The sequence below is a fragment of the Streptomyces sp. NBC_01198 genome, assembly GCF_036010485.1.
Taxonomy (GTDB): Bacteria; Actinomycetota; Actinomycetes; order Streptomycetales; family Streptomycetaceae; genus Actinacidiphila.
Genome location: NZ_CP108568.1, coordinates 5,345,192 through 5,402,067, shown reverse-complemented (window position 1 = coordinate 5,402,067; position 56,876 = coordinate 5,345,192). Strand labels below are relative to the sequence as shown.

The 56,876-nt window shown below is 73.8% G+C and carries 49 protein-coding genes and 3 tRNA genes (1 of these 52 cut by a window edge); 19 read left to right on the top strand and 33 right to left on the bottom strand.

All coding sequences use genetic code 11. The features are described from left to right. Window positions 1-195, bottom strand: partial view of a response regulator transcription factor gene (locus OG702_RS24080; RefSeq protein WP_327291014.1) — the start only. It extends 495 nt beyond the left edge of the window; only the first 195 of its 690 coding nucleotides appear in the window; its start codon is at window positions 193-195; its stop codon lies beyond the left edge, outside the window. Window positions 196-238: 43 nt separating this feature from the next. Here OG702_RS24080 and OG702_RS24075 point away from each other — a divergent pair, with 43 nt between their 5' ends. Continuing rightward, window positions 239-739, top strand: coding sequence for a hypothetical protein (locus OG702_RS24075; protein WP_327291013.1), 501 nt, complete (start codon window positions 239-241; stop codon window positions 737-739). Window positions 740-744: 5 nt separating this feature from the next. Here the strand turns inward: OG702_RS24075 and OG702_RS24070 are convergent, their stop codons facing one another. Then, window positions 745-1,614, bottom strand: coding sequence for a spermidine synthase (locus OG702_RS24070; protein WP_327291012.1), 870 nt, complete (start codon window positions 1,612-1,614; stop codon window positions 745-747). A gap of 24 nt (window positions 1,615-1,638) precedes the next feature. Next, a complete protein-coding gene (locus tag OG702_RS24065; RefSeq protein ID WP_327293345.1) occupies window positions 1,639-2,052 on the bottom strand; it encodes a hypothetical protein in 414 nt (137 codons plus the stop codon). A 231-nt stretch (window positions 2,053-2,283) separates the two neighbouring features. Here OG702_RS24065 and OG702_RS24060 point away from each other — a divergent pair, with 231 nt between their 5' ends. Further along, window positions 2,284-3,504: a tetratricopeptide repeat protein gene (locus OG702_RS24060; RefSeq protein WP_327291011.1), complete on the top strand. Its 1,221-nt coding sequence runs from the start codon at window positions 2,284-2,286 to the stop codon at window positions 3,502-3,504. A gap of 620 nt (window positions 3,505-4,124) precedes the next feature. Here OG702_RS24060 and OG702_RS24055 read toward each other — a convergent pair. The 9 genes from OG702_RS24055 to OG702_RS24015 form a co-directional block, all read right to left on the bottom strand. Next, window positions 4,125-5,600, bottom strand: coding sequence for an alpha/beta hydrolase (locus OG702_RS24055; protein ID WP_327291010.1), 1,476 nt, complete (start codon window positions 5,598-5,600; stop codon window positions 4,125-4,127). Between the two features lie 720 nt (window positions 5,601-6,320). After that, window positions 6,321-8,729: a phosphatidylglycerol lysyltransferase domain-containing protein gene (locus OG702_RS24050; RefSeq protein WP_327291009.1), complete on the bottom strand. Its 2,409-nt coding sequence runs from the start codon at window positions 8,727-8,729 to the stop codon at window positions 6,321-6,323. Window positions 8,730-8,835: 106 nt separating this feature from the next. Further along, window positions 8,836-8,909, bottom strand: a tRNA-Lys gene (locus OG702_RS24045). 56 nt (window positions 8,910-8,965) lie between these two features. Next, entirely contained in the window at window positions 8,966-9,568 is a 603-nt protein-coding gene (locus OG702_RS24040; protein WP_327291008.1) for a bifunctional DNA primase/polymerase, read from the bottom strand. Between the two features lie 109 nt (window positions 9,569-9,677). After that, window positions 9,678-10,067 (bottom strand): hypothetical protein, encoded by a 390-nt coding sequence (locus OG702_RS24035; RefSeq protein ID WP_327291007.1) that lies wholly within the window; start codon window positions 10,065-10,067, stop codon window positions 9,678-9,680. Between the two features lie 64 nt (window positions 10,068-10,131). Further along, window positions 10,132-11,517 carry an AAA family ATPase gene (locus OG702_RS24030; RefSeq protein ID WP_327291006.1) on the bottom strand — a complete coding sequence of 462 codons (1,386 nt, stop codon included), beginning with the start codon at window positions 11,515-11,517 and terminating at the stop codon, window positions 10,132-10,134. Further along, entirely contained in the window at window positions 11,514-13,127 is a 1,614-nt protein-coding gene (locus tag OG702_RS24025) for a hypothetical protein (protein WP_327291005.1), read from the bottom strand. Before OG702_RS24025 ends, OG702_RS24030 begins: the two co-directional genes overlap by 4 nt. Before the next feature lie 157 nt (window positions 13,128-13,284). Beyond that, window positions 13,285-14,361 carry a hypothetical protein gene (locus OG702_RS24020; RefSeq protein WP_327291004.1) on the bottom strand — a complete coding sequence of 359 codons (1,077 nt, stop codon included), beginning with the start codon at window positions 14,359-14,361 and terminating at the stop codon, window positions 13,285-13,287. Window positions 14,362-14,382: 21 nt separating this feature from the next. Continuing rightward, window positions 14,383-15,360 (bottom strand): phosphatase PAP2 family protein, encoded by a 978-nt coding sequence (locus OG702_RS24015; RefSeq protein WP_327291003.1) that lies wholly within the window; start codon window positions 15,358-15,360, stop codon window positions 14,383-14,385. A 303-nt stretch (window positions 15,361-15,663) separates the two neighbouring features. Here OG702_RS24015 and OG702_RS24010 point away from each other — a divergent pair, with 303 nt between their 5' ends. The 3 genes from OG702_RS24010 to OG702_RS24000 all read left to right on the top strand — a co-directional run bounded on the left by OG702_RS24010 (window position 15,664) and on the right by OG702_RS24000 (window position 17,548). Then, a complete protein-coding gene (locus OG702_RS24010) occupies window positions 15,664-16,353 on the top strand; it encodes a TetR/AcrR family transcriptional regulator (RefSeq protein ID WP_327291002.1) in 690 nt (229 codons plus the stop codon). 45 nt (window positions 16,354-16,398) lie between these two features. Beyond that, on the top strand, window positions 16,399-16,989 hold the full coding sequence (locus tag OG702_RS24005; protein ID WP_327291001.1) for a histidine phosphatase family protein: 591 nt from the start codon (window positions 16,399-16,401) through the stop codon (window positions 16,987-16,989). A gap of 130 nt (window positions 16,990-17,119) precedes the next feature. Then, a complete protein-coding gene (locus OG702_RS24000; protein WP_327291000.1) occupies window positions 17,120-17,548 on the top strand; it encodes an OsmC family peroxiredoxin in 429 nt (142 codons plus the stop codon). Window positions 17,549-17,563: 15 nt separating this feature from the next. On the opposite strand, the gene OG702_RS23995 is transcribed toward OG702_RS24000, so the two are convergent. Next, entirely contained in the window at window positions 17,564-18,775 is a 1,212-nt protein-coding gene (locus tag OG702_RS23995) for a M6 family metalloprotease domain-containing protein (protein WP_327290999.1), read from the bottom strand. Window positions 18,776-18,836: 61 nt separating this feature from the next. Next, on the bottom strand, window positions 18,837-20,030 hold the full coding sequence (locus OG702_RS23990; RefSeq protein ID WP_327290998.1) for a M6 family metalloprotease domain-containing protein: 1,194 nt from the start codon (window positions 20,028-20,030) through the stop codon (window positions 18,837-18,839). A gap of 436 nt (window positions 20,031-20,466) precedes the next feature. Between OG702_RS23990 and OG702_RS23985 the strand changes: the two genes are divergently transcribed. Continuing rightward, the gene (locus OG702_RS23985) at window positions 20,467-22,245 is read left to right on the top strand and encodes a putative bifunctional diguanylate cyclase/phosphodiesterase (protein ID WP_442814521.1); all 1,779 of its coding nucleotides are present in this window, start codon (window positions 20,467-20,469) and stop codon (window positions 22,243-22,245) included. 275 nt (window positions 22,246-22,520) lie between these two features. On the opposite strand, the gene OG702_RS23980 is transcribed toward OG702_RS23985, so the two are convergent. Together OG702_RS23980 and OG702_RS23975 are read right to left on the bottom strand one after the other, a co-directional pair. Further along, window positions 22,521-24,251, bottom strand: coding sequence for a glycosyl hydrolase family 18 protein (locus tag OG702_RS23980; RefSeq protein WP_327290997.1), 1,731 nt, complete (start codon window positions 24,249-24,251; stop codon window positions 22,521-22,523). Window positions 24,252-24,528: 277 nt separating this feature from the next. Next, window positions 24,529-25,680: an LLM class flavin-dependent oxidoreductase gene (locus OG702_RS23975; RefSeq protein ID WP_327290996.1), complete on the bottom strand. Its 1,152-nt coding sequence runs from the start codon at window positions 25,678-25,680 to the stop codon at window positions 24,529-24,531. A gap of 323 nt (window positions 25,681-26,003) precedes the next feature. On the opposite strand from OG702_RS23975, the gene OG702_RS23970 reads away from it, so the two are divergent. Both OG702_RS23970 and OG702_RS23965 read left to right on the top strand, forming a co-directional pair. Then, a complete protein-coding gene (locus tag OG702_RS23970; protein ID WP_327290995.1) occupies window positions 26,004-26,759 on the top strand; it encodes an IclR family transcriptional regulator in 756 nt (251 codons plus the stop codon). A 91-nt stretch (window positions 26,760-26,850) separates the two neighbouring features. After that, window positions 26,851-26,924 (top strand) — tRNA-Lys (locus tag OG702_RS23965). A 46-nt stretch (window positions 26,925-26,970) separates the two neighbouring features. On the opposite strand, the gene OG702_RS23960 is transcribed toward OG702_RS23965, so the two are convergent. Together OG702_RS23960 and OG702_RS23955 are read right to left on the bottom strand one after the other, a co-directional pair. Further along, window positions 26,971-27,804 (bottom strand): pentapeptide repeat-containing protein, encoded by an 834-nt coding sequence (locus tag OG702_RS23960; protein ID WP_327290993.1) that lies wholly within the window; start codon window positions 27,802-27,804, stop codon window positions 26,971-26,973. Between the two features lie 20 nt (window positions 27,805-27,824). Then, window positions 27,825-29,231 carry a M1 family metallopeptidase gene (locus OG702_RS23955; protein WP_327290991.1) on the bottom strand — a complete coding sequence of 469 codons (1,407 nt, stop codon included), beginning with the start codon at window positions 29,229-29,231 and terminating at the stop codon, window positions 27,825-27,827. A 254-nt stretch (window positions 29,232-29,485) separates the two neighbouring features. On the opposite strand from OG702_RS23955, the gene OG702_RS23950 reads away from it, so the two are divergent. Continuing rightward, a complete protein-coding gene (locus OG702_RS23950) occupies window positions 29,486-30,634 on the top strand; it encodes a PP2C family protein-serine/threonine phosphatase (RefSeq protein ID WP_327290990.1) in 1,149 nt (382 codons plus the stop codon). A gap of 112 nt (window positions 30,635-30,746) precedes the next feature. Beyond that, complete coding sequence (locus OG702_RS23945; protein WP_327290989.1) at window positions 30,747-32,894, top strand: SpoIIE family protein phosphatase; 2,148 nt, start codon at window positions 30,747-30,749, stop codon at window positions 32,892-32,894. Window positions 32,895-32,910: 16 nt separating this feature from the next. Here OG702_RS23945 and OG702_RS23940 read toward each other — a convergent pair whose 3' ends face one another. From OG702_RS23940 to OG702_RS23920, 5 genes are all read right to left on the bottom strand, one after another. Further along, complete coding sequence (locus OG702_RS23940) at window positions 32,911-35,817, bottom strand: FAD-binding and (Fe-S)-binding domain-containing protein (protein ID WP_327293343.1); 2,907 nt, start codon at window positions 35,815-35,817, stop codon at window positions 32,911-32,913. A gap of 581 nt (window positions 35,818-36,398) precedes the next feature. Next, window positions 36,399-37,067: a class F sortase gene (locus OG702_RS23935; RefSeq protein WP_327290988.1), complete on the bottom strand. Its 669-nt coding sequence runs from the start codon at window positions 37,065-37,067 to the stop codon at window positions 36,399-36,401. A gap of 5 nt (window positions 37,068-37,072) precedes the next feature. Continuing rightward, a complete protein-coding gene (locus OG702_RS23930) occupies window positions 37,073-37,678 on the bottom strand; it encodes a hypothetical protein (protein WP_327290987.1) in 606 nt (201 codons plus the stop codon). 120 nt (window positions 37,679-37,798) lie between these two features. Next, on the bottom strand, window positions 37,799-38,578 hold the full coding sequence (locus OG702_RS23925) for an HAD-IIA family hydrolase (protein WP_327290986.1): 780 nt from the start codon (window positions 38,576-38,578) through the stop codon (window positions 37,799-37,801). 174 nt (window positions 38,579-38,752) lie between these two features. Beyond that, window positions 38,753-39,868, bottom strand: coding sequence for an ROK family transcriptional regulator (locus tag OG702_RS23920; RefSeq protein ID WP_327290985.1), 1,116 nt, complete (start codon window positions 39,866-39,868; stop codon window positions 38,753-38,755). Window positions 39,869-39,923: 55 nt separating this feature from the next. On the opposite strand from OG702_RS23920, the gene OG702_RS23915 reads away from it, so the two are divergent. Together OG702_RS23915 and OG702_RS23910 are read left to right on the top strand one after the other, a co-directional pair. Further along, window positions 39,924-40,991 (top strand): Gfo/Idh/MocA family oxidoreductase, encoded by a 1,068-nt coding sequence (locus OG702_RS23915; RefSeq protein WP_327290984.1) that lies wholly within the window; start codon window positions 39,924-39,926, stop codon window positions 40,989-40,991. Continuing rightward, window positions 40,988-41,458, top strand: a complete 471-nt coding sequence (locus OG702_RS23910; protein WP_327290982.1) for a heme-degrading domain-containing protein — start codon at window positions 40,988-40,990, stop codon at window positions 41,456-41,458. Before OG702_RS23915 ends, OG702_RS23910 begins: the two co-directional genes overlap by 4 nt. A 305-nt stretch (window positions 41,459-41,763) precedes the next feature. Here the strand turns inward: OG702_RS23910 and OG702_RS23905 are convergent, their stop codons facing one another. Both OG702_RS23905 and OG702_RS23900 read right to left on the bottom strand, forming a co-directional pair. Beyond that, window positions 41,764-42,618 (bottom strand): fumarylacetoacetate hydrolase family protein, encoded by an 855-nt coding sequence (locus tag OG702_RS23905; protein WP_327290981.1) that lies wholly within the window; start codon window positions 42,616-42,618, stop codon window positions 41,764-41,766. Between the two features lie 178 nt (window positions 42,619-42,796). Further along, window positions 42,797-44,095, bottom strand: coding sequence for a DUF445 domain-containing protein (locus OG702_RS23900; RefSeq protein ID WP_327290980.1), 1,299 nt, complete (start codon window positions 44,093-44,095; stop codon window positions 42,797-42,799). 107 nt (window positions 44,096-44,202) lie between these two features. On the opposite strand from OG702_RS23900, the gene OG702_RS23895 reads away from it, so the two are divergent. Further along, complete coding sequence (locus OG702_RS23895) at window positions 44,203-45,348, top strand: aminotransferase class V-fold PLP-dependent enzyme (protein WP_327290979.1); 1,146 nt, start codon at window positions 44,203-44,205, stop codon at window positions 45,346-45,348. A gap of 51 nt (window positions 45,349-45,399) precedes the next feature. Continuing rightward, a complete protein-coding gene (locus tag OG702_RS23890; RefSeq protein ID WP_327290978.1) occupies window positions 45,400-46,554 on the top strand; it encodes a N(5)-(carboxyethyl)ornithine synthase in 1,155 nt (384 codons plus the stop codon). A gap of 28 nt (window positions 46,555-46,582) precedes the next feature. On the opposite strand, the gene OG702_RS23885 is transcribed toward OG702_RS23890, so the two are convergent. The 4 genes from OG702_RS23885 to OG702_RS23870 all read right to left on the bottom strand — a co-directional run bounded on the left by OG702_RS23885 (window position 46,583) and on the right by OG702_RS23870 (window position 50,165). Further along, window positions 46,583-47,449, bottom strand: coding sequence for a GNAT family N-acetyltransferase (locus OG702_RS23885; protein WP_327290977.1), 867 nt, complete (start codon window positions 47,447-47,449; stop codon window positions 46,583-46,585). A 70-nt stretch (window positions 47,450-47,519) separates the two neighbouring features. Then, window positions 47,520-48,467, bottom strand: a complete 948-nt coding sequence (locus tag OG702_RS23880) for an ABC transporter ATP-binding protein (RefSeq protein WP_327293342.1) — start codon at window positions 48,465-48,467, stop codon at window positions 47,520-47,522. 26 nt (window positions 48,468-48,493) lie between these two features. Further along, a complete protein-coding gene (locus tag OG702_RS23875) occupies window positions 48,494-49,315 on the bottom strand; it encodes an ABC transporter permease (protein ID WP_327293341.1) in 822 nt (273 codons plus the stop codon). Between the two features lie 46 nt (window positions 49,316-49,361). Further along, complete coding sequence (locus OG702_RS23870; RefSeq protein ID WP_327290976.1) at window positions 49,362-50,165, bottom strand: ABC transporter permease; 804 nt, start codon at window positions 50,163-50,165, stop codon at window positions 49,362-49,364. A 337-nt stretch (window positions 50,166-50,502) separates the two neighbouring features. Here OG702_RS23870 and OG702_RS23865 point away from each other — a divergent pair, with 337 nt between their 5' ends. Beyond that, window positions 50,503-52,743: a transglycosylase domain-containing protein gene (locus OG702_RS23865; RefSeq protein WP_327290975.1), complete on the top strand. Its 2,241-nt coding sequence runs from the start codon at window positions 50,503-50,505 to the stop codon at window positions 52,741-52,743. A 42-nt stretch (window positions 52,744-52,785) separates the two neighbouring features. Here OG702_RS23865 and OG702_RS23860 read toward each other — a convergent pair whose 3' ends face one another. Continuing rightward, window positions 52,786-53,088, bottom strand: a complete 303-nt coding sequence (locus OG702_RS23860; RefSeq protein WP_327293340.1) for a GroES family chaperonin — start codon at window positions 53,086-53,088, stop codon at window positions 52,786-52,788. A gap of 49 nt (window positions 53,089-53,137) precedes the next feature. Then, window positions 53,138-53,464 carry a DUF3618 domain-containing protein gene (locus OG702_RS23855; protein ID WP_327290974.1) on the bottom strand — a complete coding sequence of 109 codons (327 nt, stop codon included), beginning with the start codon at window positions 53,462-53,464 and terminating at the stop codon, window positions 53,138-53,140. A 101-nt stretch (window positions 53,465-53,565) separates the two neighbouring features. On the opposite strand from OG702_RS23855, the gene bcp reads away from it, so the two are divergent. From bcp to OG702_RS23835, 4 genes are all read left to right on the top strand, one after another. Next, on the top strand, window positions 53,566-54,033 hold the full coding sequence (bcp, locus tag OG702_RS23850; RefSeq protein ID WP_327290973.1) for a thioredoxin-dependent thiol peroxidase: 468 nt from the start codon (window positions 53,566-53,568) through the stop codon (window positions 54,031-54,033). 79 nt (window positions 54,034-54,112) lie between these two features. Continuing rightward, window positions 54,113-54,757, top strand: coding sequence for an HNH endonuclease signature motif containing protein (locus tag OG702_RS23845; RefSeq protein WP_327290972.1), 645 nt, complete (start codon window positions 54,113-54,115; stop codon window positions 54,755-54,757). Continuing rightward, entirely contained in the window at window positions 54,720-55,289 is a 570-nt protein-coding gene (locus OG702_RS23840; protein WP_327290971.1) for an HNH endonuclease signature motif containing protein, read from the top strand. Before OG702_RS23845 ends, OG702_RS23840 begins: the two co-directional genes overlap by 38 nt. A gap of 43 nt (window positions 55,290-55,332) precedes the next feature. Then, window positions 55,333-55,416 (top strand) — tRNA-Leu (locus OG702_RS23835). Between the two features lie 48 nt (window positions 55,417-55,464). Here the strand turns inward: OG702_RS23835 and rdgB are convergent. Then, a complete protein-coding gene (gene rdgB, locus OG702_RS23830; protein WP_327290970.1) occupies window positions 55,465-56,070 on the bottom strand; it encodes an RdgB/HAM1 family non-canonical purine NTP pyrophosphatase in 606 nt (201 codons plus the stop codon). Continuing rightward, entirely contained in the window at window positions 56,067-56,801 is a 735-nt protein-coding gene (gene rph / locus OG702_RS23825; RefSeq protein ID WP_327290969.1) for a ribonuclease PH, read from the bottom strand. Before rph ends, rdgB begins: the two co-directional genes overlap by 4 nt. Between the last annotated feature and the right edge of the window lie 75 nt (window positions 56,802-56,876).

Below are 56,876 nucleotides of genomic sequence, written 5' to 3'. Positions count from 1 at the left end.
CTTCAGCGCCTCCGACCCGTCCAGGTCGGGCAGCCCGAGGTCCAGGATCACCACGTCGAAGCCGACCTGCGCGACCTCCCGCAGCGCCTCCAGCGCGGTGCCGACGCTGCGGACCGTGTGGGAGGCCTCCGTCAGGTGGCGGATCAGGGCCGAGCGCACGAACTGGTCGTCCTCGACCACGAGCACACTTGCCATGCGGGGCAACCTAGCGTGTTACGCGGCCTGGTGGTGCGGCACTATGGCCGTTGTGCACAGAGGGCTGCTCCACACCTGCGTCTGGGCGCTGACCACCGCCGGGGCGGCGACGCTGTCGTGGTTCGGCGTCCACAGCGTGCTGCGCGACACCGCGTACGACCCGCCCCGCGCCCTGCCGGTCACCGCTCCCCCGGTGGCCTCCTCCACCCACCGCCCCTCACCGCCTGCGCCGCCCCCCACGACGACCCGCCCGCCGTCGCCATCGCCGCCGACCGAGCGGCCGCACCCCACCACGACACCGGCCGGCACCCCGGCCGGCGGCGGCGCGGTGCACGGCTACACCCTGCGGGGCGGCCGGGTGGTGCTCGCGCTCGGCGCCGACGCGGCCACGCTGGTGTCGGCCACGCCGAATCCCGGCTGGCAGATGCAGGTCTGGCCGGAGGACGGCTGGCTGCGGGTCACCTTCACCTCCGCAGGCGCGGCCTCGACGCTCTTCTGCACCTGGAACGGGCACGCGCCCGCGGTGGAGTCCTACGAGGAGTAGCCGCGCTACCCGAAGGCGTCGGGCGGCGGGGGGGGCGACGGGGTGGCGGTCGCGTCGGTGACGACCTGGGCGCCGCCGGTGAAGGCGGTCAGCGACTGGCCGTGCTCGACCCGGCCCGGGTGCGGATCGGTCGCGACCCGCCGGGTGAGGTCGGCCACCGGCAGGTCGTGGTCAGCGGCCCACAGCACGGCGTTGCCGAAGCGCCTGCCCCGCAGCACCGCGGGGTCCGCGGCCAGGCACACCTCGGTGAAGGCGGCCCGCACCGTCGCGACCTGGCCGCGCAGGAAGGCCAGCGTGCCGCCGTCGGTGAGGTTGGCGGCGTAGTCGCCGCCCGGCCGCATCACCCGCCGCACCGCGGTGAGGAACTCCGCGCTGGTCAGGTGCGCGGGCGTACGGGCGCCCCCGAAGACGTCGGCGATCACCAGGTCCGCCCAGCTGTCCGGCAGCTTCGCCAGCCCGGCCCGCGCGTCGCCGCCGCGTACCTTGATCCGCCAGCCGCGGTCCCAGGGAAGGTGCGTGCGGACCAGGTCCACCAGCTCCCCGTCCAGCTCGATGACCTGCTGGGTGGAGCGCGGCCGGGTGTACGCGGTGTAGCGGGCCAGGGTCAGCGCACCGCCACCCAGATGGAGTACCCGCAGCGGCATCCCGGGCGGCGCGACCAGGTCGATGACATGGCCGAGTCTGCGCTGGTAGGAGAAGCCGAGGTGGTCGGGCGCGGCCAGGTCGACATGGGACTGCGGGGCGCCCTCGACGACCAGCGCCCAGGCATGCGCCCGTTCCCGGTCCGGTACCAGCGCCGCGGCACCGCCCGCGACCTGCGCGGTGACCGCGTCGGGGGTGCGGGTCCTGCCGCCGCGCTGTCTCTTGCCTGCCATGCGCCGATTATCGGGGCAGGACGGCTAGAGCGCGCGCAGACCCTGGTAGCCGTCGACCAGCTCGATGGTGCGGGCGGCCTGGCCGAGCGCGGCCCGCAGCACCGCAGGGTCGGTCACCGCGGTGTCGGTGTGCGGCGGCACCAGCCACCCGGACTCGGCGACCGGCGGCCCGCCGTCCAGCACCAGGCCGCGGCCGTCGGTGCGGGTACACGAGCTGCCGGGCATGTCCCAGCAGTCCGCGGTCCCCGGCGGCACCAGGAAACCGAGGCTGGCACCGGTGTTGTCGTGCAGCACCGGGCCGACGACGACGCGGCCCAGCCGCAGCAGGTCGACCGCTTCGAGACCCTGCCGGGTCGGCACGGTCACCAGATCGCAGGGCGGCGGCAGTTCGCTGCGCTCCGTGCTCGGACCCGACTTGTGCGTACCGCTGGTGTCCAACAAGGCAAACGCTCCTCACGAGGGGATCGGCGCACGCTGTTCTTGTGCCACACCCCGTACAACGCGGCACGGCGTCAACGGCTACGTGCATTTCATGCCGTAAGGGGTGGCGTTTCATGGCGGATGGCGCGTGAGATATCCTATTTGCAGCGAAATTAGGCATTTGCGGGTCCGGGCAGCCCGGTACGTTCGTCCCGCCGCCGAGCGGCACCGAACGTCGTGGGAGTCGCCATGCCGCCGTCCCCTGCCACCTCACCGCCACCTCCCAACACCGCGATCCGGCGGCTCCGCGGCGACCGGTCGCCGGCCGAATTCGCCGCGGCCGTACGGCGGGCCGCCCGTGAGATCGGGGAGCAGGTCAGCTGCGACGCCCGCTACATCGGACGGCTCGAATCCGGCGAGATCCGCTGCCCCAACTACGCCTACGAGCGGGTCTTCCGCCACATGTTCCCCGGGCTGACCCCCGCCGACCTCGGCTTCGCACCCCGGCAGGCGGTCCGCGGCCGCCGCACCGCCGCACCGCCCGACCCGGCGTACGAGGAGAGCGACGTGCAGCGCCGCGCGTTCATGACCGGCGGCCCGGCCGCCTTCGCCACCGCCCTGCTGCCCCGCACCGCCCCACCCACCCGGGCCGGCGCCACGGAGGTGGCCGCCGTCCACGAAGCCGTACGGCAGATCAGGCTGCACGACGACCGCCACGGCGGCGACGGGCTCTACACCCAGGCCGCCGGCGCGCTGCGCGGCGCCTACCGCCTCCTGGACGACACCACCCACTCCGCGGCGACCGCCTGCGGGCTCGCCTCCGGGGCCGGGGAGCTCGCCATCTCCGTCGGCTGGCTCGCCCACGACTCCTGGCGGCTGCCCGAAGCCCGCTCCCACTACGCCGAAGCGCTCGCCACCGCCAGGATGGCCGGGGACCCCGCGCTCGAAGTGCACGCCTTCTGCAACACCTCCTTCCTCGCCCGGGACGCCGGACGCCACCGCGAAGCGGTGCGCGCCGCCCAGGCCGCGCAGCACCTCGCCCGCGACCTCGGCTCCCCCCGGCTGCTCTCCCTGCTCGCCCTGCGCGAAGCCGGCGGCCTCGCCGGGCTCGGCGAACGCCGCCGCTGCGAGCTGGCGCTCGCCCGGGCCCACTCCCTCTACGGCCGCGGGCCGCACGACGCCGATCCCGCCTGGATGAGCTTCTTCGGCGAGGCCGAGCTCGCCGGGCTCGAAGCGCAGGCCTGGGCGGCACTCGGCCGGCCCGCCCGCGCGGCCCGCGCCGCCCGCCACGCGGTCCGCCTCCAGGACCCGCACTTCGTCCGCAACCTGGCCCTCTACCAGGCCGAACTCGCCCTCAACCTCCACCACGCGGGTGCCCCGGCCGAGGCCGCCATGGTGGCGGGCTCCGCCCGCCGTCTCCTCCCGGGCGTGCGGTCCGCCCGCGTGCGGACGATACTCACGGGCCTCTGACCCCGCGGGGTGCCTCGCGGCGGCGGCTCCGACGGGGCCGCCACGTGGGCGGGTGCCCGCACCTGCGGGGTGCCTCGCGGGTGCGCCCGGGCGCGCCACCGCTGGCGGGTACACGTCCGTGGGAGGTGCCCGCGCCTGCGCCCGGGCGCGCCACCGTCGGCGGGTGCACGTCCGTGCGGGGTGCCCGCGCCTGGTGGCGCGGGGGGTTTCCCACCAGCGGCACCCGTGACGGTTTGATGATGTCTGCGGGTCTTCTCGTGGGGGGTGACCCGCCATCGGCGGCTGTTCCGCCCGTGCGTGACGGTGTGCCGTGGGCACAGATGGCGGCCCGGGGAGCCATCCACCGGCCCCGGGGGCGGGTGCGGGAGGCGGTGCCCTCGTCCGGACCCCCCTCCTCAGCCAGTGTCGGCAGGGAGCCGCCGGCGGCGGGAAGGGGACGGTCCGGGGGTGTCCCCGCAGGCATGCGCACAACTCCCGCTGGAACATCCCGTCAGAGCAGAGGTGCGCAGGCCGAGGAGATACCCCCGGGGCGGCACCGACCCACCCACCAGCGGCACCCGCACCCGACCAAACACCCGCACGGGCGGGCGGGCGGGCGGGCAACACCCCGAGCTAAGACCTCAGCACACCGCCCCAACCTTGGGCATCGCCCCATCGATCAGATACGCCTCAACCCCCGCCGTCACACACGGACTGTGTGCGAAATACGCACCGTGCCCCTCCCCCCGATACGTGAGAACGCGGCTGCCGTTGGCGAGCGCCGCCGCCATGTGGGCCGCCCCGGGGTACGGCGTCGCCGGATCCCCCGTCGTGCTGACCAGCAGCGCCTGCGGCGCCGTGGGAGCCGCCACCCGGCGGGACGCGGGGTCGCCGGGGGACCAGCCCGTGCACGACAGCAGCGTCGCCTCGATCGACGTACCGAACACCGAGGACGCGCGCGCGAAGCGGCCGTCGAGGGCATGGACGGCGGCCGGCGTGTGCCGCTCCGGCGTGTCCCGGCAGTCGATCGCGAGCTTCGCCATCTCGTAGTTCCCCGGCGTCGACCAGGACGAGGCCCGCACAGGCCGTGCCGCCACACCCAGCTGGCCGGGGTAGGCGAGCTGCATCATCAGCTCGCCGTCACCTTCGCGGAGCGCGTCGAGCGCTTCCCGCAGGAAGGTCCAGTCGTCCTTGGAGTACAGCGCGTTCTGCACGCCCTGCAGGTAGGCCGACCGGTCGAGCCGGCCGGAGACCGTCGGGAGGGCCCTGCCGCCCAGGCTGCGGGCGGCCGCCGCGATCCCGCTCACCACCTCGGCCCGGGTCCGGCCCGGCACCGGGCAGCCACGGCTCGCGCAGTCCGCGGCGAAGTCGCCCAGCGCGTGCTGGAAGGCCGCCGCCTGGGCCAGCGCCGTACCCGTGTCGTCCAGTGTGGGGTCCGGCACCCCGTCCAGCACGACGCGGCCCGTGTGGTGCGGGAACTCGTGCGCGTACACCGAGCCGAGCCGGCCGCCGTAGGAGAAGCCGAGGTAGGTCAGGCGGTCGTCGCCGAGCGCGGCCCGCACCACGTCGAGGTCGTGCGCGGCGTTCGGGGTGCCGACCCAGCGCAGCAGCGCGCCGGAGTGCTTGCGGCAGGCCTGCGCCACCTGGCGCGCCTGGGCGGCGGGGTCGGTGGCGGTCACCCCGGAGAGGTCACCGCAGTCCACCGGGGTGCTGCGGCCGGTGCCGCGGGGGTCGAAGCCGATGAGGTCGTAGCGGCGGTTGAGCCGGGCCAGCTCACCGGCGGCGGTGCGTTCGGCCAGTTCGGTGATGCCGGGTATGCCGGGGCCGCCGAAGTTCACCACGAGCGAGCCGAGGCGTGCGCCTGGGCCCGTGGCGGGTATGCGGCTCACGGCGATGTCCAGCTCGCCGGACTTCGGGTGGGCGTAGTCGCGGGGGACGGTGAGGGTGCCGCACTCCATCGAGGCCGGGCCGTGCACGGGGAGGCCGGCGCAGGCGGCCCAGGAGAGCTTCTGGTGGTACGGGGTGTGGGTGGCGGTGCCGTCCGCCTGCGGCGGGGCGGCCAGGACGGTCGCCGTCAGGGCCGCGGCGAGGGCGGCGACGGTTCTCATGCGGGCCATGAGGTAAACGTATGGGCGTTTGGGGGGTTTTGCCCGCCCGCCCACCCGTGCGGGTGTTTGGTCGGGTGCGGGTGCCGCTGGTGGGTGGGTCGGTGCCGCCCCGGGGGTATCTCCTCGGCCTGCGCACCTCTGCTCTGACGGGATGTTCCAGCGGGAGTTGTGCGCATGCCTGCGGGGACACCCCCGGACCGTCCCCTCCCCGCCGCCGGCGGCTCCCTGCCGACACTGGCTGAGGAGGGGGGTCCGGACGAGGGCACCGCCTCCCGCACCCGCCCCCGGGGCCGGTGGATGGCTCCCCGGGCCGCCATCTGTGCCCACGGCACACCGTCACGCACGGACGGAACAGCCGCCGATGGCGGGTCACCCCCACCAGAAGACCCGCAGACGACGTCGTAACCGCACGGGTCTGGGGGCACCCCCACGCGGAGCCGTGGGGGAGGGTGGGAAACCCCCCGCGCCACCAGGCGCGGGAAACCCCCACGGACGTGCACCCGCCGACGGTGGCGCGCCCGGGCGCAGGCGCGGGCACCCCCCACGGACGTGTACCCGCCAGCGGTGGCGCGCCCCACCGCACCCGCGAGGCACCCCGCAGGCGCGGGCACCCGCCCACGTGGCGGCCCCGTCGGAACCGCCGCCGCGAGGCACCCCGCACGGACGTGCACCCGCCAGCGGTGGAGGCCCACCGGGACCGGAGCCGCGAGGCGCAACCCCCGGAGGGGGTCAGCCGCGCAAGGCCACTGCCGCGACGCGGGGGAGGTCGAGGCGGCGTTCGTAGAGGAGGTAGCGGGGCTGGTGGCGGGGGGCGTATGCCGCGTAGGGGCGGTCGGGGGTGCGGCGCCAGGGGCGGGAGGAGGTGATGTTGAGGGAGAGGCGGGTCACGCCCGCCAGCGCGGGGGCGGTGCCGCGGGCGGCGGTGAGGAGGAGGTCGGTGAGGAGGTGGTCGACGGGGGCGCGGCCGGAGTCGCGGTCGTAGCGGAGGAGGTCGAGGGTGAGCCCGTCGGGGCCCCACGGCACGAAGCCGAGGATGGCGCAGGTGCGCCCGTTGGGGTCGCGGCACTCCGCGAGCAGGCACTCCCCGTCGGCGGGGTCGCCGACCCGCCCGAGCGCGGCGGAGACTCGGCGTTCGGCAGGATGCCGGCGCCATGCGTCGGCCAGCTGGCCGAGCCGGCGCAGGTCGTCGGCGTCCAGGGCGCCCTGGCGCCGGAAGGCGGTGGTGTAGCCGGCCGCGGCGACCAGGCGGTGGGCCGCGACGAGCCCGGTGTCGCCCGCGGAGGCGGCGAACTGCACGGCGTTGACCATCGCTTCCTCGCCGGAGGCGAAGCCGTGGAAGCCGGCGGCCTCGTAGGCCACCGCGGCGGCGGGCCCGGCGTTGGTGACCGCGGGGACCCAGGCGTGGCGGTGGGCGTGGGTGAGCCAGCCGGTGACGGCGGCGGGCCAGGAGGTGCGGGGGCCGAGGGGGTCGCCGGTCGCGAGGGCGACGCCGTTGACGACGCGGTAGAGGATCGCGGCGTCCCGCGAGGGGGTCCAGCAGACGGACTTGTCGCGGCGCAGCGCGAAGTAGCCGAGCGAGTCGCGGCGGCCGTACGCGCGCAGCAGGGCGCGCAGCCGGCGTTCGTCGGCGGGGAGGAGGCGGGCGCGGCTGCGGGGGGCGCGGAAGAAGGCGAGCAGGACGACCAGCATCAGGGCGACGCTCAGGATGTTGATGGCCAGGTCGGTCCAGCCGGGCACGGTGATGCCGGGCAGGTCGAACAGGCCGGAGACGGTCAGCACGCGGATGACGGCGTAGCGCAGGCTCGCGGTCCACTCGCGGGGCGGATCCTGGTCGGTGGCGTGGACCAGCAGGGTGCCGACGCCGACGGCGATGACCGCGCCGATCAGCAGACTGATCAGGCCCAGCGCGACGTTGCCTGGTTGGCCGCGCACGTTGAACAGCGGGCGGGAGGCCAGCAGGGCGGTGAGGAAGACCAGGGTGACGGCGAGCGAGGCCCAGTTGAAGGGGTGGCCGCGCGATTCGCGGACCGCGGCGAGGGTGATGACGAGGACCAGGGTGTAGCCGACGGTCAGCACGGTGGTGACGATCCAGGCGGCGCGTTTGCGGCGGCGCAGGCTGATCGACAGCACCAGGGCGAGGGCGGCGCCGGTGAAGCCGGGGCTGACCAGGAAGGCGGTGAGGTACTCGCCGTTGGTGGCGGCCCGCACCCGGTCGCGGAAGGGGGAGACGACGCCGGTGACGATGTTGACCGCGGTGGCCAGCCGCAGGTACCAGACGGCGCCGGCCGCGCCGGGGTCGCGCAGCGGGCGCAGCACCCGGTCGAGCAGCACTTCGAGCCGGGACGGCGGCAGGTCCACGATGGTGGGGCGGGCCGGGGGGTGCTTGGTCAGCGACACCGGGCTGGGCGCGCCGGCGACCGCGTCCATCGCGCGGGTCTTCACCAGGACCATCCGCCGGTGGATGCGGTCCTCGCGGCGTTCGGCCCTGGCCATCCGGCGCGGCCTGCTGCCGTAGCGCCAGCGGGCCCAGGGGCTGGCGGGGCGGGCCAGCCGCAGGGCGCCGATGACGGCGACGAAGGGCAGCATCACCCCGAGGAGCCCGGTCCACACCTTGCCCTTGACCAGGCACAGCACGACGAATCCGAGCAGGACGGCGGCGACGACGTAGGTGGTCCAGGAGGTGCCGCCGACGTAGCCGCCGAGCGGGGCCTGGCCGATGAGCAGCAGGCCGATCACCGAGACGGCGAGGATCACCGCGTCGACGGACTGCCGGCCCTCCTCGCGCCAGTAGACGTCCTCCAGGTGCAGGACGAGGGCGAACTCGTCGAGCACCAGGCCGCAGCCGGCGCCGAAGACGACGGCCAGGACGTTGTGCACGAGCGGGCCGCCGTGGACGGCGAAGGAGCCGACGCCGCCGATCAGCATCATCGCCTGGCCGAAGACGACGTGGTGGATGTGCAGTCCGCCGGGCTGGACGTTGCCGGGCCACCAGGACACGCCCCTGCGGATCATCCGGACGCTGAAGCGGATGAAGAGGAAGGACCCGAGCAGTCCTGCGAGCAGCAGGAACAGCGGTGTTCTGCCGCCGGTGCCGGAGATGTGCACCCGGACCGTGTCGGCCAGTGACCAGTGCCCCATGGGACCAGGGTGGTGGTCCAGGGGGTTGGCGGACCACGCGGCGCGCCGGGTGGCGGGCGGCGGATACGCCGAAGGCCCCCCGCGGACGGAGGGCCTTCGTTTCAGGTGCGCCGCCAGGGACTCGAACCCCGGACCCGCTGATTAAGAGTCAGCTGCTCTAACCAACTGAGCTAGCGGCGCCTGCTGACGTCGTAGACATTAGCACCCACCCGGGCGACCTGGAAAATCGATAACCCTCACACCGGTCCCGGCACCCTGACCAGCGCGGAAGGGGCCTGCGCGGGGGCCGTTCTGACCGCCCGGACGCAGGCCCACAGCAGGATGTCGGCGCCGGGCAGCCAGGGGTGCGCGGTGTCGGGGGCGACCACCCAGCGCGATATCCCGGCGCTTTCCGGCGGGGCGGCCCCGGGGTCCTCGTGCAGTGCGGGGAGGGTCACCGCGTCGCCGCTGCCGTGGCACAGCATCGGCGGGACCGCGCGGCCCCACTCCTCCCAGCCCAGCAGGGCGGGCAGCCGCTGGGCGGTGCCGGGGGCGACCAGCAGCAGCACCCGGCCGCGGTGCACGGCGACCGGGCCGCTGCCCGGCCCTGACGCCCAGAGCTGTTCGAGCACCCGGCGGCCGAACAGGGCGGTGAGATTGACCACGTCGAAGGCCGTGCCGCAGGGCAGGACGCTCGGGGCGCCGGGCCGGGCCGACCACAGGGCCTCGACGCTGCGCGGGAACGCGCTCGCGGAGGCCAGCCAGGCGGCGCCCTCCGGGCTGACGCACGCGGTGTGCTGCCGCCGCAGGGCCTCGGTGACGATCCCCACGACGCTGGTGCTCCCCTGCCATTCGTCCATGGCAACTACAGGTACCGGCCGGTCGGACGGCGTCCGGGTAAATCGGCCGAATACGGGACAGGAGCGCGCAGGTGGCGTACTCTACCGACCCCGCACGGCGACCGGGCCGTTACGGGGTGACACCGCCGTCGGCGATCAGGCCCTGGCCGTACTCGGCCATCTTCTTGGCGTAGTCCTCGGTCCAGCCCGCCTGTTCCGCCAGGTCGGCCATGGTGAGCCGGTCGAAGCGGCGCGGATCGGTGAGCTGGGCGGCGGCGATGGCCTGGAACTCGCTCGCCCGGTCGGCCGCCGTGCGGAAGGCCTGCTCCAGCTCGGTGGCCCTGGCCAGCAGCTGGCGCGGGTCGTCCATCGACTCCAGCTCGAAGAAGCGGTCGCCGTCGGTGCCGGCCGGCGCGCCGGGCTCGAACAGCAGCGGGGCAGGACGTTTCGGCCGGTCGGCGCGGGACTCGTGCGGTTCACGGGACTCACGGGACGGGCGAGCCGGTTGCGGCTCGGACATTCGGTACCTCCGGGGTCGGTTCCGCCTCCCATTGTCCCGCGCCCGCGCCGCGGTGCCGCCCCGCTCAGGGCCGCCAGCTCACCCGGTGCTCCGCGAGATGGGCGAGTACGGCGTGGTTGGCCTCCCAGCCGTCGGGGAATTTCACGGTGACGCCGAGCCGTACCGGCTCCGAGGACGGATGCTCGTCGAGCAGTTCCGCGACGCCGGCCCGGCAGACCACGATGCAGGCGTGCCGGTGCCGGGAGGCCAGCACACACAGCCGGCCGGTCTCCAGATGGAAGGCGGTGGCGTCGGGGCGGCCGGACAGCGGGTGCAGGACGACGGTGACGTCGAACTCCCGTCCCTGCAGCCGGTTCGCGGTGTCCACCGCGACCCCGCCGGGCCCGGCCGGCACCCCCAGGGCGGCCAGGGCGGTACGCACCGCGGCGGCCTGGTCGCGGTGTGCGGTGCCGACCGCGATCCGGTCGGCGGTCAGCGGCGCCGGGTCCGCGCCGCGCTCCGAATGCGTCACCCCGCCGCGGTCCAGCAGCCGCCGTACGACGACGGCGACCGCGCGTACCGCCTCCGGGTCGGTGCGCGGGGTGTGCCGGGCGGGCAGTTCGAGCAGGCCCCAGCCGGAGACGGCTGCCTCGTCCAGCACCCGGTCGGGCCCGCCGCCGTCCCCCGGCACCCCGAAGCCGAGCCGCCGGTCGCCGTGGCCCGTACCGCTGCGGAACGGCGTGTACGGGTAGAAGGCGCGGGACACCAGCGGCGCCGCCGACGCCGGCAGCCGCCAGGACACCGGCAGCCGGTGCTGCGGCAGGCCCGGGTTGTGGGCCAGCAGCGTGACGACCGCGCTCGCCGACGGGTCCCAGCTCAGCCCGGCCCACTGCTCGGCGCCGACCACGCTGAACGGGTCGAGCTGGCCCGGGTCGCCGACGAAGAGCGCCCGTTCGAACAGCCCCGCGACCTGGAGCAGCGCGTCGGACCGCATCTGGTACGCCTCGTCCACGATGGCGTGCCGCCAGGGCTCGACGTCCTTGACGTACGCCCATTTCGCCGCCGTCGCGATCACCACGGCGCGGTCCCTGAGGTCGGCCACCGAGCTGGACTTCGCCACCTCGGGGTGCCGGTCAAGCGCCGGGTCCGGCGGGGAGTCGGCGCCGTGCAGCCGGCCGACCGGGAGGGTGGGCTCGGCGGTGGCGAGGCGGTCGGCGAGGTCGTCGACCTGGGCGTTGGTCTGCGCGACGATCATCAACTGCTCGCCGGACGCGGCCAGTTCGCGGGCCGCGCGCACCACCAGGGTCGACTTGCCCGCGCCGGGCGGCGAGTCCACGACGACGCCTCGGGCGGTGCCGTGCATCGTGCTGGCCAGGATCGCCGCGGTCGCGGCCGAGGCCGCGGCCCCCGGGTCGAACCGGTCGCCGTCCGCGCCGCCGGTACGGTCCGCGCGGTCGGTGCCGTGCGTCACAGGAAGTCCTCCGCGGTCACGGTGTCGGGCGCCTCGGACGGGCCTGCCCCGGGTACGGCAGCGGCGCCCGGGCCGCCGTGGGTCCACGGCGTCGCCTCGGGCTCGGGCAGCGCGGGGCCGCCACGCGGGTCGTGCGCGAAGAGTGTGAACGTCACCCGGTCCCCCACCTCCGGGACCGAGCCTTCCCGCGGGGCCCTGCCGCTACCCATCCCGCCGGTGAGCCTGACGGTGACCGTCCACTCCGGCGGCTCCCCCGCGGCGCCCGGCTCCGCGTCCCGTGGCCCGGGCAGCAGCGGCTGCGGCTGAGCCGCCACGGCGAGCACGTCGGCGGTCTGCGCCGACTTCGCCTCCGGCAGGGCGCGGTAGGCCTTGGCGCCCGGGTCCGCCTGCGGGGTGTCGGGGGTGCTGACGGTGAGCACCGGGCGGGGCATCGGGCGGCGGCCCTCGGAGTACGTCATCTCGACGGCGAGCACCGTACCGGCGAAGGCCTCGCCCGCCAGTCGCCTGGCCGCCATCACCAGCGGGTCGTCCAGTGCCTCCTGGGCGAACAGCCTGGCCTGGGCGGTCTCGCGTCCGGCGAGCTTCTGCGCGGCCGTCACCGCGTCGTCCCGCTTCGGCTGCGGAGGCTCGCCCGCCCGCACCCGGTCGCGGTGGCCGGTGAAGGACCAGCGGTCCCGCTTCCAGCGCTCGGCGACGTGCGCCCCCTCGGGCAGCGCGCGCAGCAGGTCGACGCCGTGCCACACGTCGTCCCAGGTGGGCCGCAACTGCGAGGCGACCAGCCGCGCCACGTCCGCTTCCGCGACCCGCAGCGGGCCCGTCGCGCCCGCAGACCTGGCCGCGGCGTAGCGCTCCAGCGCCGGTGCCAGCACGCGGTTGTCGAACACCGGGTCGGTCGCCGGTCCGGCCGGCGGGCTGAGCAGCAGCCCGTCCCGGTCGCGCCCGGTCTGCGCGCGGGCCGCGGCGGCCGGCCCGTCCATCCCGTCCGGCGGGTCGATCCAGCCGATCAGCCCGCCCAGGTGCTGGTCCTCCATCGCGCTCTGGCCGGTGGCCCAGTGCCGGGTGAGCAGGTCCGTCATCGCGACCAGCAGCGCGCTGCCGGGGGTGCGGGCGCGCTCGGCGCAGTGCGTGAGCCAGCGGCCGAGCAGCGGCACCGGCACCGGTACGGGGTGCGGGGCGTCCGGGTCCTCGACGGTCCGCAGGTAGCGGGTGGAGCGGCCGAGCAGCCGTACGTACTCCAGCGCGGCGCTGTTCGGCACGATGATCTGCGGGGCGTCGGCGCAGACCTGGGTCTCCTCGCGGTTGCGGGTGGCCGGCTCGGTCTCGACGTCGTCGGCGTAGGTGTCGATGACCGGCAGGACGGCGGCGGCGAGACCGGCGAAGAAGCCGAACCGCAGCTCGCGGTCGAGGGGTTGCGGCACCACGAGCAGCGCCGGGGCGCTCCGGTCGGTGCCGACCATCGCGCCGAGCGGCGCGCCCGCTTCTCCCGCGGTGGTCAGCGGTACGAGGACGAGCGGGTGCTCGGCGACCCAGCGGTGCCGCACCGTGGCGGCGGGCACGGCCCGCCCACGGGCGGTGGCCTCCGCGCGGGCCAGCACGTTCATGAGGCTCATGCGTTTCCGCCGTCCTCACGGCGCGGCACCGTCGCGGCCGCGCGCGCCGTTCCCCGCGCCCCTTCCGTGCCTGCACCTTCGTGGAGACAGCGCCGCCGCGTCGTGGCCGGGCCTGCGCCGCCGTGCGGCCAGTGCCGCCACGTCCTCGGGGGGCGGGTCATGATGTGGGTCCGGGGGTGAGGGCTTCTGCTCGGAGGGTGGCTGCGCGGCGGAGGGCGGTGACAGCCGGGTCGGGGGTGGCGGGGGTGCAGGGGGAGGCGGCGGCGGACAGGACGGCGGTCACCGTCGTCAGGTCGCCGAGGTCGGCCCGCAGGCCGCGGCCCAGCGCGTCGATGGAGTCGGCCGCCCGGGCGCGGTCACGGCAGTGGAAGGCCAGTTCGCAGCTGGAGAGGCACTCGGGGGCGTAGGCGGCGGGGACGGAGTCCACCGCGGCGGTGAGGGCCGGGCGGGGGCGGGCCAGGTCGAAAGTGGTGCCCTCGGGGAGGGTGTCGGCGATCTCGTCGATACGGGTGAGCCGGGCGAGCTGGCGCCGGGTGACGGCGAGCTGCCTGCGGACGTCGACCCACTCGGCGGTGGGCAGGTTGGAGAAGTCCTTCGGGCAGACCAGCAGCACGTCGGTGCGGGCCCGGCCGGGCAGGACGGCGTCCAGGGCCAGGACGTAGACCGCCGCCTGCCGTGCCGCCGCGCCGACCTTCATCGCGTCGGCGACGCCGTCCAGGATCGGGAAGGACTTGATCTCGGCCACGGTCCAGGCGCCGTCAGGGGCGACGGCCACCGCGTCGGGTTCGAGGAAGACCGTGGAGCCGGCCACCTCAAGCGCAAGCAGGGGGTGGTCGAGCAGGGTCCAGGACCCGGGCCTGGCCTCGGCCAGGGCGAGCCGGGTGCGGGCGGCCCGTCCCTCGGGGCCTGCCGCGGTGAGGTCGGGGACCTCCGCGTCCGCGCCCTCGGCGCCCAGCAGCCGCAGCAGTTCCGCGCAGTCGCCCGCTTTGACCCGGGCCTCGAAGGCGTGGCCGCGTGAGAAGGCGAACCGGGACTGGCCGAAGCGGGCCGGCGCGCCCAGCGCCTCGGCGACGGCGCCCTTGTCGACGCCCGCGGCGTCCAGCAGGGCCCGGCGGCGGCAGCCGGGGTTCGCCGCGAGCGCGGCCAGCGCCCGCGCGTCGAGCGGGCGGGGTGCGGTGTCCGGGCCGCGGAGGGCGGCCAACCGCTCCCGCAGCGTGTGGTGCTTAGTGCTCACCCGCGAAAGTGTGGCATCCGGCTACGACATCCGGCTGCGCTCGCCGCGCCCGGCGCCGCTGCCGTCGGCCGCGTCCGGGCCGCGGTCGGCGTCGTCGGGCGCGCCGGGCGGCACGGACACCGGCCGCGGCGAAGGCAGCTTCCCGCCGCCGCCGTTCGTCCCCGCGGTGGCGGGCTGCGGCGTGCCCGCGGTGACGGCGACCGCGGCCGGCCGGGTGCCGAAGCGGCCGCGGACCCTGACCTGGATCCGGTCGACCACCCGCAGCGCGGGCTTGGCCAGCAGGAAGCCGATCCCCATGGTGGCGACGCCGGCGGCCGCGTCCATCAGGTAGTGGTTGGCGGTGCCCATCACCACCAGGGCGGTGGTGAGCGGGTAGAGCACGCCGAGGGTGCGGACGAACCAGTGCCGCCCGTAGCGGAAGAGCATGATGCCGCACCACAGCGACCAGCCGACGTGCAGGCTCGGCATGGCCGCGTACTGGTTGGTGAGGTGCCCCATGCCGCGCGGCGCGCTCGCGTCGGTGCCCCACCAGCCGTACGAGCCGTACTGCGCCATCGTGTCCATGAAGCCGTGCGCCCCGGGCAGCAGCCGGGGCGGGGCGGTCGGCACGGCGGTGAAGCCGATCAGGCCGATCAGCGTGGAGATCAGCAGCCAGGTGCGTGCGGTGCGGTAGTGGGTGGGGCGGCGCAGCCAGAGCCAGACCAGGATCGACGGGGTGACCACGTAGTGCAGCGAGGCGTAGGCGAAGTCCGCGGGCACGCCGAGGAAGGCGTGGTGGGTGAACAGCTGGTTGAACCAGCGTTCGGGATCGAGGTGGGTCAGCTGCTCGAAGTGCAGGATGTCCGCGCCGTGCTCGACCGCGTCGTCCACGTCACCGCGCACCAGCAGCCGCGCGCCCGAGTACAGCGCATAGACCACGGCAATCAGCGGCAGCTCGGTCCACCAGCGCAATCTGCCACGGTAGGCGGCAGCTCGCGGCGCGGTGGCGGTGATCGTCATGCGGGCGTCTCTCCAGGTTCTCCGAAGGCCGCAGGCGGCGGTCGTGGACTTGTCGCGTACCCTCTACCGTACGACGTACGCTAAACCGTACGCACACCGCCCCGGCCAGAGCGAACGAACCCCGAATTTCCCCGGTGTTCAACGCTCGTACGGTGTTCAACCTTCCGGTGCCGGGGGTATGCAAGGCGGAGGACGCCCGGCGCACCGCCCCGGGTTGCCTCCCTCAGGTCGTAGCCAATCACCGAAGGCGGCTGCCGAGCCGAACAGCAGCACAGCAGCGAAGGACGAGAACAAGAGAGTCCGATGTCCCTCACCCAGCCGGTCCGTCCCCCACGGCGCCGCGCCCCGCGCAATTCGCTCAACCCCGACCGTATCCTCGATGCCGCCGTCACCCTGCTCGACCGCGACGGCGCCGAGGCCTTCACCATGCGCGGCCTCGCCCAGCAGCTCGGTGTCGGCACGATGGCCGTCTACTCGCACTTCCGTGGCAAGGACGAGATCAGTGACGCCGTCGCCCAGCGGCTGCTGGACACGATAGAGCTTCCGCCGGGCGGTTCGGACGATCCGCGCAGCGAATTGCGCGAGGTGTGTGTCGGGGTGTACCGGCTGTTCACCGAGCATCCGTCCGCGCTGGAGCTGCTGGCCGGGCGCCCGCAGCGCGGCGACGACGCCATCGCGCTGATCGACCGGATGCTGGGCCTGCTGCGGCGCGCCGGGCTCGGCCGCGCCGACGCCGCGCACACCCATGTCGCCCTGATGCAGTACATCGTGGGTTCCGCGCTGTGGAACACCCGACGGGCCAGGGCGCTGTGCGAGGAGGGCGCCAGGGACCGGGTGCGGGCCAGGATCGCCGGGCTGCCCAGCGGCGCCTACCCGGCACTGGTCGAACTCGCGCCCGAACTGCTGTGCGCGCAGAGCGAGGGCACCGGGCAGTTCGAGTACGGGCTCGACGGCCTGCTGCGGGGCCTGCTCGGCGGTTCGCCGCAGGTCTGAGCGATGATGGGGGTTTCCCCGCCCCCGCACGAGAGGCCGCCCCGCATGGCTGCGCGCATCCTTCTGGTCCGCCACGGCCAGACGGAATGGTCCCTGTCCGGCCGCCACACCGGCCGTACCGACATCCCGCTGACGGACGAGGGCCGCAGGACCGCGCGGCTGCTCGGCGACCGGCTGGCGGGAGCGCCCTGGCACGGCCTGCGCGAGGCGGAGGTCCGCACCAGCCCGCTGCGGCGGGCCGCCGACACCTGCCAGGAGGCGGGCTTCGCCGGCGCCAAGGAGTGGGACGCGCTGCTCGAATGGGACTACGGCGACTACGAGGGCCGCACCCCCGCCCAGCTCCAGGAGCTGCGTCCCGGCTGGAACATCTGGCGGGACGGCGTGCCGAACGGCGAGTCGCCGGACGACGTGGCGGCACGTGCCGACGAGGTGGTCGGCTGGGCCAGGTCGGCGCCGCGCGATGTGCTGGTCTTCGCACACGGCCACGTGCTGCGCGCCCTCGGCGCCCGCTGGCTGGGTCTGCCGGCGTCCTTCGGCGCGTCCCTGCGGCTCGATCCGGCGTCGCTGTCGATCCTCGGCTGGGCCTACGGCGCGCCGGCGATCGAGCGCTGGAACGACACCGGCCATCTGGGCTGAGCCGCACGTGGTGGCGGGGGCCGTCCCGGGGGGGCGGGACGGTGCCGCCGTCCCGCGGATCCGACCCGGTAGCGTTCTGAGGGCGGCGGGAGCCGCGGACCGACGGCACGTAATCGATGGAGGCTTCACCATGGCAACCACCCGCACCGCGACCACCCAGTGGAAGGGCCCGCTGATCGGCGGCGCCGGCAGCGTCTCGCTCGACACGTCGGGCGTCGGCACCTACGACATCACCTGGGCCTCGCGCGCCGAGGCCGCCAACGGCAAGACCAGCCCGGAGGAGCTGATCGCCGCGGCCCACTCCTCGTGCTACTCGATGGCGCTCTCGCACGGCCTGGCCGGCGCCGGCACCCCGCCGGAGACCGTGCAGACGGTGGCGAACGTCACCTTCCAGCCCGGCGAGGGCATCACCGGCATCACCCTGTCGGTCAAGGCCCGGGTCCCCGGCCTGTCCGCCGAGGCCTTCGAGGCGGCGGCGCAGGACGCGAAGCTGAACTGCCCGGTGAGCAAGGCGCTCACCGGCGTGAACATCACTCTTGAGGCCGAACTTCTCAACTGAGCAGGCCCGTTCGGCTCAGCGGCGGGTGACGCGTACCGACCAGTCGCCCGCCGCGTCGCGGCCGAGCACGGTGAAGGTCACGTGCGCGGCGGCGTCGGTGAAGGTCTGCCCGGCGGTGAAGGGCGCGTCGTTCAGGGAGTTGAAGGCGCCGCTGCTGAAGTCGCAGGCGGAGGTGCCTGGATGGCCGTCCACCACGCTGACCGGGCCCTGGCCCGAGTCGATGTCGGTACGCACCCGGTAGGCCAGGACACCCTGCCGGCAGGCGTCGTGGTCGTCGCCGACGGCGGCCCTGGCCTCGATGACGAAGACCCGGGTGGGGCCGTAGGGGATGATCACGGCCTTCTGCCCGCCGGTCGTCTCCACCGGGCTGAGGTGGTAGGTGGTACTGCTCCGCGAGGTGACGCAGGCGATCTGCCGGTCGGTCAGCCAGCCGAGCCGCCACTTGTGCCAGGCGAAGAGGTCGCCCTGCAGGCCCCAGTCCAGCGACATGGTGTCCCACTGGCCCGCGAGGCTGTCGGTGCGCTGGAAGTCGTCGGCGGAGTAGAGGTCGGGCAGCCCGAAGGCGTGGCCGTTCTCGTGGCTGAGCACCCGTGAGCCGGACTGGTCGTGGCCGTAGATGAGCGAGACCTTGTTCAGCCGGGCCCCGTCGTCGGTGGTGGCGGCGGAGGCGCCGGTCCAGGTGACCGACAGCACGGCCTCGTCGGCCGGCGGCCCCGCGTTGGGGGTGACCAGGACGTTGACCAGGTCGTAGCCGCGGAAGTCTATGGCGTGGTCGGCGACCTTGAGCAGGTCGCGCATCATCGCCGTGTGCGCGTCCCACCCGTAGCCGCGGCCTATTCCATACGCGCTGAAGGGCCGCGGCATGCGTATGTAGCGCAGCACCGGTGTGGACTCGTAGTCGAGCCGGCCGTACGACGCGGCCGCGTACCACTTCCTGACCGCGGGGAAGAACTCGGCGTACCGCTCGCGGGCGCTGTAGGGGGCGGGGGCGTCGGAGAAGTCGATCAGCAGGGTCAGGGCGTGGACCGTGCCGGTGGACGGGGCGAATTCGGCGTCGGGGCCGCGGGCGGTGGAGTCGGAGAAGCCCTCGGACATGGCCACGCCCGGCACCGCCCGCAGCGCGCAGGGCCGGGCGGCCGGCGGGGAGGCGGGCAGCGCGGGCGGCCCCGACCCTGCGGACACCGAACTGCCCACGGCGAGCAGCCCGGCCGCCCCGAGCGCCGCCATCCGGGCGCCCCGCGCGGCGAACCGCCGTGCGGGGCCGGGCCGGCCGCCGGGCGGACGCGTGCTACCCGGGGCGGCCGGCACCGTCACCGCCCGGCGCGCTCTCGGTGACCTTGACCGCCCAGTCACCGTCCGCCTCGTGGCCGGTGACGGTGACCCGGGTGGTCCCGCCGGGCAGCGCCCAGGATTCCCCCACCCCGAGCGGGGCGTCGGCCAGCGGCGGGAAGACCGAGGTGGCGGCGCAGGCGGAGGTGCCGGGATGGCCGTCGACGACGTCGACGGGTCCGTCGCCGGACTCGCGGTCGGAGCGCACCCGGTAGAGCAGCACGCCTGGCCGGCAGGCGGACCGGTCGTTGCCTACGGCGCTGCGGGCCTCGATGGCCAGCGCGGTGTCGGCGCCGGTCCTGACGACCAGCAGCTTGGTGCCGCCGGGGGTCTCGTCGGGGCTCAGGTCGTAGTAGGTCGTGCCGGTGCCGGTGACGCAGCCGACCTGGCCGGGCCGCAGCCAGCCGAGCTTCCACTTGTGCCAGGCGAAGGGCTCGGGGGCCAGGCCGAACTGGCTGCCCATCAGGTCCCAGTCGCCGACGTGGGTGTCCCAGTCGGCGTTGCTGCCGGCCGGCGGCCGGTAGTAGAGGTCGGGCAGGTCGAAGACGTGGCCGGTCTCGTGGGCGAGCACGTTGCGGTCCGGCGGGTGCCGTTCGAAGACGGTGACCAGGCGGGCCAGCGGGTTGCCGTCCAGGGTGACGGGCGCGGCGAGGTTGACGACCTTGGTGGCGTCGGAGTCCACGCCGGGCGCGTCGGGGTCGGCGACCAGGTAGACCACGTCGTAGCCGCTGAAGTCCACCACCGGGTCGGCCGCGGTCAGGGCGTCGCGCAGGTACGCGGTACGGTCCGCGGCCCGCCAGTCGCGGCTGATGGCGTACGCGGTCGCGGAGCGCGGCATCGCCACCCAGCGGTCCACGGTGTGCAGGTGCAGCCGGAACTGCCCGTACGACGCCTGGTCGTAGAAGTAGCTGGTCGCCGGGTAGTGGTCGGCGGCCACCTCCTGCGTGGTCAGCGAGGGCGGGGAGTCGGGGAAGGACAGGAAGACCATCAGCGCCTTCACGTCGCCCAGCGCCTTCGCGTAGCCGCCGGGGGCGGAGTCCACGCCCTCGGAGTGGTGCACCGGCGTCCGCGGCAGCAGGCAGGCGGCGGACGCGGGGGCGGCGTGCGCCGACGGTCCGGTGGCCAGCGTCCAGGCGACGAGCGCGCCGAACACGCAGGCCGCGGCGGCCGCGGAACGCGCCCCGCGCGGACGCCCCGGCGCGTTCGTCGCGGCACGCGCGGACCGGACGCCTCCAGCGCCCCGCGTATCGCCTGACGAGATGCCTGACCGCCGCACATGGACCTCCGGGGAGGGTTCGCGAGCCCGTTCGGGACACCTCAACCACCTTGCTATGGATTGTGACGGTATGCGGCGTTCGACTGCGCCGCCCGAGTGATGCGCGGACCACCCGGTATGGCGAACACCTGGACGGCCGACGGCATTACGTTCCGTAACAGTGCAGGTGAAGCGATCAGGACAGGTGCCCGATCGCGCAGAAACCGTCAGCCGGCGGATACCCGTGCGGAGAATCACCACGGCGACGCTGGATCGCCCACTCCGCCAGCCCATATGATCGCGTGCGAGACGAGCGCAACACGGGGAGCAGGCCATGGGCGGACCCGCGGGCGGCCCCGGCGTCGACCCCGACAGCACAGCACAGGTCATCACACAGAGTCACAGCTCTGCCCCACGCCCGCGCGGCACCGGGGCACGCGACGAAGCCGAGCTGCGCGACTACCGGGCCGCCTTCGCCGTGGCCAGGTCCGCGATGGCGCTGCTGTCCCCGGAGGGCGACGTGCTGGCCGCCAACCCGGCGCTGGCCACCCTGCTGGGCGCGGCGCCGGAACGCCTCGCGGCGGTCGGCGCGGGCGCGCTGCTCGGGCTGGCCGGCGACCCGCACGCCAGGGCCGCCTTCCACGACGTGCTCACCGGCCGCCGCGACCGGCTGCGCTGCACCCGGCGGATCCCCCGGCAGGACGGCGCGGCACTGCTCGCCGAGGTCACCCTGTCGCGCACGGGCGCGACCCCGCTGCTGCTGACCGTCGAGGACATCGGCGAACGCGACGCGCTGCGCGAGCAGTTGCGGCACCTGCGGATGCACGACCCGGTGACCAGGCTGCCCAACAGGGCGCTGTTCTTCGAGCGGCTCACCGACGCGTGCGACAGCGCGCCGGGCCACGGCACCGGCCGGATCGGGCTGTGCTACCTGGACCTGGACGGCTTCAAGGCCGTCAACGACACCCTCGGCCACCGGGTCGGTGACGAGCTGCTGGCCGCCGTCGCACGCCGGCTACTGGCCTGTGCGGAGCCCGGCGGGCACCTGGTCGCCCGGCTCGGCGGCGACGAATTCGCGCTGCTGGTACGGGACTCCACCGGCACCGGGCAGGCCACCGCGCTGGCCGAGTCCGTACTGACCGCGCTCCAGCAGCCCTTCGACGTGGCCGGGCAGCGGCTCGCGGTCTCGGCGAGCATCGGGGTGGTCGAGCGGGAGGCACCGGGCAGCTCGGCCACCGGCCTGATGCAGGCCGCCGACACCACGCTGTACTGGGCCAAGGCCGACGGCAAGGCGCGCTGGACGCTCTTCGACCCCGAGCGCAACGAGCACCGGATGACCCGGCAGGCGCTGTCCCGCACGCTGCGACAGGCCGTGGAGCGCGGCGAGTTCGTGCTGGACTACCAGCCGCTGGTCGCCCTCGACACCGGTGAGCTGCGCGGGGTGGAGGCGCTGGTCCGCTGGGAGCACCCGCACTTCGGGCGGCTCGCGCCCAACCGCTTCATCGGCCTGGCGGAGGAGGACGGCTCCATCGTCCAGCTCGGCCGCTGGGTGCTCGCGCAGTCGTGCCGGCAGGCCCGGGCCTGGCAAATGGCCCACCCGGCCTCGCCGTTGACGGTCAGCGTCAACGTCGCGGTGCGGCAGATGTGGGATTCGGACCTGGTGGCGGACGTGGCCGCGATCCTCGCGGAGACCGGGCTGCCGCCGCGGCTGCTGCAGCTCGAACTCACCGAGTCCGCGGTGATGGGCTCCGCGGGAAGGCCACTCCAGGCGCTGCACGCGCTGCACGAGATGGGCGTACGCATCGCCATCGACGACTTCGGCACCGGCTATTCGAACCTGGCCTACATGAGCCGGCTGCCCGTCTCGGCGCTCAAGCTCGACGGCTCCTTCGTCCAGGGCTTCCGCTCGGCGGAGCACCCGAACCCGGCGGACGAGACGATCGTCGAGGCACTGGTCGACCTCGCCCACCGGCTCGGCCTGACGGTGACGGCGGAATGCGTGGAGAACGCGGAGCAGGCGGAACGCCTGCGCAGGATCGGCTGCGACACCGGCCAGGGCTGGCACTACTCACGTCCCGTGGGGCCCGACGTGATCTCCGGCCTGCTCCTCTGAACAGCCCCTGCGGGGTCGCTGGTACGGACGCCACAGCTGCGGTCCGTCGTGGTTGGTCGCGCAGTTCCCCGCGCCCCTGAAAAACGCTCCCCCTCTGCGCAGAGGGCAAGCCCCAGCAAGGGCCAGCCCGTCGTGCCACGACCGACCGCCGTGTGTGACGGCCGGCACCACGTCCCCCCGAACCCCCGGAGGGACCCGCGTCCTCGGGGGGAGGGAGGACGCGGGTCCCGGCCAGGGGAGGAGCGTGGGTCAGTGGGGGCCGGCCCCGGGCGGGGTCAGCAGGCGCCGAGGTCCTGCCAGACGCCCCATTCCCCGGTCGTACCGGGCTCCTCGTTCGTGGTCCACCACTTGGCGTTCCACTTGTGGCCCTTCCAGGAGATCTGGTTGCCGCCGACGTAGACCGCGGAGGCGGACCAGGACGGCAGGGTGCAGGTGCCGCCCGGCGGGGTGGTGGGCGGGGTGGTCGGCGGCGTCGTCGGCGGAGTGGTCGGCGGCGTCGTGGGCGGAGTGGTCGGCGGGGTCGTCTGCGTGCCGCAGCCGGACGTCGAGCCGTTCGTCGCGGTCACGATCTTGTTGAAGAGGGTGGCCGCCGGGTCCAGGTCGAGCAGCGAGTACATCATCGAGCCGGCCAGCCCGTGGCAGTGCCCGTAGTCGGCCTTGGCCTGGATGGCCTGGGCGCCCAGCCCGGTCCAGAACTCGTTGCCGTTGTAGAACCAGTTGGACTGCGAGGCCGTGTCGTAGAAGGTGTCGGCGGGGTTGTCGACGACGCCGGTGAGCTCCTTGTAGTACGCGGTCCCCGCGACCTGGCTGATGCCGCGGGCCGCGGCGGGGCCGGAAGCGGGCTGGTAGAGCCCGTGGTTGCTGCCGGCCGACACCCCGGACCAGCCGCGGTAGTACGTCGGGTAGCCCATGGTGATCTTGTTGGCGGGGAAGCCGCCGGGGATGCCGTAGGCCGGATCGCCGGTGGTCCATGCCGTGATGGCGTGGTCGGTGCTGTACTTCTCGGCGCCGGGGGAGATCGGCGTCGAGGGGTCCTTCGGCGACTGGTACAGCGGGTCCTGGAAGTTGGTGGGCCCGTTGGTCTCGAAGGCCCCGTGCATGTCGTACGTCATGATGTTCGCGTAGTCGAGGTAGGCCCCGAGCTTGTTGGTCTCGATCTTCGCGATCTTGTCCTGGCCGGCCGGCAGCGCCGCGGTGAGCAGCATCTTCTTCCCGCCGTTGGCGGCGCCGTACGCGTCGAGCTCGGTACGGAACTCGGCCGCCAGCTTGGTGAAGTTGGCCGTGTCGTTCGGGCTGTAGTGGTTGCCGGTGTGGCCGCCGGGCGAGCCCGGGTACTCCCAGTCGAGGTCGAAGCCGTCGAAGATGCCGGCCGCGGAGCCGGTGCCGCCGTAGCCGCCCTGGACGGGCAGGTTGCCCTTGATGAACATGTCGATGCAGGAGCTGACCAGCTTCTTGCGGCTGGCGTCGGTGGCGGCGGCGTCGGAGAAGTACTTCGAGTACGTCCAGCCGCCGATCGAGGCGACGATCTTGAGGTTGGGGTACTTCGCCTTGAGCTGCTTGAGCTGGTTGAAGTTGCCGACCAGCGGCTGGTTCCAGGTGTCCGCGGTGCCGTTGACACTGATGTCGGCGCCGAAGGACTTCTGGTAGTCGGCGAAGGCGTCGCCCGCCCCGTCACCGGCGTTGGGGTCGGACTCGTTGGTGGAGTCCGACGCCTTGGTGGCCTCGAAGCAGGTCAGGTTGACCGGATCGATGTTCTCGAACGAGTAGTTGAGGATGTTGAGCTTGCCGGCGATTCCCTCGGTGTCGAGGTTCTTGGGGTAGAACGCGTTGCCGTAGACGCTCCACTGGTCGTAGTACGCGATCTTGACCCCGCCGCTGCTCGCGGCGGGTGCCGCGGCGGCCGCGGGTCTGGCGGCGCTGGTGGTGTCCGCCTGGGCGGTGCCGAGGCCGCCGACCAGCGCGGTGAACACGCCGAGGGCGAGCGCGGCGCTCGTGGCGGCGGCCACGAGCGCTCTCTTCCTGGACTGCACAAGAACCTCCGGGGGGAGAGGGAGGAACACAAGGGGGCTGTGGGGTATGAATAGCCCTCTGGTCAAGTGCACGTCAATGGTCTGAACCAAAGCCAGGACTAGACCAATTCGGAGGTCCTGGCGGCCCCGCGGATTGTTCACGACATGAGCAAAGCCGCTCGTCAACCGGGTGACGAGCGGCTTTAAGCCTCGGTTAAGCCATGGCCGGGCGGCTGGTTCGGGATTGGACCACCGGTCGGCAGGAAACCGGTATTTAACCGGCCGCGATGTCCTTCGGGAAGCCGTACGCGTCGGCGATCAGGTCGTAGGAGCGCAGCCGCACGGCCGGGGTGTGCGCGTTGGCGGTGATGACCAGCTCGTCGGCGCCGGTCCGCCCGACGAGCTCGTCGAGCCCGGCCCTGACCGTCCGCGGATCGCCGTGCACGATGTTGGCCATCCAGGAGTCCACGAAGTCCCGCTCCATCGGGCTGAACTGATGGGCCGCCGCCTCCTCCGGGGTCGGGATGAGCCCGGGGCGGCCGGTACGCAGCCGCAGCATGCCGAGCGCGCCGGCCAGCACCTGGCGGCGGGCCTGCTCGGGGTCCTCGGTGGCCAGCGCCGCCACCCCGATGGAGGCGTAGGGGCGGTCGAGGACCTCGGAGGGCCGGAAGGACTCGCGGTAGAGCGCCAGCGCAGGAACGGTGTTGGCGGCGGAGAAGTGGTGCGCGAAGGAGAAGGGCAGGCCGAGCGCCCCGGCCAGCTGGGCGCTGAAACCGGACGACCCGAGCAGCCAGATGCTGGGCCGGCCGGCGGACTGCACCCCGCCGGCCGTGGTGCCCTGCACCGGGCCGGGCACCGCGTGGATCCGGGAGTAGCGGTGGCCGCCCGGGAAGTCGTCGTCCAAAAAGCGGACCAGCTCCGCGAGCTGCTGCGGGAATTCGTCGGCGCCTTCGTGCAGCGACTCGGTCCTGCGCAGCGCCGCCGCGGTCGCCCCGTCCGTACCCGGCGCGCGGCCGAGACCGAGGTCGACGCGGCCGGGGGCCAGCGCCTCCAGGGTGCCGAACTGCTCGGCGATCACCAGCGGCGCGTGGTTGGGCAGCATCACGCCGCCGGAACCGAGCCGCAGGGTGCGGGTGAAGGCGGCCAGGTGGGCAAGGATCACGGCGGGCGAGGAGCTGGCGACGCCGGGCATCGAGTGGTGCTCGGCCACCCACATGCGGTGGTAGCCGCGCGCCTCGGCGGTCCTGGCGATCTCGACGCTGTTGCGCAGCGCGTCCGTGGCCGTCAAGCCCGCGCCGACGCCGGCCAGGTCGAGCACCGACAGCGGTACGGGCGCGGTGCCGCGGACGGTGCCGCGGATCCCGTCCCCGGCCGTCCCGGCGTCACCGCCGTCGCCGCTGCCGTTCCGCGCCACGTCGTCACCCACAGCAACCGCCTCCTTGGTCGTCGCGCGTGCGCCGGGCGCACGCGATGGTCAGAGTGGGAACAACCGGAGCGGTCATCCGCTTATTCCCCTTACCCCGCACGGGGATATTCCCGATCGGGCAATGACCTAGGCATATGCCAGAGTGGCCCCTTCCTGCGTATACGCCTGCGGGGCCGCGGAGAAGTCCTCAACCGCCCCTGCCGCCACGGGCATTGGGGCTATCGTGGAATTCGGTCAAGCTGCCGGTTGTGACTGCGCTGAGTCCCAACCGTGACCAGCAGCGACAACCGGGACGCAAACGGTCACACCTGCAGGGGGCTACCGTGGCGCTAGAGCACCGACAGACCGCGCCGGTCTACGCGGTCCAGCACGCCTTGCGCGTGCTGGAATCCGTCGACACCCACCGGCACGGTGTCTCCGCCGAGCAACTGGCCCGGGAGATAGGGGTGCCGGTCGGCTACCTCGCCCAGCTCCTGAGCATGCTGCAACGCGAACGCTATCTGGGTTTCCTGCCCGGCGGCGGCTACGTGCTCGGCGAGACCCTGGTGCTGCTCGGCGCCGCCAACCACGACGAGGCGCTGGCCGAGAAGCTGCGCACGATCCTGGTGGAGCTGCGCGACGAGGTCGGCGCCGCGGTGTACTTCAGCCGCTACGACGACGGCGAGGTCCGCATCGTCGACTTCGCCGACGGGCCGAACGCGCCCAAGGTCAACGAGTGGGTCGACTTCCGCTCGGCCGCGCACGCGAGCGCCGTCGGCAAGTGCCTGCTGTCGCAGCTGGACCACAACAGCCGGCTCGAACACCTCTCCCGGCACCGCCCCGCCCGGCTCACCTCCCGCACCGAGATCGACGACCGGGCGCTGCTCAACAAGCTGGAACGCCAGCCGGCCAGCGTTCCCACCCTGGACCTCCAGGAGTACGCCGTCGGCACGGTGTGTGCGGCGATCCCGGTCACGATCGGCACGACGGTGGCGTGCCTCGCGCTGTCCATGCCGCTGGCCGAGGCGCACCGGCTCAAGCCGGCCGTCGACACCCTCAACCAGCGGGCCGCGCCGGTGCTTCTCTCCATGAGCCTGTGACCCCTTCCGGCCGGGGTTCCGGCCGGGGGTTCCCCGCTGCGGGCGGGGTGGTGCGGAGCAGGCTCCGGGAGGCCGTATAGTTGAGGTCGTTGCGCCGCTAGCTCAGTTGGTTAGAGCAGCTGACTCTTAATCAGCGGGTCCGGGGTTCGAGTCCCTGGCGGCGCACTTGGCTCAGTGGAGCAGGCCTCCCACATCACGTGGGGGGCCTTCTTCATGCCCAGTGGCCCGGCCGGCCGAGACCCGGCGGCAGCCGGGTGGCGGGGTCGCCGGACGCGGCGGCGAGCTGCGGGCCGGTCAGGAAGAGCGCGTCGCGCACATCCGCCCCGCCGAGGTCTGCCCCGCGCAGGTCCGCCCCGAGCAGGTCGGCGCCCCGCAGATCGGCGCCGCGCAGGTCCGCCCCGATCAGGAGGGCCCCGCGCAGGTCCGCCCCGCGCAGGTCGGCGCCGCGCAGCCGGGAGCCCATCAGGTCGGCGCCCCGGTGGTCGCGGGGGCGCGGGAAGCGGGCGCGGGCCAGCTGCGAGGCCCGGCGCAGCAGCTCGCCGACCGGCGCGCGCTCGGCGGCGACATCGAGGGCGAGCAGCTCGTCGGCGCTGCCGAGGCTCAGTGCCTCGACGCGGGTGGCCGCCGCGGCGGCGGCGTCGTGCAGCTCCGCGGCGGCCGGCAGGGTGCGTACCTCGGCGAGGTGGCGGAGGAGTTCGTGGAGCTGCCGCACCACCGGCAGCACCGCGAACATCTTCCGCCCGCCGTCCGCGGCGTCCCGCCAGTCCCGTCCGGCGAAGGTGTGCCGGGAGACCTTCTGGCCGGCGCCGAGGCAGTCGTAGACGGTGCACCCGGCGTAGCCCTGGTCGCGGAGCCGGTCGTGGATGCCGCAGCGGTGGCCGGCGCCTAGGTGGCCGCAGGGCTCCCCGGCGGCCTTGTCCCGGGCGAAGTCGGCGGAGCGGGTGAAGGCGAGGGCGACGCAGCACAGCCCGAAGCAGTTGCCGCAGTCCGCCCGCAGTTCGCTGTGCTCCACCCTGGTCCCTTCGCCGGCTGCGCCCGGGTCCATGGTGCCGTATCAGGCGGTGGTCACCCGCCGGGGAGTACGGCGGGCTTGGCGGGGGTGTAGAGCCAGGTCTGGAAGAAGCCGCCCAGGTCCCGGCCCGACAGGTGCTCGGCGAGCGCCTGGAATTCGGCGATGGTGCCGTTGCCGTAGCGGTGCCGGGCCGGCCAGGCCTTGAGCAGGGCGCGGAAGGCGTGGTCGCCGATGGTGGTGCGGAGCGCCTGGATGGCGACGGCGCCCCGGTCGTAGACGGCGTCGTCGAACTGCCGGGTCGGTCCCGGGTCGCCCGGCTCCACGGTCCAGAACGGGTCGTCGGCGGGGTGGGCGTCGTAGATCGCGCGGGCGGCCTGCCGGGTGCTGTCGCCGCCCGCGTGCTCCTCCCACAGCCAGGCCCCGTAGGAGGCGAAGCCCTCGTTCAGCCAGATGTCCGACCAGCGGGCCAGCGAGACGTCGTCGCCCCACCACTGGTGGGACAGCTCGTGCGCGACGGTGCCGATGCCGTCGGTGGTGGCGAAGACCGCGGGGCTGTAGAAGACCCGGGTCTGCGCTTCGAGGGAGAAGTGCGAGGGGACGTTCGGGACGTAGCCGCCGGCCGCGTCGAAGGGGTAGGGGCCGAACCAGCCGCTGAGGTAGTCGATGATCTCGCCGGTGCGCTCGACGCCGGCCCGCGCGTTGGCGGCGGTGGCAGCGGGCAGGTCGGTGCTGTAGGCGTTGATGACCGGCACGCCGGTGCGGGTGCGGCTGTGGGTGATGTCGAAGTGGCCGAGGGCGAGGGTGGCCAGATACGTGGCCTGCGGCTTGTCCTGGCGCCAGTGGTAGCCGGTCCAGCCGCCCGAGGTGTGCCGGGAGACCAGCAGGCCGTTGCTGACCGCCTGCTCGCCCGCGGGGACCTTGACGTTCACGTCGTAGGTGGCCTTGTCCAGCGGGTGGTCGTTGCTGGGGAACCACCACCAGGCGGACTCGGGTTCGTTGGCCGCGACGCCGCCGTCGGGGGTGCGCTGCCAGGAGGTGAAACCGTAGCGCTGCACGCTGGAGGGGACGCCGGAGTAGCTGACGGCGACGGTGGTCCGGTGGCCGCGCGGGATCGGCCGGGCGGGGGTGATGACCAGTTCCTGCTCGCCGCTGGTGGCGAAGCGCGCGGGGCGGCCGTCCACGGTCACCTTGCTGACGGTCAGGGCGAAGTCCAGGTCGAAGCTGGTCAGGCCCTGGGTGGCGGTGGCCCGCAGGGTGGCGGTTCCGGAGAGGGTGTCGGTGGCCGGCTGGTAGCTGAGGTCGAGGCCGTAGTGGGAGACGTCGTAGCCGCCGTTGCCGTACGTCGGGTAGTACGGGTCGCCGATGCCGGGCGCCCCCGGTCCCGCGTCGGCGGCGGCTGCCGGGATCACCAGCAGGAAGCCGAGGGCGGCGGCAGCGGACGCGATCACTCTCTTGCGCACGGAAGTCCTCCAGCGTGGGGCCGGTCGGCCCCCATGGGTGGCAGGTACACGCCGACCCTAGGGAAGACCTGGCCGTCCCAGCCACCCCGCGGCCCCCGTCTGTCGCAGAACATTCACCCGGCGCAACACACCGCCACAGCACCGCGGGTACCCGGCAGGAACACCGCCGGCGTCACCACGGTGACCGGTGCGGGCGATATCGATCACGCCGGCGAGCGGCTGACGCCACGGGTGCGGGCGGATAGGTTCACCATGTGAAGATTGTCTGGCTGACCAGGGCCCTCCAGCGGGTGGAGGGCGAGTATCTGGCGCGTCTGGGCCTGTCACTGCCGCTGGCGTCCATCGCGCTGGTGATCGTCGCGGACCTCATCGCGGGCCGGGACCACTTCCTCACGCCCGGCATCGTGGTGGCGCCGCCGCTGGCCGCGATCACCGTCACCTGGCGCAAGACGCTCTTCATCGGGGTGCTCGGCCTGTTCGTCCAGGCCGGCCTGGCGCCCTACGACGGCATCGTCGACATCCCCGACCACGACGTCTTCTTCGGGCAGGCCTTCGCCTACGGCCTGGTCACCGCCTTCAGCGTCTACATCGCCTGGCGCCGGGAGACCGGGGCCAAGGCCTTCACCGCCATCGCCTCGGTCGCCGAGGCGGCCCAGCACGCCCTGATGCGCCCGCCGGAACCGCTGGTCGGCGAGGTCCGGCTCGCGGTGCGCTACGTCTCCGCCGCCGACGCGGCACAGATCGGCGGCGACCTCTACGCGGTGATCGACACCCCGCACGGCGTAAGGGCGCTCATCGGCGATGTCCGCGGCAAGGGGCTGGCCGCGGTGCAGACCTCGGCGGTGGTGCTCGGTGCCTTCCGCGAGGCGGCGTTCGACGAGGGCGGGCTCGACTCGGTCGCCCGGCGGGTCGACACCAGCGTCGGGCGGCACGTGACCACCGGGGACTTCATCACCGCGCTCTTCGCGCAGTTCGACCGGCCCGGCAGCGTGGAACTGCTGCACTACGGCCATGTCGCGCCGCTGCGGGTCGCCAGGGACGGCACGGTCGACACCCTCTACCCGCCCGAGCCGTGGGTCCCGCTCGGGCTGGCCGACCTGGTCAGCGGCGGGCCCGTCGCGTGGCGGGTACCGCTGTCCCCCGGGGACGTGCTGGTGGTGTGCACCGACGGGGTGATCGAGGCGCGCAGCCCGCAGGACAACACCTTCTACCCGCTGACCGAGCGGGTGGGCCCGCTGGTGGCCGGTGCCAGCCGGGACCTGGACGCCGCCGTGGAGCGGGTCTACGCCGACCTGCTCCGGCACGCCGGCGGCTCGCTGTCCGACGACGTCGTCCTGCTGCTGCTCGCCCCCCAGCCGCGGGCGCTCCCGGCCCACCACCCGGACCCGCCGGTGCCGGTGTAAGGCCCGGTGGGGCCCCCGGTGCGTGGTCGCGGCCTCCTCTACACTCGATTCCATATGGATTTATCGACAGATAATCGGCCATATTGCACCGACCGGGAAGGGCTGCCCCTGTATGTCCCGCCACGCGGCGAACGGCAACGCGATCACCGGGAACGGCAGGTCACAGGCGCATCCGCCGCCGGCTGCCACCGCCCTGGTGGACGACGCCGGCACGGTCGTCGGCTGGTCCTCCGGCGCGCAGCGGCTGCTCGGATACGCGGGCGAGGAGGTACTTGACCGCCATGTGGGACTGCTGCTGTCGACGGCGCCGCCGGAGGGCCCGCGCGGCAGCGCCTGGGCCCGCGAGCTGCACGCCATGGGCGGTCTTCGGCACCTGCGGAGCCGTGAGCACTGGTCGTGGCTGGTCGGCGCCCGGCACAAGGACGGCCGCACGGTGCCGGTGGCGCTGGACGCCAGCCCGCTGACCACCTCGGGCCACGGCGCCGGCTGGCTGCTGTCCGCGGTCGACCTCTCCGCGCTGCACGCCGCGCCGGACGCCGCCAGGCTGCTGACCGACGCGCTGCTCGACCAGGCACCGATCGCCTTCGCGATCTGGGACACCGACCTGCGGGCGGTATGGCTCAACGACTCCGCCGCCGCGCAGGCGAGCGGCCCGCGGGACGCGATCGTCAACCGGCACGTCGACGAGGCGGGCGAGAACTTCGACCTCACCGACGCGATGCCGGCCCTGCGCGGGGTCCTGGAGACGGGCACCCCGGTCATCGACCATGAGATCCGCAGGCGCCAGGCGAGCGGAGGGGAGCGGGCCTTCTCGGTGTCGATGTTCCGGCTGGAGGGCGACGACGGCGTGCCGCTCGGCCTGTGCACCATGGGCATCGACGCCAGCGAGAGCCACGTCCGCAGCCAGATGTCGCTGCTGAGCAGCGCGGGCACCCGCATCGGCACCACGCTCGACATCGCCACCACGGCGCAGGAGCTGGCCGACGTGGCCGTACCGGCGCTGGCGGACTTCGCCACCGTGGACCTGTCCGACTGGCGGCCGGCCGGCTCGTCGCCCCAGGAGCGCCTGTACGACAACGAGTTCGGCAGCCCCACCTTCCGCCGCGCCGGCGCCTCCTCCGTCAACCCCGGCGTGCCGGAGGCCGTCTTCAAGGTCGGGGACGTGGTCTTCCTGCCGCCGACCTCGCCCATCGTGCGGCCGCTGAGCACCGGGCGGTCGCATTTCGAACCGCGGCTGAACACCGGGCAGTCCTGGCTCGTGGACGACCCGGCCCGGCACGAGGCCATCAAGCGGGCCCGGATGCACTCCGCGATGATCGTGCCGCTCATGGCGCGCGGCGAGATCCTGGGGGTCGCCGTCTTCGCCCGCACCCGGAACCAGACCTCCTTCACCCGCGACGACCTCTTCCTCGCCGAGGAGCTGTGCGCCCGGGCGGCCCTCAGCCTGGACAACGCCCGCCGCTACTCCCGAGAGCGCAGCGCCGCCCTGGCCCTGCAGGGGGACCTGCTGCCGGCCCGGCTGCCCGACGGGACCGGCCTCGACCTCTACCACCGCTACCTCCCCACCGACCGGCAGGGCGTGGGCGGGGACTGGTACGACGTCATCCCGCTGCCCAACGGGCGGGTCGGCCTCGTGGTGGGCGACGTCGTCGGGCACGGGATCAACGCGGCGGCCGCGATGGGCCGGCTGCGTACCGCCGTGAACACCCTGGCCGACCAGTGCCTGCCGCCGCACGAGCTGCTCGCCCGGCTCGACCACGTGGCCGTGCGGCTGTCGCGCGGCGCCTACGACCCCCGGCACCTCGGCATCCCGCCGCTGGCCGCCACCTGCCTCTACGCCGTGCACGACCGCACCACCGGCCGGTGCACCATCGCGCGGGCCGGGCACCCGCCGCCGCTGATCATCGACCCGGACGGGCGCGCCGAGTTCATCCACGCACCGGCGGGCGCGCCCATCGGGTGGGGGCTGTCCTCCTACGAGTCCGTCGACGTGGACATCGCGGAGAACGGCTTCCTCGCCATGTACACCGACGGCCTGGTCGAGCGGCGCGGCGAGGACATCGACGCCGGCATGGACCGGCTCACCGCCGCCTTCACCGCCGCCGTCGGCCAGGCGGGCGGCGACCTGGACGATATCGGCGACGCCGTCATCGACCGGATGACCCGCGGCACCCGGCCCGAGGACGACATCGCCCTGCTGCTGGCCCGCGTCCAGGAGTCGGCGGCCGGCGGCCGAGCAGCTCCGCTCGAACCCTGCTGACCGGGCCGCCGGGGCCTCAGCGGGTGGCCCGCTCCAGGGCGACGATCACCGACTCGTAGGGCTCGCCGGTGGCGCGGGCCATACCGACCTCGCACATGCGGCTGGCCGACACGTAGACGTCGAAGCCGCGGGCGGCGACCTCCTCGGCCTCCGCGCGGGTCGCCGACGCGGTCAGCTCCTCGTGCAGCAGGCCCCGGTCGCCGGCGAAGGCGCAGCAGCCTGCGTCTTCGGGCACGACGACCTCGCGGGCGATAGCGGCGGCGACGTCGGCCAGGGCGCCGGGGCGGTCGAGGTGCCGGGCCGAGCACGTGGGGTGCAGGACGGCCGAGCCGACCCGGGTGGTCACGGTGAGCCGCGGCAGCACGTGGTCGGCGGCCCACACCGTGGCGTCCAGGACGGTGAGCTCGGCGTGCAGCGCGCGGTTGGCGTCGGTGAGGTAGGGCACCACCTCCCGGGCCAGCCCCAGCGTGCAGGAGGTGGCGTCCACCACGAGCGGCAGCCGCCCGCCGCCGGTCCACACCCAGGCGTGCTCGACGATCCGGTTGGCCATCACGGCGTTGCCCGCGTCGTAGCCCTTGGAGTGCCAGATCGTGGCGCAGCAGGTGCCGGTGACGTCGGCGGGTATCCACACCGGCAGGCCGGCCCGCGCCGAGACGGTGACCAGCGACTGCGGCACCCAGCCGTAGCGCCCCTCCGGCGGGCCGAAGACGCGGTTGACGCAGGCCGGGTAGTAGACGGCGGCCGCGCCGTCCCGCTCGGTACGCGGCAGGGCGCGCGGGGCCGCGCCGGGGATCTCCGGCAGCCAGTCGGGTACGAGCTCGGGCCGTGCCGCCCGGCGGGCCAGCCCGGTCACCGCGGCGAGCGGCCGGTCGCCGACCCGGCGGCGTACCGCGTCCGCGGTGGCCACCGTGGCGCGGGCGGCCCGCTCGGCGGCGCGCCAGTGGGTGGCGGCCGAGCCGGCGGCGCGCTCCTCGACCCGGGAGTGCCGGTCGTGCCTGAACTCCTTCATCAGGGCGCCGGTGTCGATGCCGACCGGGCAGGCCAGCTTGCAGGTCGAGTCGCCCGCGCAGGTGTCGACGGCGGCGTAACCGTAGGCGTCGAGCAGTTCGCGCAGCACCGGCGAGCCGGCCGGCTGCCGCAGCATCTCCCGGCGCAGCACGATCCGCTGCCTGGGGGTGGTGGTCAGGTCGCGGCTGGGGCAGGTCGGTTCGCAGAAGCCGCACTCGATGCAGGCGTCGGCGACCGCCTCGATCACCGGGATGGTCTTCAGGCCGCGCAGGTGCCCGCGCGGGTCCTGGTCCAGCACGACGTGCGGGGCGAGGATGCCGTCCGGGTCCAGCAGCGCCTTGATCCGCCACATCAGGGCGGTGGCGGCCGGGCCCCACTCCATCTCAAGGAAGGGCGCCATGTTGCGCCCGGTGCCGTGCTCGGCCTTGAGCGAGCCGTCGAAGCGCTCGGTGACGGTGCGGCAGAAGTCGGCCATGAAGGCGGCGTAACGCTCCACGTCGGTGGCGCGGCCGGCGTCGAAGGTGAGCAGGAAGTGCAGATTGCCGTGCGCGGCATGGCCGGCGACGGCCGCGTCGAAGCCGTGCCTGCGCTGCAGCTCCAGCAGTTCCGTGCAGGCCTCCGCGAGCCGGTCCGGGGGCACCGCGAAGTCCTCGGTGATCAGGGTGGTGCCGGGCGGGCGGGCGCCGCCGACCGCGGTCACGAACGCCTTGCGCACCCGCCACAGCGCGGCGATCCGCTCCCGGTCGCGGGTGAAGCCGCCGTGGCCCTCGGCGGCCGGCACCGGGGTGATCAGGCCCAGGTCGGCGCAGACCCGCTCGGCGGCCCGCTCGTACGCGGCCAGCTGCGTGTCGTCCGCGGCCCGGAACTCCACCAGCAGCGCCGCGCACTGCTCGGGCAGCCTCGCCCACTCCCCCGGCACTCCCGGCACGGCGGTCGCGGCCCGCAGCACGTTGCCGTCCATCAGCTCGACGGCGTCCGCGCCGGCCTGCGCGAAGTGCGGCACGGCCGCGGCGGCGGCGGGCAGCGACGGGAAGAACAGCAGCCCGGCGGTGGCGGCCGGGCGGACCGGCAGCGTCCGGTAGACCGCCTCGGAGACGAAGCCGAGGGTGCCCTGCGAGCCGATCATCAGCCCGCGCAGGATCTGGACGGGGCTGTCGGCGTCGAGGAAGGCGTCCAGGCGGTAGCCGTTGGTGTTCTTGAGCGCGTGCTTGGCACGGATCCTGGCGGTCAGCTCCCGGTCCGCCTCGATCTCGTCCCGCAGGTCGAGCAGGCCCTGGTGGATCTCCGGCTCGGCCGCCGCGAGCCCGGCGTCGGCGTCCGGGTCGGCGGTGTCCACGACGGTGCCCGACGGCAGCACCACGGTCAGCGAGTCGACCGTGCGGTAGGAGTCGCGGGTGGTGCCCGCGGTCATGCCGGAGGCGTTGTTGGCCAGCACCCCGCCGACCGTGGCGGCTATCGCGCTCGCCGGGTCCGGGCCCAGCACCCGCCCGTGCCTGGCCAGGGCGGCGTTCGCCCGGGCCAGCACCGTGCCGGGCAGGATCCGCGCCCTGGCGCCGTCCGCCTCGACCTCGATCCCGCTGAAGTGGCGGCGCACGTCCACCAGGATGTCCTCGCCCTGCGCCTGCCCGTTCAGGCTGGTGCCCGCCGCCCGGAAGACCAGGTGGCGGCGCTCGGCCCGGGCGTACGCCAGCAGCCGCACCACGTCCTGCACGCTCTGCGGTACGACCACGGCCTGCGGTACGAAGCGGTACGGACTGGCGTCCGAGGCGTAACGGACCAGGTCGGTGAGGTCGCCGAGCACCCGGTCGGCGCCCAGCAGCCGCTCAAGCCCGGTCCGCAGCGCGCGGGGGGTCCCGCCGGCCCTGGTCTCCTCCACGCGGTCCGGCGCGGCCTCCCCCGCCGGAACCGGCCGCATGGTGGCGCCGCCCTTCGGTTCGAGCACGGGACCTCCCGGGGGGGTGTGGGGTGGACGTACCTTTCGCCAACTTATGCGCAAGTTGTCCGCCCCGCGCGATCTCCCAGGCCCCCGCCTGCCCCCTCCCCCGCCTCCGCCGGGCCCCAACCCCGCACCCCCCACTCTGCCGTCCGGGTCACCCCGGGCCTGACCACCCCTGACGCTGCCGTCCCGCCTCCAGCGGGCGGCGGCCTGCCGCGCTTGCAGCGGCGGCTCGCTTTCGCGCCGTCGGGGCTGAGCGCGCAGTTCCCCGCGCCCCTCAGGGGGTGCCCTCTGCGCAGAGGGTGACCGTTTTTCGGGGGCGCGGGGAACTGCGCGACAAGCCACGACGGCGGGGAGGATGCGGCGCCACCGCAAGGGGCAATCACCCAGGGGCGCGTGGGGGTACCCCCAGGTGAAGCGCTGGGGGAGAAGGGCGCGACCAGCCACGACGCAAGCGGCACTGCGGACGACACCGCAAGAGCCGCCACCCCCCACCCCGGCCGCAGGCCGGATGTGCGTCGCAGGTGGGTGGGGCTACCGGGGCGCGACCGGGCCGCGGGTCACGCGGGGTGGGAACCCGTGAGTGCGGCGAAGACCACCACGTTGGCCGAGTAGGCCTGCGCCGCCTTGTCGAAAGCCCCACCGCAGGTGATGAGGCGGAGCTCGGGCCGGCCCGCCGACCCGTACACCCGATTCGCGTCGAAGTGCGCCTTCTCCTCCACCTCGACCGCCTCGACGGCGAACTCCGCCACCGTCCCGTCGGCACGGGCGACTTCCACCAGCGCCCCGCGCTGGATCGTGCTGAGGCCGTAGAAGACCGCGGCCCGCGTCTCGGTGTCGACGTGGCCGACGATGATCGCCGCGCCCGCGGCGCCCGGCGCGGGACCGTCGCGGTACCAGCCGGCGACGTCGGGGGTGGAGTAGGGGGGCGGGTCCACCGCCCCGTGCTTCAGGCCGCGGCCGACGAGCTTCGCGTGGATGCCGACGGACGGGATGTCGATCCGCAGCGGCACGGCGTCGTGCAGCGGGACGTGCGGGGCGTAGACCTGCGCGGGGCGGTCGGCCGCCGCGGCGGCGAGGCTGCGGGCGCCGGGGGGCGTCGCGGGCGTGCCGGGGCCGCCGTGGCCGAGCAGCCACGCCGCCAGCAGGACCAGGCCGACCACGACGGCCGCCCAGGTCCTGCCGGTGTCGGTACCGCCGGTACCGGAGTCGTCCGCCCCCACCGCCATGCCGGTCAGCCGCGGGCGGCGGTGCGGCGGCGGCGGATCACCAGGCCGGCCAGGCCGGCCGCCGCGACACCACCGGTGACCAGCAGCGGGCCGGTGCTGGTGCCGGCCGCGGCCGGGCCCGCGGCGAGCTGCGCGGTGCCGCCGCCGCCGGCCGGGACCGGGTTGACCGGGACCAGCGGGCCGCTGCCCGTGGTCACCGTGACGGTGGCGGACGCGGAGCTGGCGGAGCCGTTGCACTCGACGGAGACGGCGTAGGAGCCGTCGACCGCGTCGGACTTGATGAAGGCCGTACCGTCCCACCCGTCCGAGCCGTCACCCGACGGCGCCAGGGTGACCGCGTCGACGAAGACCTCGGCGCTGGCCTTGGCCTTGGCGCCGGACTTGCAGGAGGCCTTCAGGTGCAGGCTCACCACCCCGCCGGGCGCGACCGTGGCGGGCGAGATGTCCATGCCGGAGCTGGACGACGACGAGGAGGACGACGACGACGAGGACGACGATCCACCGCCCCCCTCGTCGGCGAGTGCCTGCTTCGGCAGCCCGGTCACCCCGCCGACGGCGAGGACGCCGAGGGCACCGGCCGCGGCGATGACGGGCAGTTTCAGACCAAACATGGGGACCTCCGCTCGGCCGGGGGCGGGGACTCGCGCCCGGTGTCTACGAAGATTCCTGTGACCGGCCCGGCGTGCACGCTCGGTGACCCATCAGGGTGACGCGGCCGACACGCAGCGTGATCAGATCTCGGCGACCAGGTCCGCGATGGACTCCACGACCCGGGACGGCTTGAACGGGTAGCGGTCGATGTCGGGCACCGCGGTGAGCCCGGTGAGCACCAGGAAGGTGGTCATGCCGGATTCGAGCCCGGCGAGCACGTCGGTGTCCATCCGGTCGCCGATCATGGCACTGGTCTCGGAGTGCGCGCCGATCGCGTTGAGCCCGGCGCGCATCATCAGCGGGTTGGGCTTGCCGACGAAGTACGGCTCCTGCCCGGTGGCCTTGGTGATCAGCGCGGCGACCGAGCCGGTCGCGGGCAGCAGGCCCTCGGGGGACGGGCCGGTCTCGTCGGGGTTGGTGGCGATGAAGCGCGCGCCGCCGCCGATCAGCCGGATCGCCCGGGTGAGCGCCTCGAAGCTGTAGGTGCGGGTCTCGCCGAGGACCACGTAGTCCGGGTCCTGGTCGGTGAGGATGTAGCCGACGTCGTGCAGCGCGGTGGTCAGGCCCGCCTCGCCGATGACGTAGGCGGTGCCGCCGGGCCGCTGGTCGTCCAGGAACTTCGCGGTGGCCAGCGCCGAGGTCCAGATGTTCGCGACCGGCACGTGCAGGCCCATCCTGGACAGCCGCGCGTGCAGGTCGCGCGGGGTGTAGATGGAGTTGTTGGTGAGCACCAGGAAGGGCTTGCCCGATTCCTTGAGGCCCTTGATGAAGGCGTCGGCGCCGGGGATCGGGGTGCCCTCGTGGATGAGCACCCCGTCCATGTCGGTCAGCCACGAGTCGATGGGCCTGCGGGTCGACACCGGTCGGTCTCCTGTCGTCGTGCCTGGTGGTGCCCCCGGACCGAGCCCGGGGGGAGCGTCGTCACCCGTCGTCCGCGGTACGGATTCGCGCCACGGGCGTGGCGGCGGCACCGGTGTCCCAGCGTAACCGGGGCCGGTGCGGGCCGCCCCGGCCGTCTCGCGTGCTGGTCGGGGTCAGCCCCAGGCCGCCCGGGCGAAGAGCGGGGCCAGGGCGAGCAGCGCGGCGCCCTCGGCGACCGCGCGGGTCCCGGCCGCGGCGAGGCCGACCGGGACCGGGCCGACGGCGGCGGCGACGCCGGCCAGGAAGGCGTCGGGGTCGGCCAGCACGGTGCGGCCGCCGAGCACGACCCGGTCGATGTCCAGCAGCGCCACCAGGTTCGCGGCGCCCACACCGAGCAGCCGGGCGGCGCCCGCGGTGTCGCCGCTGGCGACGGCCGCCAGGCACAGCGCCTCCAGGCAGCCGCGCCTGCCGCACTTGCAGGGCGGCCCGTCGAGCTGCACCACCTGGTGGCCGAACTCGCCCGCGCCGGCCCGCCCGCCGCGGTGGACCCCGCCGCCGAGCACGAGGGCCGCGCCGAGGCCCGTACCGAGGTGCAGATACCCGAACGAGCCGCCGGCCATGGCGCTGTGCGGCTCGGCCAGCACGGACAGGGCCGCCGCGTTGGTGTTCTTGTCGACCGCCACCGGCAGGCCGAGCCCGCGGGCCAGTTCGGTGCGCAGCGGGCAGCCCGACCAGTGCGGGAAGCCGGTGACGCCGTGCAGGGTGCCGGTGCGGTGGTCCAGCGGGCCGCGTATCCCGACGCCGACGCCCAGCACCGGCGCCGGGGCCAGCCCGACGGCGGTCCGCAGCTCGCGCAGCATCGCGGCCAGGCCGTCCGCCACCGGCAGCGCCAGGTCGAGGGGCGCGGCGTGCTCGGCGACCGTACGCCCGGCGAGGTCGGCGACGACGGCGGTCAGCGTCTCGCCGTCGAGGTGCGCCCCGACCGCGCACCGGGCGCCGGCCGCGAGCCGCAGTTCGGTCCGCGGCTTGCCGCCGGTCGAGGCGAGCCGCCCGGCGTCCTCGGCCAGGCCGTCCGCCCGCAGCCGTGCGGTGATCTTGCTGACCGCCTGCGGGGTGAGCCCGGTCCGCTCGGCCAGCTCGGGCCGGCTGATCCCGCCGCTGCCCGGCGCGGTGGCGGCGTCCCGCAGCAGCCCGAGGACGACGGCGGTGTTGTGGCTGCGCAGGGCGGGCAGGTTGGCGCCCGGCCCCGGGGCGGGGGGCGCTGCTGCGGGTGCGGTGGGCGGGGTCACCCCGCCATTGTCCCGCGCGCTTGCACTTTGGCAACACTGTTGCCAAAGTAGCGCCATGAGTTCTCCCGGTATGGCCCCGCTGCGCGTCGCCCTGGTCGGCTACGGCCCGGCCGGCTCCTTCTTCCACGCCCCGCTGATCGCGGCGACCCCGGGGCTGACGCTGGACACCATCGTCACCGGCAACCCGGAGCGCCGAGCCCAGGCCCGTATCGAGCACCCCGGCACCGGCTTCGCCGACACCGCGGACCAGCTGTGGGCGCGGGCCGGCGAACTCGACCTGGTCGTGCTCGCCTCCCCCAACCGCACGCACGTGCCGCTCGCGACCGCCGCGCTGCTGGCCGGACTGCCGGTCGTCGTCGACAAGCCGATGGCCGCCACGGCCGCGGAGGCGCGGGAGCTCGCCGCGCTCGCCCACGACCGGGACCTGCTGCTCAGCGTGTTCCAGAACCGCCGCTGGGACAGCGACTTCCGCACCCTGCGGGCGCTGCTCGAGCGCCGCGAACTGGGCGAGGTGCACCGTTTCGAGTCCCGCTTCGAGCGGTGGCGCCCGCAGCCCAAGGGCGGCTGGCGCGAGTCCGGCGACCCGGCCGAGATCGGCGGCCTGCTCTACGACCTCGGCAGCCACCTGGTCGACCAGGCCCTCACCCTGTTCGGCCCGGCGCAACTCGTCTACGCCGAGTCCGACGTCCGCCGGCCGGGCGCGGCCGCTGACGACGACGACTTCATCGCGATCACGCACGCCGACGGGGTCCGCTCGCACCTGTGGATGTCGGCCACCGCCGCCAGGCTCGGGCCGCGCTTCCGGGTGCTGGGCAGCACCGGCGGCTACGTCACCTACGGCCTCGACTCGCAGGAGGCCGCCCTGCGCGAGGGCCTGCGGCCCGGCGAGGGTGCCGCGTGGGGCGCGGAGCCGGAGTCCGCGTGGGGCACGGCGGGCACCGACGAGAACGTCCGGCTGGTGCCGTCGCTGCCCGGCGACTACCCCGCCTTCTACGCGGCCGTCGAGACCGCCCTGCGCGAGGGCACGCCACCACCGGTCACCGCGCTTGAGGCGGCCGCCGCGATCGAGGTCATCGAGGCGGCCGGGGAGTCCGCCCGCACGGGACAGGCGGTGGCCCTGTGAGCACCGACCGGCTCGCCGACCCGGCGGAACTCGCTGAGCAGGAGCGGGATCTGGTGCTGCCCCGCTTCACCAACGACGATGCGTGGCGGCTCGGCTGCCTGCTGGTCGACCTCGCGCGCGAGCGCGGGGCCGCGGTCACGATCGACATCCGTCGGGGTGGGCAGCAGCTCTTCCACTACGCCCTGGAGGGCACGTCCCCCGACAATGACGCGTGGCTGGACCGCAAGGCCCGGGTCGTGCTGCGCTACGGCGCGTCCTCGCTCGCCGTGGGCGAGCGGTTCCGTGCCAAGGGCACGACGTTCGAGGCCGCGTCCCACCTCGATCCCGCGCTCTTCGCCGCGCACGGCGGGGCGTTCCCCCTGCGGGTCGCCGGCGTCGGCGTGGTCGGCGTCGTGGCCGTCTCCGGCCTCCCCCAGACCACGGACCACGCCCTGGTCGTGACAGCCCTGACCCGATTCCTGACCTAGCCCTGCGGGTGCGTCACGGTGACTGCCACGTGCGCTGGCAGCGCCAGTTCCCCGCGCCCCTGGTGGCTTGCCCTCTCCGCAGAGGGTGACCGTTTTTCAGCGGCGCGAGGAACGGCGCGACCAGCCACAACGCACCAGCAGGCAGCAGGCCACCGCAAGTGGCAACCCCCGAGGGGCGCGGGAACGGCGCGACCAGCCACAACGCACCGGCAGGCGAACCGCCACCGCAAGTGGCACCCCCTCAGGGGCGCGAGGAACCGCGCGAGAAGCCCCCACGCAGCGGCACCCCGCAAGGGTGAGAGGAGCTAGGCAGGTGCGAACACCTGCCGCTGGCGGCCCAGACCCTCGATCGTGAGCTCGACGACATCCCCCGCCCGCAGGTACGGCTTGGGCTCGGGCTGGCCGAGGGCCACCCCGGCGGGGGTGCCCGTGTTGATCACGTCACCCGGGTAGAGCGCCATGAAGTGGCTGAGGTACCGCACGACTTCCGCGACCGGGAAGATCTGGTCGCGCGTGCTGCCGTCCTGGCGCAGCACGCCGTTGACCCACAGCCGCAGGCCGAGCGCCTGCGGGTCGGGGACCTCGTCGGCCGTGACGAGCCACGGCCCGAGCGGGTTGAAGGTCGCGCAGTTCTTGCCCTTGTCCCACTGCCCGCCGCGCTCGGTCTGGAACTCGCGCTCGGAGACGTCGTGCGCGACGGCGTAGCCGGCGACCGCCGCCATGGCCTCGTCCTCGTCCGCCGCGTACCGCAGCTCGCGGCCGATGACGACGGCGAGTTCGACCTCCCAGTCGGTCTTCACGCTGCCCCGCGGCACCAGCACCGTGTCGGTGGGGCCGACCACCGTGTCGGGCGCCTTCATGAAGACCACCGGCTCGGCGGGCGCCTCCGCCCCGGTCTCGGCGGCGTGGTCGTGGTAGTTGAGGCCGATGCAGACGATCTTGCCGATGCCGGTGAGCGGCGGGCCCACCCGCAGCCCGCTCTCGAGCGCGGGCAGCGAGCCGTCGGAGGCCGCGGCGGCGATCCGCGCCAGGGCGCCGGCGTCGGCCAGCAGCGTCCCGTCGATGTCGGTGACGAGCCCGCTGAGGTCCCGTACGACGCCGTCCTTGTCGAGCAGGGCGGGGCGCTCCGCCCCGGCGGGGCCGACTCGCAGCAGTTTCACGGTGGTACTCCGTACGTCAGTGATCCGCGGGGGACGGTCCACGGATGTCATCGGATGTCTGTCCGATCCTCCAATCGCACCCCCTCCGCGCGCAAGCCCTGTTCAGCACCTGGACGTGGCGGCTCCGCAGGCCACGCCGCTGGCAGGGGCAGCGCAGAGGTCGGAGCGGCGCCCGGGGTCAGCCGCCCGCGACCCGCGACAGCGTGAAGATCAGCAGGCCGACCAGCGCACCGACGACCGTGCCGTTGATCCGGATGAACTGCAGGTCACGGCCCACATGCGCCTCGATCTTGCGGGAGGTCTGCTCGGCGTCCCAGCCGGCCACCGTCTCGCTGATCAGCGAGGTGATCTGGTCGCGGTAGGTGGTGACCAGATACGTGGCCGCCTCCTCCAGCCAGCTGTCGACCTTCGCCTGCAGCCGCGGGTCGCCGGACATCCGGCCGCCGAGGGTGAGCAGTGACGCCTTGGTGCGCAGCCGCAGTTCGCTCTGCTCGTCCTCGGCGGCGGCCACCATCATCGCCCGCACCGACCCCCACACCGAGGCGATCAGGTCCTGCACCTCGGGGCGGGCCAGCAGGTCGTTCTTGAGGCGTTCGACGCGCTGCCGGGTGTCGGGGTCGGACTGCAGCTCGGCGGCGAAGTCGCCGAGGAAGCGGTCGACGGCGTCGCGCGCAGGGTGCCGGGGGGAGTCCCGCATCTCGGTGACGAAACGCAGCAGCTCCTTGTAGACCCGCTCGCCGACCTTGCGGTCCACGAACCGCGGGGTCCAGCCTGGGGCGCCGCCCTGGACGGCGTCCATCACCGAGTCGCCGTGCTCGACCAGCCAGTCGTGGGCGCGGACGCACACCAGGTCCACCAGCCGGCGGTGGCCGCCGTCGGCGACGATCCCCTCCAGCAGCTTGCCGAGGCCTGGGGCGACCTCCTGGGCCTCGGCCCGCCGGGTGATCGCCTCGCTGACCACCGCCTGCACGTCGGAGTCCCGCAGCACGGTCAGCAGCCCCCGCAGCGTCGCCGCGGCCTGCTCCGTCACCCGGTCGGCGTTGGCGGGGTCGGCCACCCAGGTGCCCAGCCGGGAGGCGATGCCGACCGCCCGCAGCCGGGTGCGGACGACCTCGGCGGACAGGAAGTTCTCGCCGACGAAGTCGCCGAGGCTGGCGCCCAGCGCGTCCTTCTTGGTCGGGATGATCGCGGTGTGCGGGATGGGCAGCCCCAGCGGGCGGCGGAAGAGCGCGGTGACCGCGAACCAGTCCGCCATCGCGCCCACCATGCCCGCCTCGGCCGCGGCCGCCACGTAGGCCGCCCACGCCCCGGCGTCACGGGAGTCCGCCCACTTGGCCAGGGCGTAGACCACCGTGGCGACGGCGAGGAAGCCGGTCGCGATCAGCTTCATCCGGCGCACCCCGCGGCGCCGCTCCGCGTCCGGGTCGACCGCCCCCGGTGCCGCGCCCGGTCCCGCCTCCACCTGATTCACCCGCATGTCCACCTGCGTATTGTTGCCCCCGCTGACAGTCTTGGAACGTACGGCGGGTTCCCGGCGCCTCCCGAGGGCGCGCTTGCGTTCCCGCGGACAGGAGCGGCACCCGTATGGCAGCGCAGCGCACCGCGGGCGGCGGACCCGCCGGACTGGCGGACTACGCCCGGCAGTCCGAGGCTCCGGAAGGCTACCTGGACTTCGCCCGCTACGGCCCGCCGCCGCGCGCGGTGCTTGCCGCCACCGCGGACGCGCTGGGCCGCTCGGCGCGGGCCGACCACGACACGGTCAACGACCTGATGCGGGCCGACCTGCGCGCCCGGGAGTCCGCCGCCCGGCTGGCCGGCACCGACGCCGAGCACACCGTGCTGCTGCCCAACGCCTCGACCGGGCTGTTCCAGGCCGCCTTCGGCATCCCGTCCGGCACGGTCCTGGTGCCCGTCGCGGACTTCCCCGCCAACCACTACCCGTGGCGCCGGGCCGCCGCCGCGGGGCTCACGGTGCCGCGCTGGCTGCCGGGCGACGCGCACGGCTGGATCACGCCGGAGACCGTACGGGCGGCGCTCACCGACGACGTCGTCGCCGTCTCGCTGAGCGCGGTGGACTTCCGCACCGGCTACCGCGCCGACCTGGCCGCGCTGCGCGAGGTCATCGGGCCCGACCGGCTGCTGGTGGTCGACGCCATGCAGGCCTTCGGGGTGGCCGACCTGCCCTGGCAGGCCGCCGACGTCGTCGTGACCGGCGGCCAGAAGTGGCTGCGGGCCAGCTGGTCCACCGGGTTCGCCGCGCTCTCCGACCGGGCGCTGGAACGCCTGGAGCCGACCCTGACCGGCTGGACCGGCGTGGACGACGTCGCCCTCTTCGACGACCGGGAGCACTCCCCCGCCGCCGGCGCGGGCCGGCTGAGCATCACCAACCTCAGCCCGGTCGCCGCGGCCGCCTTCGCCGCCGCGCTCGACCTGGTCGAGAAGGTCGGCGTGCCGGCGATCGAGGCGCAGGTCAGCGGCCTGGTCGACCGGCTCATCGACGCGGTGCGCGAGCACGGCGGCGAGATCCTGTCCGCGACCGACCCCGGCCGGCGGGCCGGCATCGTCTCCTTCCGCCTGCCGGAGGTGGAGGCGGCGACGGTCGCCAAGGCGCTGCACGCGCACGGCGTCACCCCCACGGTCCGCCCGGACTCGGTCCGGCTGTCCCCGCACGCCTCCACCCCCTCGGCCGCCGTGGACCTGGTGCGGGCCGCCCTGGCGTCACTCCGCTGAGGCGCCCCGATCCCTGGGGTGTGCTAAACAGGGAGTAACCAAAGGGGCATTTTGCAGCAGCTCACGCTCGGAATCATGTCGCACACCCGCAAGGAAAACGAGCACCGCCTGCCCGTTCACCCCGCACATTTCGACCGCATAGCCGCCGATATCCGCCGGAACATCTTTCTGGAGTCCGGTTACGGAGAATATTTCGGTGTCACGGACAGCGCGCTGGCGCCGCTGGTCGGCGGTTTCCGCTCCCGCGCCGAACTCATCGCAGAATGCGATGTCATCCTGCTGGCCAAACCGCTCCACGAGGACCTCGGAGAACTGCGCGAGGGCCAGGTGCTGTGGGGCTGGCCGCACTGCGTGCAGGACGAGAAGGTCACCCAGACCGCCATCGACCGCAGGCTGACCGTGATCGCCTTCGAGGCGATGAACCACTGGGGCCGCGGCGGCACCTTCAACCTGCACGTCTTCCACAAGAACAACGAGCTGGCCGGCTACTCCTCGGTCCTGCACGCGATGCAGCTGACCGGCGCCACCGGCGACTACGGGCGGCGGCAGCGCGCGGTGGTGATCGGCTTCGGCGCGACCGCCCGCGGCGCGGTGACCGCGCTCAGCGCGCTGGGCGTGCACGACGTCGACGTGCTGACGGCCCGCGGCGTCACCGCGGTGAGCTCGCCGATCCACTCGGCCCGCATCGTCCACTTCGACCACGACGAGGCCGACGACACCAACGACCCGCGGCGCAGCGTCGCCCTCACCGAGGACGGCCCCGTACCGCTGGCCGGATTCCTCGCCCAGCACGACATCATCGTCAACTGCGTGCTCCAGGACACCGACTCGCCGCTGATGTTCCTCATCGACGACGACCTTCCCGCGCTCGCTCCCGGAAGTCTCGTCATCGACGTCTCGTGCGACGAGGGCATGGGATTCGAATGGGCGCGGCCGACGACTTTCACCGACCCGATGTTCACCGTCGGCGACAACGTCCACTATTACGGCGTCGACCACAGCCCCTCCTATCTGTGGAATTCCGCCACCTGGGAGAACAGCGAGGCGCTGATCCCGTATCTGCGCCCGGTGCTCGAAGGCCCGGCAGGCTGGGACGGCGACGAGACGATCCGGCGGGCCATCGAGATCCGCGGCGGCACCGTGCAGAATCCGAAGGTGCTGGCCTTCCAGCACCGCTCGGCGCAGTACCCGCACCCGCACGAGTGACCCAATGGGCCCGTACCCGTGGGCGGGGTCAGCCCAGTTCCAGGGTGGTCGTGCCGAAGACCGCTTCGGTGCGGGTGTACGGGGGCGGGCCCGAGTACATGCGGGTGCAGCGGGACGATTCGGTCAGGCCGCGGCCGGTGGCCAGCGCGGTGGCCGCCTGATGACGGTCCGGCACATCGATGGAGACCTCGCCGTCGGCCGCGAGGCCGGCGGTGAGGGCGTCGAAGAGCGCCGCCGCGCCCTCGGGGGTGTCCGCGAACAGCGGGCCGATACGGGAGCCCCGGCGGGCGGGGCGGACGACGCCGTAACCGGTCACGTGGCCGTCGCCGTCGAGCAGCACGCGCGCGGTGTGCCCGTCGGCGGTGAGCCACCGGCTCAGGAAGGCGTGCCGCTCCGCCGGGAAGCACCCGCTGTCGTAGGCGCTGATCGCGTCCAGGTGGTACGGCGTCACCGACCCGACCGTGCCGGCGCCCGCCGGTGGCTCCGCGGGCGCGGGCCGGCCCGGGCGGCCGGTGTAGCGGACGTTGTCGTAGGCCGGGACGAAGCCGGCGCGTATGTAGAGCTCCTGCTGCGCGGGCACCGCGTCGAGCCCGATGACCCGCCCCTTGGCGTGCGGCAGCGCCGCGTTCCAGGTGGCCATGCCCAGGCCGGTGCCGCGGTGGTCGGGGTGGACCAGGTAGTGGCCGAGGAAGGCGTAGTCGGGTGAGTAGGCCACGACCGAGACCGCCGAGACGATGCGGCCGTCCAGGCGGCCGACCAGGAAGCCGGCCGGGTCGGTGGGGCGGAAGCACGCGGCGTCGCCGCGGCCGGGGTTCCAGCCCTCCGCCGCGGCCCACGCCACGATCTCGTCCCAGTCCGCGGCGGTCGCCTCGGCGACGGTGAAGTCCTCCCGCACATGAACTCCTTGTCTCGGGTCCCGGGTCCCCCTCACAACGGACGGCCCGGTATGGACGGTTCCGGGGATGTTACGCCGACCCGTACATCCGGGCGATGACATCTTCGATCGCGGGTTCGCGGACCGAGAGGTCCACCAGCGGGTGGCGCGCGGCGAGCGCGGAGACCAGCGGCGCCGCGCTGTCACCGGCCGGGAACGCCAGCCACTGGCGCGGGCCCTCGCTGCGTACCCAGCGCGCACCCGGCACCTCCACCGGCGGCAGCTCGCCGGCGAAGTCGACGACCAGGGTGCGCTCCGACTCGCCGACCGCGTGCAGCCCGTGGAGGCCGCCGTCGTACATCAGCCGGCCGTGGTCGATGACCATCACCCGGCTGCACAGCGTCTCGATGTCGGTGAGGTCGTGCGTGGTGAGCAGCACCGTGGTGCCGCGTTCTGCGTTGACGGCGCGCAGGAAGTCGCGGACCTTGGACTTGCTGACGACGTCCAGGCCGATCGTCGGCTCGTCCAGATACAGCACCTCCGGGTCGTGCAGCAGCGCCGCCGCGATGTCGCCGCGCATCCGCTGGCCGAGCGAGAGCTGCCGCACCGGCACGTCGAGCAGCGGCCCGAGGTCGAGCAGCTCGACGCAGGCGGCCAGGTTGCGGGCGTAGCGGGCGTCCTCGATCCGGTACATCCTGCGGACCAGCTGGTAGGAGTCGCGCAGCGGCAGGTCCCACCACAACGTCGTGCGCTGCCCGAAGACGACACCGATCCTGCGGGCCAGGCGGGTGCGTTCCCTGGCCGGGTCGATGCCGGCGACGAGCACCCGGCCGCCGCTGGGGTTGAGGATCCCGGTGAGCATCTTGATGGTGGTGGACTTGCCTGCGCCGTTCGGCCCGATGTAGCCGACCATCTCGCCGCGCGGCACGGTGAAGGAGATGCCGTCGACCGCTCTGACCTGCCGGCGCTCCCTGCGCAGCGAGCCGGCGACCTTGCGGCGTACGTCGAAGACCTTCTCGACGCCGTCCAGGACGATCATCGGCTGCGCGGACTCGGCCACGGCCCTCAACTCCCGGTACTGCGGTAGGAACGGATGCCCGCGCGCCACACCAGGCCGGCCAGCGCGCAGCACGCGCAGGCCACCGCCGGCGCGAGGAAGTCCACCCAGCCGGGCAGGCCGAGCGGGTCGGGCCGGCCCAGGACGCGCAGCACGGGCAGCCAGTTGACGAAGGCCAGCGGCACCACGAAGGTGACGCCCCGCACCAGCTCGCGGGCGAACAGCCCCGGCGGGTACTGCAGCATCGTGGTGCCGCCGTAGGTCACCGAGCTCTGGACCTCGGCGGCGTCCCCGGCCCAGAACTGGAAGGCGCCGCCGGCGACGTAGACCGCGCAGAAGATCGCCGCGCCCGTCGGCAGCGTCACCGCCAGCAGCAGCACCTTCACCGGCGTCCAGTCCACGTCGACCCGCAGCAGCGACCAGGCCAGCACCAGGGCGCCCTGGGTGAGCCGGCCGAGCCTGCGCAGCGCGAAGCGGTCGGCGGCCACCTGCGCCAGCACCGGGGCCGGGCGCAGCAGCAGGGTGTCGAAGGTGCCGTCCCGCACCCGGCTGCCCAACCGGGCCATCGAGCCCACCAGCAGGTCGGCCAGGCCGAAGGAGGTGCTCGTGGTGCCGTAGAGCAGGGCGACCTCGGGAAGGGTGAAGCCGCCCAGCGTCTCGATGTGCGAGAACATCAGCAGGATCGTCACGAAGTCCAGCGCGGTGCCGCCGAAGTTGCCCAGCGCGGTCATCACGAAGGACGCCCGGTAGGCCATCGTGGAGCGCACCCACATCCCGACGAGCAGCCGGTAGACCCGCACGCTCTCGGCGACCGGGCCCGGCTCGCGCACCCGGGCCGGCTTGGGCGGCGCCGCGGCCCGCGGCTCCAGTTCCGCCTCAGCCACCCTGCACCACCACCCGGCGCGTCGCGACCGCCTGCAGCAGCCGCCCGGCGGCCAGCAGCGCCGCCGCCCAGCCGGCCTGGAAGGCCAGCGCGCGCACGGCGCCCGTGCCGCGGTGCTGCCCGAGCAGCAGGTCGGCGGGGATCTGCAGCATCGCCGACCAGGGCAGCGTGCGGGCCACCTCGCCCAGGCCGCCGGGAAACGCGTTCAGCGGCAGCGACATCCCGGAGAAGAACAGCCCGGTGATCCACGCGACCTGCGTGATCCCCGCCCCGTCGAGCAGCCAGAACGCGCTCAGCGCCACCAGGTAGCGGATCGCGAAGCTCACCAGCGCGCCCAGCGCCATGGACAGCGCGAACAGCGCCCACCGCACCGCGGAGGACGGCAGCGCCAGCTCGAAGACCAGCGCCCCGCAGAGGACCGGCGCCACGCCCCGGCCCAGCACCTGGAAGCCCGCCCTGCCCATGTCCGCCGCCAGCCACCAGCGCTGCAGGTCCGCGGGGCGGTAGAGGTCGACGGCGATGTCGCCGGATCTGATCCGGTCCATCAGCTCGTCCTCGAAGCCGCCGCCCATCAGCGCCATCGTCGAGAGCACACCCTGCCCGATCCACACGTACGTCAGCGCCTGCGCCTCGGTGTAGCCGCCCAGATGCGGGCGCTGATCCCACAGCGCGACATAGCTGTACGAGATGATCAGGCCGAAAACCGTATTCGTGCACACCCCCGCCACTGTGGCCATGCGATACGTCGCGTAACGCCGGAAACTGCGGACCACGACGGCGCCGTAGAAGCCGCCCATTACCCCCGCCTCTCCGCCGGAGAACACCGGAAAGCGCCCGGCGGAAAACCGGTGGACCCACCCGGACCGCCCGGCACACAAGCGGCCGAGCCTAGTGTGCGGCGCGCCGCAGATTCCACCGGTTTTCCCTCGCGCGGGTGAACGCGAGGGGCCGCCCGGCCTGTCACAGCCTCGTCACGGATGCGTGCCGTCCGATCCCGTCGGACAGATGATGCGACAGTGTGGGAGGAGGTCACACATGGGGCGTACGTACGCGTACGTGCACGTCCATGCCGATCGGCCCAGGTTTTTCCGCCGCGGACCCAACCCACACGGCGGATGAGGAGTCCCTACAGATATGAGCGACACGCACCACGGGACCGCCGCAGGCGGCGGCGGGCGGCCCCGCAGGACCGGCCTGCGCCGCCTGCTGCCCACCTGGCGGACGATCTTCGGACTCCTGCTGACCGCTCTCGTCCTGCTGCTCGGCGGCTTCTTCGTCGGCTACGCCCTGGTGTCCATCCCCGACCCGAACGCGGCGGCCGTCGCGCAGAGCAACGTCTACTACTACTCCGACGGCAAGACCGAGCTGGCCCGTGACGGCGCCGTCAACCGGCAGAACGTCTCGCTGGCCCAGGTCTCCAGAACCGCCCAGCAAGCCGTGCTCTCCGCGGAGGACCGCAATTTCTACCACGAATCCGCGGTCAGCCCGAAATCGATGCTGCGGGCGGCCTGGAATACCGCGAACGGCAAGGGCAGGCAGTCCGGGTCCACCATCACCCAGCAATATGTGAAGAATTACTACCTGAACCAGAACCAGACGGCGTCACGCAAGGCCAAGGAATTCTTCATCGCGATCAAACTCGATCGCAACGAGTCCAAGGACCAGATCCTCGAGGGCTATCTCAACACCAGCTACTACGGGCGCAACGCGTACGGCATCCAGGCCGCCTCGCAGGCCTATTTCGACGAGGACGCCGCGGACCTGACCACCGCGCAGGGCGCCTACATCGCCACGCTGCTCAACGCCCCCAGCGAGTACGACCTGGCCGCCCACCCGGAGAACGCGGCGGCGGCCAAGGGCCGCTGGAACTACGTGCTCGACGGCATGGTCAAGGAGGGCTGGCTCAGCACCGCCCAGCGCAACGCCGCGCAGTTCCCGGTCATAGGAAAGCCCAAGCCGATCGCCAGCAAGGCCGGCCAGCGCGGCTACATCATCGAGGCCGTCAACCAGTATCTGGACGAGCACCACATCGTGGACTCCGACTCGCTGCGGCTCGGCGGCTACCGCATCGTCACCAGCATCCAGAAGCCGAAGGAAGACGCGTTCGTCTCGGCCGCGCAGGCCAAGATCTACGACAAGCTCGGCCACAAGACCGCCGACAAGTACGTACGCGCCGGCGGCGCCTCCATCGACCCGGCCACCGGTGACGTCGTCGCCCTCTACGGCGGCGTCGACTACACCAAGCAGTACGTCAGCAGCGCCACCAACGCGACCTACCCGCCGGGCTCCACCTTCAAGCCGGTCGTCCTGGCCGCCGCCCTGCAGCACGGCTCCACCACCCAGGACGGCGAGACCATCACCCCGACCACCGTCTACGACGGCGAGAACAAACGCCCCGTCGTCGGCCCGCACGGCCCGGTCGGCTACGCCCCGGCCAACGAGGACAACGCGACCTACGGCCGGATCAACGTCACCCGCGCCATGGACAAGTCCGTCAACGCCGTCTACGCCCAGATGGCCCAGGACGTCGGCACCCAGAAGGTCATCGACACCGCCCGCGAACTGGGCATGCCCGACGACGTCAAGATCCCCACCACCCCCGCGATGGCACTCGGCTCCTTCGGCGCGAGCCCGCTGGACATGGCGCAGGTCTACGCCACCCTCGCCAACCACGGCAAGGAAGTCCCCTACACCCTGGTGCACAAGGTCACCAAGGACGGCGACGACCTGACGCTGCCCAAGCGCGAGGCCAAGCAGGCCGTACCGCAGGAGGCCGCCGACACCGTCACCTCGGTGCTGCGCAGCGTCGTGGAGAGCTCCGGCGCCACCGCCGTCGTCGCCCAGGACTCCGGCTGGCCGTCCGCCGCCAAGACCGGCACCGCGGAGGACGACAAGGCCGCCTGGTTCGCCGGCTACACCCCGAAACTGGCCACCGTGGTCGCCGTCCTCGGCATGAACCCCGACAACGGCCGCCAGGAGAAGCTCTACCACGCGATGAACCAGCCGCGGATCAACGGCGGCGGCCCGCCCGGCCAGGTCTGGGCGGCCTACACGGCCAACGCGCTGCACGACGTGCCGGTCAAGGACTTCGACCTGAAGGTGACCAAGGACCTGCCGCCGTCGGAATCACCCTCCGACGAGCCCACCACCGAGGAGCCCACCACGGAGGAGCCGCCGGCCAGCGAGCCCCCGCCGAGCAGCGAGCCGCCGCACAGCTCCCCGCCGAGCAGCGAGCCGGCCGAGCCGCCGGAGCCGCCCACGGACCCGCCGTCCGAGCAGCCGAGCACCGCCCCGCCGACGTTGGACCCGCTCGGCGGCCTCACCGGCGGCCCGGGCGGCACCCCGGACGGGCCCGGCGGTGCGACCGGCGGATAGCGCGGAGCGGTCGCGGCGCCGCGCCGGTGCCGCGGCCGCGCGTCAGAGATACAGGCCGGTGGAGTCGTCGCCGCCCTTGAGGCGCTCCGAGGCGACGGCGTGCAGATCGCGTTCCCGCATCAGCACGTACGCCACACCCCGCACCTCGACCTCCGCGCGGTCCTCCGGGTCGTACAGCACCCGGTCGCCGACCTCCACCGTCCGCACGTTCTGCCCCACCGCGACGACCTCGGCCCACGCCAGCCGCCGCCCCACGGCGGCGGTCGCCGGGATCAGGATCCCGCCGCCGCTGCGGCGCTCGCCCTCGCCGGCCTCGTGCCGCACCAGGACGCGGTCGTGCAGCATCCGGATGGGCAGTTTGTCGTGCTCACTGTTCGACCTCACGCCCACGACGTTACCGGCGGCGCCGCCACGCCGAGAGACCGGCCACCGTCGCGACGAGCACCACCACGCCGACCGCGACCGGCACGATCCGCTCGGGGCGCGGGGCGCCCTGCTCGGTGACGAACTGCGACCTGGCCCGGCCCACCGCCCGGTTCACAGCGACATAAGCCTGCCCGACGGTATGGTCCACCGCGGAGACGGCCTTGGCCTTCGCGTCCCGCGCGATCGTCACCGGGTGCACGCGGACCGCGAGCTCGTCCAGGGTCTCCGCGAGGCCCTGCCGCCTGCGGGCAATCTCCGCCTCGATCTGAGCGGGCGTCCTGACGTCGTCCGACACCGCGTCTCCTCCATCGCCTGATTAGGTAGCGTTCGGACAGTCTGTCAGTACGACGCGGCCCGCGCCTCGTCGGCACCCCCGTTTGACTGAGGAGCTTTCCCATGGCCGACCGCCTGTCACCCGGCGACCCCGCCCCCGACTTCACCCTCCAGGACGCCGACGGCAACGAGGTGTCCCTGGCCGGCCACCGCGGCCGCAAGGTCATCGTCTACTTCTACCCGGCCGCCATGACCACCGGCTGCACGAAGCAGGCCTGCGACTTCACCGACAACCTCGACCTGCTGGCGACCGCCGGCTACGACGTCCTCGGCATCTCCCCCGACGCGCCGGAGAAGCTCGCCCAGTTCCGCGCGAAGGAATCCCTCCGCGTCACCCTCCTCGCCGACCCCGACCGCGCCACGATCACCGCGTACGGCGCGTACGGCGAGAAGATGAACTACGGCAAGAAGATGATGGGCGTGATCCGCTCCACCGTCATCGTCGACGAACAGGGCGCCATCGAACACGCCTTCTACAACGTGAAGGCCACCGGCCACGTGGCCAAGCTCATCCGCGACCTGGGGGTGTGATCGGGCGTAACCGTGACGGGGGGGCTTCGTTACTCCGTACGAGGGGCACGAACAGGTGCCCGAACGAACGGAGGTCCCCATGCCGGCGAGCCCGTACACACCGGAGCGGCTGAGGGCGGCGGTCGAGTCGTCCCGGACACTGTCCGAGGCCCTGACCAGGCTCGGAGTCGACCCGAAGAACACCTCACGGCGCAAATACCTGCGGGCCCGGCTGGGCTCCCTGGGTATAGCCACCCGGCACCTCGAACGCGAGGGCACGCGCTGGAGCCGCGAGGAACTGGAGGCGGCCGTGGCCGCCTCCACGTCGCTGTACGGGGTCCTACGGTGCCTCGGCCTCGACGAGGTGGGCGGTCAGCACACGCACATCGGCCGCCGGGTGCGGGCGCTCGGCATCAGCACCGCGCATTTCGCCCCGCCCGCCCGCGCGGAAGGAGCGCAAGTGCGCAAGCGGCGCGGGACGTCGGCCGACGAGGTGCTGGTGGAGTTGGAGCCCGGACGGAACAGGCGCGTTCCCGGCAGGCAGCTCAAGCGGGCGCTGGCCGAGATCGGCGTGCACGAGCAGTGCGCGCTGTGCGGCATGGAGCCGTACTGGCAGGGCCGGCCTCTCGCTCTGGAGGTTGACCACAGCGACGGCGACTGGCGCAACAACCGCCGGGAGAATCTGCGCCCGCTCTGCCCCAACTGCCATGCCACGACGGACACCTACCGCAGGCGGCACAGGTGACCCCCGAGAGGCCGTCCGCGGCGAAGCCGTCGCGGGGCCCCGTTCGACGGGCCGTCAGCCCGCCCCGAGCGGAGCGCAGGTGCGGGAGGCCGTCGCCGCTTCGGTCACGATCGCCGCTACGCTCCGCCGCCTCGGCCGGCCTGACAGCGGCAGGCTTCGCAGGCAGTTACGGGAGTGGATGGCCGAGGCAGGGGCCGACAGCTCCCACTTCCTCGGGCAGGGCCACGGGCGCGGCAAGGCAGGACCCTCCCCGGTGCGGGCCGTGGCCGAGATTCTGGTGAAGCACGACGATGGCCGGCGGACGCGGACGGCCTTGTTGCGCCGGTGCCTGAGCGGGCTGGGCGTCGAGGAACTGTGTGCCGGGTGCGGGACGGGTCCGGTGTGGCGCGGAAGACCGATGACGCTGGAGGTCGACCACATCAACGGCGACAGAAGCGACGACCGGCCGGTGAATCTGCGGCTGCTGTGCCCCAACTGCCACGCTGTCACCGGCAGCTGGTCCCGCGGAGCCCGACGGGGGCCGACGGGTTAATCGGAGCGCCCGGGGAGTGAGCACCGGTACGATGGGGCGACCGGCGGCGGTGGCGCAGTGGCGACGCAGCAGACTTAGGATCTGTGGCCCTTGATCGGGCTTGAGGGTTCGAATCCCTTCCGCCGCACCTCGACAGCCTGCGGTTCCCATGCGGGACCGCAGGCTGTCCGTGTGCTCAGCCCAGCAGTTCGGCCACCATCGGTGCCAGCGCGCGGAAGGCCTTGCCGCGGTGGCTGATCGCGTTCTTCTCTGCCGGGGTCAGTTCGGCGCAGGTGCGGGTCTCGCCGTCGGGCTGGAGGATCGGGTCGTAGCCGAAGCCGCCGGTGCCGGTGGGGGTGTGGCGCAGGGTGCCGGTGAGGCGGCCCTCGGCGACGCGGGTGGGGCCGTCGGGGAGGGCGAGGGCGGCGGCGCAGGCGAAGAAGGCGGTGCGGTGGGGGGCGTCGATGTCGCCGAGCTGGGCCAGCAGCAGGGCGAGGTTGGCGGCGTCGTCGCCGTGCCGGCCGGCCCAGCGGGCGGAGAAGATGCCGGGGGCGCCGCCGAGGACGTCGACGCACAGGCCGGAGTCGTCGGCGACGGCGGGCAGTCCGGTGGCCTCGGCGAGGGTGTGGGCCTTGAGCAGGGCGTTCTCGGCGAAGGTGACGCCGGTCTCCTTGACGTCGGGGATCTCGGGGTAGGCGTCGGCGCCCACGAGGTCGACGTCGAGGCCGGTGGCGGTGAGGATCGCCCGGAGTTCGGTGACCTTGTGGGCGTTGCGGGTGGCGAGGACGAGGCGGTGGGTCACTGGAGGGTCGCCTCCAGGGCGGCCTGCTGGGCCGCGGTCAGCTCGGCGCAGCCGCCGACGGCGAGGGAGAGCAGGGCGTCGAGTTCGGCGCGGTCGAAGGGCTGGCCCTCCGCGGTGCCCTGGACCTCGACGAAGCGGCCGTCGCCGGTGCAGACGACGTTCATGTCGGTCTCGGCCTTGACGTCCTCTTCGTAGGCGAGGTCGAGCAGCGGTACGCCGCCGACGATGCCGACGCTGACGGCGGCGACGGTGCCGGTCAGGGGGCGGGACCTGGCCTTGATGAAGTGGTTGTCCTGCATCCAGCTGACGGCGTCGGCGAGCGCGACGTAGGCGCCGGTGATGGCGGCGGTTCGGGTGCCGCCGTCGGCCTGGAGGACGTCGCAGTCCAGCACGACGGTGTTCTCGCCGAGGGCCTTGTAGTCGATGACGGCGCGCAGTGAGCGGCCGATGAGGCGGGAGATCTCGTGAGTGCGGCCGCCGATCTTGCCGCGGACGGACTCGCGGTCGCCGCGGGTGTTGGTGGCGCGCGGCAGCATCGAGTATTCGGCGGTGACCCAGCCTTCGCCGCTGCCCTTGCGCCACCGGGGTACGCCCTGGGTGGCGCTGGCGGTGCACAGGACGCGGGTGTCGCCGAAGGAGACGAGGACCGAGCCTTCCGCGTGCTTGCTCCAGCTGCGCTCGATGGTGACGGGGCGAAGCTGATCCGGCCTACGGCCGTCAAATCGTGACATCCCCCGAGCCTATCCGGGTGACGTACCGCCCACCCCGGCCCCCGGGGAAGGGAGGTGCCCGGGCGGGGCACGACC

What these genes read in the sequence shown, in the direction of transcription:
- OG702_RS24075 (WP_327291013.1), top strand. Translation starts at nt 239, where the DNA reads ATGGCCGTTGTGCACAGAGGGCTGCTCCACACCTGCGTCTGGGCGCTG.
- OG702_RS24070 (WP_327291012.1), bottom strand. Translation starts at nt 1,614, where the DNA reads ATGGCAGGCAAGAGACAGCGCGGCGGCAGGACCCGCACCCCCGACGCG.
- OG702_RS24060 (WP_327291011.1), top strand. Translation starts at nt 2,284, where the DNA reads ATGCCGCCGTCCCCTGCCACCTCACCGCCACCTCCCAACACCGCGATC.
- OG702_RS24055 (WP_327291010.1), bottom strand. Translation starts at nt 5,600, where the DNA reads ATGGCCCGCATGAGAACCGTCGCCGCCCTCGCCGCGGCCCTGACGGCG.
- OG702_RS24050 (WP_327291009.1), bottom strand. Translation starts at nt 8,729, where the DNA reads ATGGGGCACTGGTCACTGGCCGACACGGTCCGGGTGCACATCTCCGGC.
- OG702_RS24040 (WP_327291008.1), bottom strand. Translation starts at nt 9,568, where the DNA reads ATGGACGAATGGCAGGGGAGCACCAGCGTCGTGGGGATCGTCACCGAG.
- OG702_RS24035 (WP_327291007.1), bottom strand. Translation starts at nt 10,067, where the DNA reads ATGTCCGAGCCGCAACCGGCTCGCCCGTCCCGTGAGTCCCGTGAACCG.
- OG702_RS24025 (WP_327291005.1), bottom strand. Translation starts at nt 13,127, where the DNA reads ATGAGCCTCATGAACGTGCTGGCCCGCGCGGAGGCCACCGCCCGTGGG.
- OG702_RS24015 (WP_327291003.1), bottom strand. Translation starts at nt 15,360, where the DNA reads ATGACGATCACCGCCACCGCGCCGCGAGCTGCCGCCTACCGTGGCAGA.
- OG702_RS24010 (WP_327291002.1), top strand. Translation starts at nt 15,664, where the DNA reads ATGTCCCTCACCCAGCCGGTCCGTCCCCCACGGCGCCGCGCCCCGCGC.
- OG702_RS24005 (WP_327291001.1), top strand. Translation starts at nt 16,399, where the DNA reads ATGGCTGCGCGCATCCTTCTGGTCCGCCACGGCCAGACGGAATGGTCC.
- OG702_RS24000 (WP_327291000.1), top strand. Translation starts at nt 17,120, where the DNA reads ATGGCAACCACCCGCACCGCGACCACCCAGTGGAAGGGCCCGCTGATC.
- OG702_RS23995 (WP_327290999.1), bottom strand. Translation starts at nt 18,775, where the DNA reads ATGGCGGCGCTCGGGGCGGCCGGGCTGCTCGCCGTGGGCAGTTCGGTG.
- OG702_RS23985 (WP_442814521.1), top strand. Translation starts at nt 20,467, where the DNA reads ATGGGCGGACCCGCGGGCGGCCCCGGCGTCGACCCCGACAGCACAGCA.
- OG702_RS23960 (WP_327290993.1), bottom strand. Translation starts at nt 27,804, where the DNA reads ATGGACCCGGGCGCAGCCGGCGAAGGGACCAGGGTGGAGCACAGCGAA.
- OG702_RS23945 (WP_327290989.1), top strand. Translation starts at nt 30,747, where the DNA reads ATGTCCCGCCACGCGGCGAACGGCAACGCGATCACCGGGAACGGCAGG.
- OG702_RS23940 (WP_327293343.1), bottom strand. Translation starts at nt 35,817, where the DNA reads ATGCGGCCGGTTCCGGCGGGGGAGGCCGCGCCGGACCGCGTGGAGGAG.
- OG702_RS23935 (WP_327290988.1), bottom strand. Translation starts at nt 37,067, where the DNA reads ATGGCGGTGGGGGCGGACGACTCCGGTACCGGCGGTACCGACACCGGC.
- OG702_RS23930 (WP_327290987.1), bottom strand. Translation starts at nt 37,678, where the DNA reads ATGTTTGGTCTGAAACTGCCCGTCATCGCCGCGGCCGGTGCCCTCGGC.
- OG702_RS23915 (WP_327290984.1), top strand. Translation starts at nt 39,924, where the DNA reads ATGAGTTCTCCCGGTATGGCCCCGCTGCGCGTCGCCCTGGTCGGCTAC.
- OG702_RS23900 (WP_327290980.1), bottom strand. Translation starts at nt 44,095, where the DNA reads ATGCGGGTGAATCAGGTGGAGGCGGGACCGGGCGCGGCACCGGGGGCG.
- OG702_RS23895 (WP_327290979.1), top strand. Translation starts at nt 44,203, where the DNA reads ATGGCAGCGCAGCGCACCGCGGGCGGCGGACCCGCCGGACTGGCGGAC.
- OG702_RS23880 (WP_327293342.1), bottom strand. Translation starts at nt 48,467, where the DNA reads ATGATCGTCCTGGACGGCGTCGAGAAGGTCTTCGACGTACGCCGCAAG.
- OG702_RS23870 (WP_327290976.1), bottom strand. Translation starts at nt 50,165, where the DNA reads ATGGGCGGCTTCTACGGCGCCGTCGTGGTCCGCAGTTTCCGGCGTTAC.
- OG702_RS23865 (WP_327290975.1), top strand. Translation starts at nt 50,503, where the DNA reads ATGAGCGACACGCACCACGGGACCGCCGCAGGCGGCGGCGGGCGGCCC.
- OG702_RS23860 (WP_327293340.1), bottom strand. Translation starts at nt 53,088, where the DNA reads ATGCTGCACGACCGCGTCCTGGTGCGGCACGAGGCCGGCGAGGGCGAG.
- bcp (WP_327290973.1), top strand. Translation starts at nt 53,566, where the DNA reads ATGGCCGACCGCCTGTCACCCGGCGACCCCGCCCCCGACTTCACCCTC.
- OG702_RS23845 (WP_327290972.1), top strand. Translation starts at nt 54,113, where the DNA reads ATGCCGGCGAGCCCGTACACACCGGAGCGGCTGAGGGCGGCGGTCGAG.
- OG702_RS23840 (WP_327290971.1), top strand. Translation starts at nt 54,720, where the DNA reads ATGCCACGACGGACACCTACCGCAGGCGGCACAGGTGACCCCCGAGAG.
- rph (WP_327290969.1), bottom strand. Translation starts at nt 56,801, where the DNA reads ATGTCACGATTTGACGGCCGTAGGCCGGATCAGCTTCGCCCCGTCACC.